Origin of the sequence: Paracoccus everestensis (assembly GCF_021491915.1) — a bacterium.
Taxonomy (GTDB): domain Bacteria; phylum Pseudomonadota; class Alphaproteobacteria; order Rhodobacterales; family Rhodobacteraceae; genus Paracoccus; species Paracoccus everestensis.
The window spans coordinates 341,476-396,770 of sequence record NZ_CP090836.1; the positions used below are offsets into that span (position 1 = coordinate 341,476).

At 65.7% G+C, this 55,295-nt stretch carries 56 protein-coding genes, 2 tRNA genes and 1 pseudogene (2 of these 59 only partly in view); 30 read left to right on the plus strand and 29 right to left on the minus strand.

Annotation, left to right across the window (positions count from 1 at the left end; translation table 11 throughout):
* The 6 genes from LZ585_RS01665 to LZ585_RS01690 form a co-directional block, all read left to right on the plus strand.
* Window positions 1–341: the final stretch of an MORN repeat-containing protein gene (locus LZ585_RS01665; RefSeq protein ID WP_234854739.1), read on the plus strand. 1,108 nt of this gene lie to the left of the window's left edge; only the last 341 of its 1,449 coding nucleotides appear in the window; its start codon lies off the left edge, out of view; it ends in the stop codon at window positions 339–341.
* Window positions 342–461: 120 nt separating this feature from the next.
* Window positions 462–1,223 carry an FtsB/FtsL family cell division protein gene (locus tag LZ585_RS01670; protein WP_234854740.1) on the plus strand — a complete coding sequence of 254 codons (762 nt, stop codon included), beginning with the start codon at window positions 462–464 and terminating at the stop codon, window positions 1,221–1,223.
* A complete protein-coding gene (locus tag LZ585_RS01675; RefSeq protein ID WP_234854741.1) occupies window positions 1,118–2,053 on the plus strand; it encodes an IS66 family transposase in 936 nt (311 codons plus the stop codon). Before LZ585_RS01670 ends, LZ585_RS01675 begins: the two co-directional genes overlap by 106 nt.
* A 141-nt stretch (window positions 2,054–2,194) precedes the next feature.
* On the plus strand, window positions 2,195–2,872 hold the full coding sequence (locus tag LZ585_RS01680) for a GntR family transcriptional regulator (protein ID WP_234854742.1): 678 nt from the start codon (window positions 2,195–2,197) through the stop codon (window positions 2,870–2,872).
* 12 nt (window positions 2,873–2,884) lie between these two features.
* A complete protein-coding gene (gene uxuA, locus LZ585_RS01685; RefSeq protein ID WP_234854743.1) occupies window positions 2,885–4,096 on the plus strand; it encodes a mannonate dehydratase in 1,212 nt (403 codons plus the stop codon).
* Complete coding sequence (locus LZ585_RS01690; RefSeq protein WP_234854744.1) at window positions 4,093–5,007, plus strand: sugar kinase; 915 nt, start codon at window positions 4,093–4,095, stop codon at window positions 5,005–5,007. The genes uxuA and LZ585_RS01690 overlap by 4 nt, the downstream gene beginning before the upstream one ends.
* Before the next feature lie 61 nt (window positions 5,008–5,068).
* Here LZ585_RS01690 and LZ585_RS01695 read toward each other — a convergent pair whose 3' ends face one another.
* From LZ585_RS01695 to uxaC, 8 genes are all read right to left on the minus strand, one after another.
* A complete protein-coding gene (locus LZ585_RS01695) occupies window positions 5,069–6,487 on the minus strand; it encodes a mannitol dehydrogenase family protein (protein ID WP_234854745.1) in 1,419 nt (472 codons plus the stop codon).
* On the minus strand, window positions 6,465–7,205 hold the full coding sequence (gene kduD, locus LZ585_RS01700; protein ID WP_234854746.1) for a 2-dehydro-3-deoxy-D-gluconate 5-dehydrogenase KduD: 741 nt from the start codon (window positions 7,203–7,205) through the stop codon (window positions 6,465–6,467). The genes LZ585_RS01695 and kduD overlap by 23 nt, the downstream gene beginning before the upstream one ends.
* On the minus strand, window positions 7,202–8,029 hold the full coding sequence (gene kduI / locus LZ585_RS01705; protein WP_234854747.1) for a 5-dehydro-4-deoxy-D-glucuronate isomerase: 828 nt from the start codon (window positions 8,027–8,029) through the stop codon (window positions 7,202–7,204). The genes kduD and kduI overlap by 4 nt, the downstream gene beginning before the upstream one ends.
* An 11-nt stretch (window positions 8,030–8,040) precedes the next feature.
* Window positions 8,041–8,322 (minus strand): cupin domain-containing protein, encoded by a 282-nt coding sequence (locus tag LZ585_RS01710; protein ID WP_234854748.1) that lies wholly within the window; start codon window positions 8,320–8,322, stop codon window positions 8,041–8,043.
* Window positions 8,319–9,599 carry a TRAP transporter large permease gene (locus LZ585_RS01715; RefSeq protein ID WP_234854749.1) on the minus strand — a complete coding sequence of 427 codons (1,281 nt, stop codon included), beginning with the start codon at window positions 9,597–9,599 and terminating at the stop codon, window positions 8,319–8,321. Before LZ585_RS01715 ends, LZ585_RS01710 begins: the two co-directional genes overlap by 4 nt.
* A gap of 4 nt (window positions 9,600–9,603) precedes the next feature.
* Window positions 9,604–10,137 (minus strand): TRAP transporter small permease, encoded by a 534-nt coding sequence (locus tag LZ585_RS01720; RefSeq protein ID WP_234854750.1) that lies wholly within the window; start codon window positions 10,135–10,137, stop codon window positions 9,604–9,606.
* 65 nt (window positions 10,138–10,202) lie between these two features.
* Window positions 10,203–11,201 carry a TRAP transporter substrate-binding protein gene (locus LZ585_RS01725; protein WP_234854751.1) on the minus strand — a complete coding sequence of 333 codons (999 nt, stop codon included), beginning with the start codon at window positions 11,199–11,201 and terminating at the stop codon, window positions 10,203–10,205.
* 22 nt (window positions 11,202–11,223) lie between these two features.
* A complete protein-coding gene (gene uxaC / locus LZ585_RS01730) occupies window positions 11,224–12,630 on the minus strand; it encodes a glucuronate isomerase (protein WP_234854752.1) in 1,407 nt (468 codons plus the stop codon).
* 108 nt (window positions 12,631–12,738) lie between these two features.
* Here uxaC and LZ585_RS01735 point away from each other — a divergent pair, with 108 nt between their 5' ends.
* Window positions 12,739–13,419 carry a GntR family transcriptional regulator gene (locus LZ585_RS01735; protein ID WP_234854753.1) on the plus strand — a complete coding sequence of 227 codons (681 nt, stop codon included), beginning with the start codon at window positions 12,739–12,741 and terminating at the stop codon, window positions 13,417–13,419.
* Window positions 13,420–13,499: 80 nt separating this feature from the next.
* Here LZ585_RS01735 and LZ585_RS01740 read toward each other — a convergent pair whose 3' ends face one another.
* The 4 genes from LZ585_RS01740 to LZ585_RS01755 form a co-directional block, all read right to left on the minus strand.
* Entirely contained in the window at window positions 13,500–14,354 is an 855-nt protein-coding gene (locus tag LZ585_RS01740; RefSeq protein ID WP_234854754.1) for a cell envelope integrity protein TolA, read from the minus strand.
* On the minus strand, window positions 14,351–14,812 hold the full coding sequence (exbD, locus tag LZ585_RS01745) for a TonB system transport protein ExbD (RefSeq protein ID WP_234854755.1): 462 nt from the start codon (window positions 14,810–14,812) through the stop codon (window positions 14,351–14,353). The genes LZ585_RS01740 and exbD overlap by 4 nt, the downstream gene beginning before the upstream one ends.
* Before the next feature lie 3 nt (window positions 14,813–14,815).
* Complete coding sequence (gene exbB, locus LZ585_RS01750; protein ID WP_315857626.1) at window positions 14,816–15,826, minus strand: tonB-system energizer ExbB; 1,011 nt, start codon at window positions 15,824–15,826, stop codon at window positions 14,816–14,818.
* Window positions 15,827–15,962: 136 nt separating this feature from the next.
* The gene (locus tag LZ585_RS01755; protein WP_234854756.1) at window positions 15,963–16,991 is read right to left on the minus strand and encodes a siderophore-interacting protein; all 1,029 of its coding nucleotides are present in this window, start codon (window positions 16,989–16,991) and stop codon (window positions 15,963–15,965) included.
* A gap of 173 nt (window positions 16,992–17,164) precedes the next feature.
* Between LZ585_RS01755 and mobA the strand changes: the two genes are divergently transcribed.
* Complete coding sequence (gene mobA, locus LZ585_RS01760) at window positions 17,165–17,773, plus strand: molybdenum cofactor guanylyltransferase MobA (protein WP_234854757.1); 609 nt, start codon at window positions 17,165–17,167, stop codon at window positions 17,771–17,773.
* Window positions 17,774–17,786: 13 nt separating this feature from the next.
* Window positions 17,787–18,500 (plus strand): tryptophan-rich sensory protein, encoded by a 714-nt coding sequence (locus LZ585_RS01765; RefSeq protein WP_234854758.1) that lies wholly within the window; start codon window positions 17,787–17,789, stop codon window positions 18,498–18,500.
* On the opposite strand, the gene LZ585_RS01770 is transcribed toward LZ585_RS01765, so the two are convergent.
* Complete coding sequence (locus tag LZ585_RS01770; protein WP_234854759.1) at window positions 18,479–19,849, minus strand: cryptochrome/photolyase family protein; 1,371 nt, start codon at window positions 19,847–19,849, stop codon at window positions 18,479–18,481. The genes LZ585_RS01765 and LZ585_RS01770 overlap by 22 nt on opposite strands.
* 119 nt (window positions 19,850–19,968) lie before the next feature.
* On the opposite strand from LZ585_RS01770, the gene cobA reads away from it, so the two are divergent.
* The 3 genes from cobA to LZ585_RS01785 all read left to right on the plus strand — a co-directional run bounded on the left by cobA (window position 19,969) and on the right by LZ585_RS01785 (window position 24,274).
* Window positions 19,969–20,709: a uroporphyrinogen-III C-methyltransferase gene (cobA, locus tag LZ585_RS01775; protein ID WP_234854760.1), complete on the plus strand. Its 741-nt coding sequence runs from the start codon at window positions 19,969–19,971 to the stop codon at window positions 20,707–20,709.
* 114 nt (window positions 20,710–20,823) lie between these two features.
* Window positions 20,824–23,544, plus strand: a complete 2,721-nt coding sequence (locus LZ585_RS01780; protein WP_234854761.1) for a calcium-binding protein — start codon at window positions 20,824–20,826, stop codon at window positions 23,542–23,544.
* Window positions 23,522–24,274, plus strand: coding sequence for a calcium-binding protein (locus LZ585_RS01785; protein WP_390625109.1), 753 nt, complete (start codon window positions 23,522–23,524; stop codon window positions 24,272–24,274). Before LZ585_RS01780 ends, LZ585_RS01785 begins: the two co-directional genes overlap by 23 nt.
* Window positions 24,275–24,280: 6 nt before the next feature.
* Here the strand turns inward: LZ585_RS01785 and queG are convergent, their stop codons facing one another.
* From queG to LZ585_RS01805, 4 genes are all read right to left on the minus strand, one after another.
* Entirely contained in the window at window positions 24,281–25,291 is a 1,011-nt protein-coding gene (gene queG, locus LZ585_RS01790; RefSeq protein WP_256445638.1) for a tRNA epoxyqueuosine(34) reductase QueG, read from the minus strand.
* Between the two features lie 58 nt (window positions 25,292–25,349).
* Entirely contained in the window at window positions 25,350–26,036 is a 687-nt protein-coding gene (gene fzlA, locus LZ585_RS01795; protein WP_234854763.1) for an FtsZ-binding protein FzlA, read from the minus strand.
* 80 nt (window positions 26,037–26,116) lie between these two features.
* Window positions 26,117–26,827 (minus strand): monofunctional biosynthetic peptidoglycan transglycosylase, encoded by a 711-nt coding sequence (gene mtgA / locus LZ585_RS01800; protein ID WP_234854764.1) that lies wholly within the window; start codon window positions 26,825–26,827, stop codon window positions 26,117–26,119.
* Window positions 26,828–26,860: 33 nt separating this feature from the next.
* Window positions 26,861–27,382 (minus strand): DUF1269 domain-containing protein, encoded by a 522-nt coding sequence (locus tag LZ585_RS01805; RefSeq protein WP_234854765.1) that lies wholly within the window; start codon window positions 27,380–27,382, stop codon window positions 26,861–26,863.
* Between the two features lie 142 nt (window positions 27,383–27,524).
* Between LZ585_RS01805 and LZ585_RS01810 the strand changes: the two genes are divergently transcribed.
* Complete coding sequence (locus tag LZ585_RS01810) at window positions 27,525–27,833, plus strand: hypothetical protein (protein ID WP_234854766.1); 309 nt, start codon at window positions 27,525–27,527, stop codon at window positions 27,831–27,833.
* Window positions 27,834–27,920: 87 nt separating this feature from the next.
* Window positions 27,921–28,367: a DoxX family protein gene (locus LZ585_RS01815; protein ID WP_234854767.1), complete on the plus strand. Its 447-nt coding sequence runs from the start codon at window positions 27,921–27,923 to the stop codon at window positions 28,365–28,367.
* Between the two features lie 89 nt (window positions 28,368–28,456).
* Here the strand turns inward: LZ585_RS01815 and LZ585_RS01820 are convergent.
* Window positions 28,457–28,541, minus strand: a tRNA-Leu gene (locus LZ585_RS01820).
* Between the two features lie 173 nt (window positions 28,542–28,714).
* Here LZ585_RS01820 and LZ585_RS01825 point away from each other — a divergent pair.
* The 5 genes from LZ585_RS01825 to gltB all read left to right on the plus strand — a co-directional run bounded on the left by LZ585_RS01825 (window position 28,715) and on the right by gltB (window position 37,395).
* The gene (locus tag LZ585_RS01825; RefSeq protein WP_234854768.1) at window positions 28,715–29,701 is read left to right on the plus strand and encodes a complex I NDUFA9 subunit family protein; all 987 of its coding nucleotides are present in this window, start codon (window positions 28,715–28,717) and stop codon (window positions 29,699–29,701) included.
* Complete coding sequence (locus tag LZ585_RS01830; RefSeq protein WP_390625086.1) at window positions 29,701–30,504, plus strand: undecaprenyl-diphosphate phosphatase; 804 nt, start codon at window positions 29,701–29,703, stop codon at window positions 30,502–30,504. The genes LZ585_RS01825 and LZ585_RS01830 overlap by 1 nt, the downstream gene beginning before the upstream one ends.
* Before the next feature lie 152 nt (window positions 30,505–30,656).
* Window positions 30,657–32,153: an NAD(P)-dependent oxidoreductase gene (locus LZ585_RS01835; protein ID WP_234854769.1), complete on the plus strand. Its 1,497-nt coding sequence runs from the start codon at window positions 30,657–30,659 to the stop codon at window positions 32,151–32,153.
* Window positions 32,154–32,161: 8 nt separating this feature from the next.
* Window positions 32,162–32,854 (plus strand): hypothetical protein, encoded by a 693-nt coding sequence (locus tag LZ585_RS01840; protein WP_234854770.1) that lies wholly within the window; start codon window positions 32,162–32,164, stop codon window positions 32,852–32,854.
* A 2-nt stretch (window positions 32,855–32,856) separates the two neighbouring features.
* Window positions 32,857–37,395, plus strand: coding sequence for a glutamate synthase large subunit (gene gltB / locus LZ585_RS01845; RefSeq protein WP_234854771.1), 4,539 nt, complete (start codon window positions 32,857–32,859; stop codon window positions 37,393–37,395).
* A gap of 142 nt (window positions 37,396–37,537) precedes the next feature.
* On the opposite strand, the gene LZ585_RS01850 is transcribed toward gltB, so the two are convergent.
* Window positions 37,538–37,613: transfer RNA gene (locus LZ585_RS01850), tRNA-Lys, on the minus strand.
* Window positions 37,614–37,698: 85 nt separating this feature from the next.
* On the opposite strand from LZ585_RS01850, the gene dapF reads away from it, so the two are divergent.
* Together dapF and mtaB are read left to right on the plus strand one after the other, a co-directional pair.
* Entirely contained in the window at window positions 37,699–38,538 is an 840-nt protein-coding gene (dapF, locus tag LZ585_RS01855) for a diaminopimelate epimerase (protein WP_234854772.1), read from the plus strand.
* Window positions 38,535–39,788 (plus strand): tRNA (N(6)-L-threonylcarbamoyladenosine(37)-C(2))-methylthiotransferase MtaB, encoded by a 1,254-nt coding sequence (gene mtaB / locus LZ585_RS01860; protein WP_234854773.1) that lies wholly within the window; start codon window positions 38,535–38,537, stop codon window positions 39,786–39,788. Before dapF ends, mtaB begins: the two co-directional genes overlap by 4 nt.
* A 23-nt stretch (window positions 39,789–39,811) precedes the next feature.
* Here mtaB and LZ585_RS01865 read toward each other — a convergent pair whose 3' ends face one another.
* Entirely contained in the window at window positions 39,812–40,648 is an 837-nt protein-coding gene (locus tag LZ585_RS01865; RefSeq protein WP_234854774.1) for a universal stress protein, read from the minus strand.
* Between the two features lie 197 nt (window positions 40,649–40,845).
* On the opposite strand from LZ585_RS01865, the gene ccoN reads away from it, so the two are divergent.
* The 4 genes from ccoN (at window position 40,846) to ccoP (ending at window position 44,422) form a co-directional block, all read left to right on the plus strand.
* Complete coding sequence (ccoN, locus tag LZ585_RS01870; protein WP_234854775.1) at window positions 40,846–42,450, plus strand: cytochrome-c oxidase, cbb3-type subunit I; 1,605 nt, start codon at window positions 40,846–40,848, stop codon at window positions 42,448–42,450.
* Window positions 42,451–42,463: 13 nt separating this feature from the next.
* Window positions 42,464–43,189 carry a cytochrome-c oxidase, cbb3-type subunit II gene (gene ccoO / locus LZ585_RS01875; protein WP_234854776.1) on the plus strand — a complete coding sequence of 242 codons (726 nt, stop codon included), beginning with the start codon at window positions 42,464–42,466 and terminating at the stop codon, window positions 43,187–43,189.
* 10 nt (window positions 43,190–43,199) lie between these two features.
* The gene (locus LZ585_RS01880) at window positions 43,200–43,388 is read left to right on the plus strand and encodes a cbb3-type cytochrome c oxidase subunit 3 (protein ID WP_234854777.1); all 189 of its coding nucleotides are present in this window, start codon (window positions 43,200–43,202) and stop codon (window positions 43,386–43,388) included.
* Between the two features lie 161 nt (window positions 43,389–43,549).
* Window positions 43,550–44,422 (plus strand): cytochrome-c oxidase, cbb3-type subunit III, encoded by an 873-nt coding sequence (ccoP, locus tag LZ585_RS01885; protein ID WP_234855715.1) that lies wholly within the window; start codon window positions 43,550–43,552, stop codon window positions 44,420–44,422.
* Between the two features lie 238 nt (window positions 44,423–44,660).
* Here ccoP and LZ585_RS01890 read toward each other — a convergent pair whose 3' ends face one another.
* Together LZ585_RS01890 and miaB are read right to left on the minus strand one after the other, a co-directional pair.
* Entirely contained in the window at window positions 44,661–45,017 is a 357-nt protein-coding gene (locus LZ585_RS01890) for a hypothetical protein (RefSeq protein ID WP_234854778.1), read from the minus strand.
* Window positions 45,018–45,088: 71 nt separating this feature from the next.
* Complete coding sequence (miaB, locus tag LZ585_RS01895) at window positions 45,089–46,420, minus strand: tRNA (N6-isopentenyl adenosine(37)-C2)-methylthiotransferase MiaB (protein ID WP_234854779.1); 1,332 nt, start codon at window positions 46,418–46,420, stop codon at window positions 45,089–45,091.
* A gap of 63 nt (window positions 46,421–46,483) precedes the next feature.
* On the opposite strand from miaB, the pseudogene LZ585_RS01900 reads away from it, so the two are divergent.
* From LZ585_RS01900 to LZ585_RS01910, 3 genes and pseudogenes are all read left to right on the plus strand, one after another.
* Window positions 46,484–46,660, plus strand: a pseudogene (locus LZ585_RS01900) (TfoX/Sxy family DNA transformation protein); the annotation flags it as partial.
* A 198-nt stretch (window positions 46,661–46,858) separates the two neighbouring features.
* Window positions 46,859–48,223, plus strand: a complete 1,365-nt coding sequence (locus LZ585_RS01905) for an aminotransferase (protein WP_234855716.1) — start codon at window positions 46,859–46,861, stop codon at window positions 48,221–48,223.
* A gap of 13 nt (window positions 48,224–48,236) precedes the next feature.
* Window positions 48,237–48,572, plus strand: coding sequence for an SMR family transporter (locus LZ585_RS01910; protein WP_234854780.1), 336 nt, complete (start codon window positions 48,237–48,239; stop codon window positions 48,570–48,572).
* A 32-nt stretch (window positions 48,573–48,604) separates the two neighbouring features.
* On the opposite strand, the gene LZ585_RS01915 is transcribed toward LZ585_RS01910, so the two are convergent.
* The 3 genes from LZ585_RS01915 to ubiA all read right to left on the minus strand — a co-directional run bounded on the left by LZ585_RS01915 (window position 48,605) and on the right by ubiA (window position 52,061).
* Window positions 48,605–48,913: a hypothetical protein gene (locus LZ585_RS01915; protein WP_234854781.1), complete on the minus strand. Its 309-nt coding sequence runs from the start codon at window positions 48,911–48,913 to the stop codon at window positions 48,605–48,607.
* A 20-nt stretch (window positions 48,914–48,933) separates the two neighbouring features.
* Window positions 48,934–51,060: an OmpA family protein gene (locus LZ585_RS01920; RefSeq protein ID WP_234854782.1), complete on the minus strand. Its 2,127-nt coding sequence runs from the start codon at window positions 51,058–51,060 to the stop codon at window positions 48,934–48,936.
* A 62-nt stretch (window positions 51,061–51,122) separates the two neighbouring features.
* Entirely contained in the window at window positions 51,123–52,061 is a 939-nt protein-coding gene (ubiA, locus tag LZ585_RS01925) for a 4-hydroxybenzoate octaprenyltransferase (protein ID WP_234854783.1), read from the minus strand.
* 13 nt (window positions 52,062–52,074) lie between these two features.
* Between ubiA and LZ585_RS01930 the strand changes: the two genes are divergently transcribed.
* Both LZ585_RS01930 and LZ585_RS01935 read left to right on the plus strand, forming a co-directional pair.
* A complete protein-coding gene (locus LZ585_RS01930; RefSeq protein ID WP_234854784.1) occupies window positions 52,075–52,794 on the plus strand; it encodes a 16S rRNA (uracil(1498)-N(3))-methyltransferase in 720 nt (239 codons plus the stop codon).
* A 190-nt stretch (window positions 52,795–52,984) separates the two neighbouring features.
* Entirely contained in the window at window positions 52,985–53,179 is a 195-nt protein-coding gene (locus tag LZ585_RS01935) for a DUF1127 domain-containing protein (protein WP_234855717.1), read from the plus strand.
* 87 nt (window positions 53,180–53,266) lie between these two features.
* On the opposite strand, the gene LZ585_RS01940 is transcribed toward LZ585_RS01935, so the two are convergent.
* The 4 genes from LZ585_RS01940 to msrA all read right to left on the minus strand — a co-directional run.
* A complete protein-coding gene (locus tag LZ585_RS01940) occupies window positions 53,267–53,509 on the minus strand; it encodes a DUF982 domain-containing protein (protein ID WP_234854785.1) in 243 nt (80 codons plus the stop codon).
* Window positions 53,510–53,611: 102 nt separating this feature from the next.
* The gene (locus LZ585_RS01945; protein WP_234854786.1) at window positions 53,612–53,818 is read right to left on the minus strand and encodes a cold-shock protein; all 207 of its coding nucleotides are present in this window, start codon (window positions 53,816–53,818) and stop codon (window positions 53,612–53,614) included.
* A gap of 166 nt (window positions 53,819–53,984) precedes the next feature.
* The gene (locus LZ585_RS01950) at window positions 53,985–54,857 is read right to left on the minus strand and encodes a 50S ribosomal protein L11 methyltransferase (RefSeq protein ID WP_234854787.1); all 873 of its coding nucleotides are present in this window, start codon (window positions 54,855–54,857) and stop codon (window positions 53,985–53,987) included.
* Window positions 54,857–55,295: the 3' portion of a peptide-methionine (S)-S-oxide reductase MsrA gene (gene msrA, locus LZ585_RS01955; protein WP_234854788.1), read on the minus strand. 137 nt of this gene lie beyond the right edge of the window; 439 of the gene's 576 nt are visible here — the last part of the coding sequence; its start codon lies off the right edge, out of view — the gene reads right to left on this strand; the stop codon is at window positions 54,857–54,859. Before msrA ends, LZ585_RS01950 begins: the two co-directional genes overlap by 1 nt.

Genomic DNA, 55,295 nt, shown 5'->3' on the forward strand with positions numbered 1-55,295 from the left:
AGGCCACCTATGCCGACGGCACGGTCTATACCGGCGGCTTCGTCAACGGGTTGCGTGAAGGCCCGGGCAAGCTGACCACGCCCGACGGCTTTGTTTATGAAGGCGGCTGGAAGGCCGGGGAAATCGACGGCCAGGGCGTCGCGACCTATGCCAGCGGAGACCGCTATGAAGGATATTTCGTGGCGGGCAAGCGCCAGGGCCAAGGCGTGATGCGCTATGCCAGCGGAGAGGTGGCGTCAGGCGAATGGAACCAGAACCGGCTGGTGGAAAGCGGTCCGGCACCTGCCCCCGAGGCGACCGAGACCCCGGCAATGCCTTCTGAAGCCCCCACGACTCCGTAGGGGGGGAGGTAACTGGGGCAGATTTCCGGGCATGATCGTTGCGCCTGTGGCAGATGTCTGATTCCATAGGGCATGAGCTCGCCTTCGGACGATGGATCTGAGACGCTGCCTCCCGACGCCTTGCGCCGGCTCGTTGGTGATCTGTCGCAGCGGCTTGGCAGCCTTGAGGCACAGGTGGCCGATTTAGGAGACCAGCTTGAAAAGACCGAAATGGCTCGTGCTGCTTTGCAGGCCGAGAACCAGGATCTGCGCGATGAGATCGCGCGCTTGAAGAACCTGCCGCCCCAGCCGCCGTTCAAACCCTCCGGGATGGAAAAGGCGACGAACCGCGAACCCGGCAAGCCAAGCGGGAAACGTCGGCCAAGGGGCCCCAAGCGAGACACGGATCGTGTCAGCCGCGAAGAGGTGCTGACGGCCGAGGCGCCAGCAGGATCGCGCTTCAAGGGCTATGAAACTTGCTTGGTCCGCGAACTGGTAATCTCGGCCGAGCTTGTCCGCTATCGGCGCGAACGCTGGCTGACCTCGGAAGGCAAGACAATCATTGCGCCCTTGCCGGAAGGACTGCTCGGCGGCTTTGGCGCCAACCTGCGGCGGTTCTGTCTCGTGCTTCATGCCCATATCTCGGTGACGACAGAGCGGCTGACCGCGATCCTGAACGGCATTGGCATGAAGATCTCCAAGCGCCAGGTGGTGCGCATCCTGACCTCCGATCTGGATGGGTTTGTGGCGGAGGATCAGGCGATCCTGCGGGCCTCGCCACCGCCTCCTTTATCAGCGTGGATGACACCGGTGCTCGTCATGCTCACCATGATGGCATCACCACGCAGATCGGCGGCACGCGCTTCAGCGTGTTCCGCACGGGCCGCTCGAAGTCACGGCTGAACTTCCTGTCTCTGCTGCGGGCCGGATGCGAGGACTATGTCATCAACGACGCGGCCTTGGATTACATGCGCTACCGAAAGGTGGCACCGGATGTCATCACCCGGCTTGCCGCTCATCCCAAGACCGCATTTGCCTCGCAGATGGCGTGGTACGATCACCTGGTGAGGCTGCGCCTTGACGTCTTCGACCGCACCCTGGTGCGCGAGTTCAGCGAGGCAGCCCTCTGGGGCGCGGTGCGCCATCACGGGATGATGGGCAACACGGTGGTCGTGTCCGACGATGCCGGACAGTTCCGCATCCCCAATCATGCCCTGTGCTGGGTTCATGCAGAGCGGCTGTTGCAAAAGCTGATGCCGAAGACACCCGAACAGACCCGCAAGGTGGACAAGGTCCGAGACCAGGTCTGGGGCCTCTACCGTGACCTGAGGCTCTGGAAGCAAAAGCCATCCGTGACGGACGGGCCCACTTTCGCTCAACGCTTCGACGAGATCTTCGGGCAACGAACCCGTTACAAGGAGCTGGGTCAGTTGCTCACTCGCCTGCACAGGCGAAAGGGCGAACTGCTGAAGGTGCTGGAGCGGCCCGAGATCCCGCTCCACACCAATGCTTCCGAAAACGACCTGCGCGCTTGCGTGACCAAGCGCCGGATCTCGGACGGCACAATGAGCGCCGATGGCCGCCAACCTTGCAACGTCATGTTCGGCCTCATGAAAACCTGCCGCAAGCTCGGCATCTCCTTCTTCACCTATCTGGGTGATCGGCTCGGTGTCAAAGGGCTCACTGACTGTATCCCGTTGCTTCCAGAGCTCGTTGCCGTTCGGCCAGCTTGAACCAAGTTGCCCGGAAATCTGCCCCAGTTACGGAGGAGGGGTTCAATTCCTTTGCGTTGCAAGGGGACCGACAGGCAACCGGCCAGTAAACGCCCTTTACTTGTATGGAAGTATGGCATAATAATGCTCGAGGAGGCTTCCATGGACATCGCCCGGATCACCATCGCTCCCAGCACCTCGGCCCAAGTCCATGACTGGCTGCGCAAGCGTGTCCAGCAAGGGGATCTGCCCCCCGGGATGCGCATCAGCGAAACCGAGGTCGCGGCCGCCATCGGCCTCAGCCGCCAGCCTGTCCGCGAGGCCTTTATCCGCCTGGCAAGCGAAGGCTTGGCCGAGGTCCGGCCACAGCGCGGCACTTATATCAGCAAGATCTCGGTTGCGTCGGTCCTGTCCGCCCGCTTCATCCGCGAAGCGGTCGAGGCCGATCTGGCCCGCGCCGTGGCCAAGGCCCGGCCCGCCGACATCCTGGACCGCATGGTGGACGAGATCGCCCGCCAGCACCGCGCCGACCAGACCGCATCGGTCGAGGATTTCATCGAATCTGACGACCGCTTCCACCGCCTGCTGGCCCTGGCTGCGGGGCAAGAGGCCGTCTGGGCCGACCTTGACCGGCTCAAGGCGCAGATGAACCGGTTGCGGCATTTGTCGATGCGCGTCTTCGACCGGGGCTTTACCATCGGCCAGCACCAGCAAATCCTAGATGCGCTGCGAAAGGGCGACCCGGATGCGGCGGAAACCGCCATGCGGATCCATCTGCGCCAGATGCTGACCGAGGTGCCGCAGATGGCCGCGGCCCAGCCCGACTATTTCACCGACTGAAAGGAATCCCGGATGCGACAAACCTGGCGCTGGTTCGGCCCGAACGACCGCGTGTCGATCGACGACATGATGCAGGCAGGGGTGCAAGGCGTCGTCACGGCGCTGCACCATGTTCCCACGGGCGAGGTCTGGTCGCCCGAACAGATCGCGCTGCGCCAAGCCCAGTTGGCCGCGATGCGCGATGGCAGCCCGTCCGGCCTTGCGTGGGAGGTGGTGGAAAGCCTGCCCGTCAGCGAGGCGATCAAAACCCAGACCGGCGATTGGCGGGGCCATGTGCAGAACTGGACCCAATCCATGCGGAACCTGCACGCGGCGGGGATCCGGGTGATCTGCTATAACTTCATGCCGGTGCTGGACTGGACGCGGACCGACCTAGAATGGCGACGCCCCAACGGCGCCCGCTGCATGAGGTTCGACCTGACCGACTTTGCCGCCTTTGACATCCATATCCTGGAACGTCCCGGCGCGGCCGAGGACTTCCCCGAGGACATCCGCGATGCCGCCGCCCGCCGCTTTGCCGACATGGACGACGCGGCCCGCCAGCAGCTTGCCGGGAACGTGGTCTTTGGCCTGCCCGGCGCGGCCGAGCATCTGACCATGGGCGATGTGCGCGACCTTCTGCAAACCTATGCTCCGGTGACGGATGCGGTGCTGCGCCGCAACTTCAACGATTTCCTGGAACAGGTGGCGCCGGTCGCGCAGGATCTGGGGATGCGGCTGTGCTGCCACCCGGACGATCCGCCCTTTGCGCTGCTGGGCCTGCCCCGCGTCATGTCCACCGAGGCCGATTACGCCGAACGCATGGCGGCGGTGGATTTGCCTGCGAACGGCATCACGCTGTGTTCCGGATCCCTGGGGGCGCGGCATGACAACGACCTGCCCGGCATGATGCGCCGCCTGGGCGATCGGGTGCATTTCCTGCACCTGCGCAATGTCCGCCGCGACAGCGACACCATCCCCGCCAGCTTCTTCGAGGATGAACATCTGACCGGCCAGACCGACATGGTGGACCTGATCGATGCGGTGCTGGCCGAGGAAGCCCGCAGGCGGGCAGCGGGTCGCGAGGACTGGCGCATCCCCATGCGCCCCGACCATGGGCAGGACATCCTGGACGACATCGGGCGGGGCGGCCAGCCGGGCTATCCGGCCATCGGGCGGCTGAAAGGCTTGGCGGAACTGCGCGGCGTGGAACTGGCCTTGTCGCGCAACTACCGGGCCGCATGATGCGCATCCTGTCCATTGGCGAGGCGATGGTCGAACTGGGCCAGTCGGACCAGCCCGGCCTGTGGCGGCTGGGCATCGCCGGCGATACGCTGAACACCGCCTGGTATCTGCGCCGGTTGCTGGGCGCCGACTGGCAGGTCGATTACCTGTCGCGCGTGGGTGCGGGCGCGTTTTCACAGCAGATGCTGGATTTCCTGGCGGCCGAGGGGATCGGCACCACCCATGTCGGGCGCGACCCCGACCGGGAAATCGGGCTTTATGCGATCAGCCTGGCGGATGGCGAACGCAGCTTCGCCTATTGGCGCGACACATCGGCGGCCAAGCGGCTGGCGGATGATCCGGCAGCCCTGGATGCGGCGCTTGACGGCGCGGATGTCGCCTATTTCTCGGGCATCACCGTGGCGATCCTGCCGCCGGAAGGCCGCGCGAACCTGCTGGCGTCGCTTGTGCGCGCAAGGACGGCGGGGACGCGGGTGGTTTTCGACCCGAACCTGCGTCCGCGCCTGTGGCCTGACGCCGACACGATGCGGCAGCGCATCAGCGAGGCGGCAGCGGGCGCCGATCTGGTCCTGCCATCCTTCGACGACGAGGCCAGCCATTTCGGCGATGCCGACCCGCAGGCAACCGTCACGCGCTATCTGGCGCTTGGGGCGGGGCAGGTGGTGGTCAAGAACGGCGGCGGGCCGATCAGCTTTGGCGGTGCCGGGGGATCGGGCACCATCGACGATCTGCTGCAAGAAACGCCCGTGGACAGCACGGCGGCGGGCGACAGCTTCAATGCGGGCTATCTGGCGGCCAGCCTGTCGGGCGCGGATTGCGCGGGCGCCATTGCGGCGGGCCACGACCTCAGCCGCAAGGTGATCCGCCATCGCGGCGCCTTGGTGCTGCAGGCCGTGGCGGAACCGGCCTAGAACAACAACGGCGAAGGCTTTCGCCTTCGCCGGTCCTTGCTGTCGGCAAAAAGCAGTATCGTCAGGCTGAAACCCGATCTGCCGCCGTGGCCCGCGCACCGTCGCGCACCAGCCCCGACAGCGCCGCCGACAGATCGGCCGCAAAGCCCGCATCGTCGCGCAGCGCGGGGGGAAAGACCTCGGCCAGGTCCAAGAACCCCGCCACCGTCTGCGCGGGATCGTCGCGCCACAGCGCGGCAAGGCGCGTGGACAGCGGATCCTTCACCTCGATCGGCTGGCCCTTTTCATCGCGCCCCGAGGTATAGCGCATCCAGGCGGCCACGGCCAAGGTCAGGCCCGGCACGGCGCGGCCCGCAGCGCGGCTTTCCGCAATGGTGCCCAGGATGCGCTGCGGCAGCTTCTGGGTGCCGTCCATGGCGATCTGCCAGGTCCGGTGCCGGATCGCGGGGTTGGCGTATCGCGCGGCCAGCGCATCGGCATAGGCGGCCAGATCCTCGCCCGGCGGGGGTGTCAGGGCAGGAATGATCTCATCATGCCAAAGCCCACGCACGAAATCGGCAAAGACCGGATCGGCCATCGTGTCGGCAATGGTTTCATGCCCCGCCAGATAGCCCAGATAGGCGAGGCTGGAATGCGTGCCGTTCAGCATCCGCAGCTTCATATGCTCGTAATGCGTGACATCGGCGACCATCTGCGCGCCAACGGTTTCGAACGCCGGACGGGGGCCGCAGAACCGGTCCTCGACCACCCATTGGCGGAAAGGCTCGTGCATCACCGGCGCTTCGTCGCGGTATCCGCTCGCAGCCTCCAGCCGGTCCAGGTCCGTGGGGGTCGTGGCGGGAACAATGCGGTCAACCATCGTGGAGGGGAAGGCGCCCTGCGCCTCGATCCAGTCCGCAAGCGCGGGGTCGATCAGGCCGGCCAGATCCCCCACCACGCCCTGCACGACCCGGCCATTTTCCGGCAGGTTGTCGCAGCACAGCACCGTGAAGGGCGGCAGGCCCGCGGCCCGGCGCAGGGCCAGGGCGCGCACAAGGAAGCCCGGCGCGGACCTGGGCAGCGGGTTTGCCAGGTCATGCCGGATGTCGGGATGGTCGCGGTTCAGGCGGCCTGTCGAAGGTTCGTGGCAATAGCCCTTTTCCGTCACCGTAAGGCTGACGATATGCGTGTCGGGCGCGGCCATCACGTCCAGGACGGCCTGGGGATCCTCGGGCGCGACCAGCACGTTGCGCAGCACCGTGACCACCTGCGGCTTTTCGCCATCGGGTGCCAGTTCAAGCGCGGTATAGGCCCAGCCCTGCGGGCGCAGCTTGTCACGGGTGCCGGGCGATTGCAGCGAGACGCCGGTAATGCCCCAGCCCCCGGCCTCGGCCATATAAACTGCGCCGTGGGCACGGAAAAAGGCGCCGAGGCCCAGGTGGACGATGCCCCCCGTCGTGGTGGGGTCGCAGTAAAGCCTATCGTGCAAGCCAGCCTCCATCGACGTTCAGGACCGCGCCGTTGATGTAATCGGACGCGGGCGCGGACAGGAACACGGCGGTCTGGCCGATATCCTCGGCACGGCCCCAGCGGCCTGCGGGGATGCGGTCCAGGATCGCGCGGTTGCGGTCGGGGTCGGCGCGCAGCGCGGTCGTGTTGTTCGTCTCGATATAGCCCGGCGCGATGGCATTGACGTTGAGACCCCTTGCGGCCCATTCGTTCGCCATCAGCTTGGTCAGGCCCGCCACGCCGTGCTTGCTGGCCGTATAGGACGGCACCCGGATTCCGCCCTGGAAGGACAGCAGGCTGGCGATGTTGACGATCTTGCCCCGCCCGCGCGGCAGGGCGGCGCGCGCAAAGGCCTGGCAGGTGAAGAACAACGCCTTGAGGTTCGTGTCCATTACCTCGTCCCAGTCGGCTTCGCTGAAATCCACCGCATCGGCGCGGCGGATGATGCCCGCGTTGTTGACCAGGATGTCGATGCGTTCCCCGGCAAAGACATCGCGCGCGGCCATCGGATCGCTGAAATCCAGCCGCAGCCCGCGCCCCGTCTTTTCAGAAACCTGGCCCATCAGCGCCAGCGTCTCGTCGCAGTCGCGGCGGCCTGCGGCGATCACCTCGGCCCCGGCCTGCGCCATTGCAACCGCGATCGCCTGCCCGATGCCCGTATTGGCGCCGGTGACAAGCGCCACCTGGCCGTCCAGCGAAAAGGCGTTCACCGCAGATCACCCGGCTGGACGAAGTCCATGTCGGTGTAATCCACGTTGTCGCCCGCCATGGCCCAGATGAAGGTATAGCCGCCGATGCCCGCGCCCGAATGGATCGACCAGGATGGCGAGATCACCGCCTGTTCATTGGCCACGAACAGGTGCCGGGTTTCCTGCGGCTCTCCCATCAGGTGCAGCACGCGCGATTCAGGCGCCATGCCGTGATACAGGTATGCCTCCATCCGGCGGTCATGGACATGGGACGGGATGGTGTTCCAGACCGAGCCGTCTTCCAGCGTGGTATAGCCCAGCACAAGCTGGCAGCTTTCCATGACCAGCGGGTGGATGAACTGGCGGATGGTGCGCTTGTTCGAGGTCTCGACCGAGCCGGTCTTCATTTCCTTGGCCTCATCGACCGTGATCAGGCGGCAGGGCAGTTGCCGATGCGCGGGACAGGAGGTGATGTAGAACCGCCCCTTGCCGCTGAAGGTGACGGCGCCCGATCCCATGCCCAGATACAACACGTCGCCGTTCTTCATCTCCCATGTCTGGCCCGCCGCCGTGACGGACCCGGCCTCTCCGATATTGACGATGCCCATCTCGCGGCGTTCCAGGAATGTGGCGGTCTTGGTTTCCGCGATCTGGTCCAAGGTCAGGTCGGCGCCGTCCGGGACCGCGCCACCCACGACAAAGCGGTCGTAATGGGTATAGACCAGCCGGATTTCCGCCGTTGCAAACAGCCCCTCGGCCAGGAAATGCTGGCGCAGGTCCGCCGTGTCCATGCGCTTGGCATGGTCGGGATGGATCGCATGGCGGATTTCGACATGGATGGTCATGGTATGGCCTTTCACAGAAAATCGTCGCGGCGGGGGGTGAAGCTGTCGATCAGCAGGCCCCCTTCCAGGCAGGTGCAGCCATGCACCGCGTTCGAGGGGATCACGAAAGCATCGCCCGGCCCGACCTCGAACTCGCGGGCATCGACCGAAAAGCGATAGCGGCCCGATTGCACATAGGTCGATTGAACATGGTGATGGGAATGCAGCGCCCCCTGGTCGCCCGCCTCGAAGGCAAAGCGAACAACCATCAGGTCGGGGGAATGGGCCAGGACGGTGCGGACAGGGTCGCTCATTTGAACACCCCCGGCAGCCACAGCGACAGGGCGGGTATATATGTGACCATCAGCAGAACGATCAGGCCCGCGCCATAAAAGGGCCAAACGCTGCGCATCGCCTCCCAGATGGAAATGCGGGCCACGGCGGCGGCGACGAACTGGACCGGGCCAAGCGGCGGGGTGTTCAGCCCGATGCCCAGGTTCAGGATCATGATGACGCCGAAATGCACGGGATCGACACCAAAGGCCGCCACCACCGGCAGGAAGATCGGCGTGGTGATGATGATCAGCGGCGACATGTCCATAAAGGTGCCCAGCACCAGCAGCACGATGTTGATCATCAGCAGGATCACCAGCGGGTTGTCGGACACCGACTGCATCCAGTCCAGCGATATCTGCGCCACGTGCAGATAGGCCATCAGCCAGCCGAAGGCGCCCGCCATGCCGATGATCAGCAGAACCATCGCCGTGGTGCGCACCGCCTGCTGGGTGGCATGGACAAAGTCCATCCAGGACATGCTGCGATAAACCAGCATCGTCACCAGCAGCGCATAGATCACTGCGATGCACGAGCTTTCAGTGGCGGTAAAGACGCCCGACCGCACGCCGCCGAAGATGATGGCGATCAGCAACATCCCGGGCAGCGACTGCACCAGATAATATCCGACGCGGGCAAAGCCGGGGAACGGCTCGGTCGGATAGCCGCGCTTGCGGGCCACCAGATAGGCGGTCACGGACAGCGCACCCGCCAGCAGCAGGCCGGGGATGATGCCCGCCGTGAACAGGTCGGCGATGGAGATCCGCCCCCCGCCCGAGATGGAATAGATGATCATGTTGTGGCTGGGCGGAAGAAGCAGCGCGATCAGCGCCGCCATCGAGGTCACGTTGACCGCATAGTCCGCGCCGTATCCGCGCGCCTTCATCTGCGGGATCATGATGCCGCCGACCGCCGCGGCCTCGGCCACCGCCGAACCCGAGATGCCGCCGAACAGGGTGGACGCGGCGATGTTGACTTGGCCCAGCCCGCCCCGGACATGGCCGATCAGCGATCCGGCGAATGCCACGATGCGCGCGGCGATGCCGCCCCTGACCATCAGGTCGCCCGCGAAGATGAAGAACGGGATGGCCATCAGCGTAAAGACCGAAATCCCTGCGGAAAGCCGCTGGAACACGACCACCGGCGGCAGGTCCAGATACAGGATCGTCGCAAGGCTGGAAATGCCCAGGCAAAAGGCGATCGGCGTGCCGATCAGCATCAAAAGCGTAAAGACGCCGAACAGGATCAGGTATTCCATCGTCTTACACCTCGGTCATCAGAATGTCTTCGGCATCGGGTTCGGCATCGACGTGCTTGCCCGACAGCCGGTTCAACAGATGTTCCAGCATAAACAGCGTCATCAGGACGCCGCCCGCGAACAGCGGCATATAGGTGAACCCGCCCGGCAGCCCGACCACCGGGACCGACGATTCCCAGGTCTTTGCCATCAGTTGCCAGCCATAGACCGTCATGCCGACGCTGAAGGCCAGGACCGCCAGGTCGGACACGACCCGCAGGGCGGCGGCCAATTTTTGGGGAACGAAGAACAACAGCACCTCGAACCCCATGTGGAAGCCTTCATGGACACCCACGGCGGATCCCAGGAAGATGAACCAGCTCATCAGCAGGATCGCCACCGGTTCGACCCACAACAGGCTGTCGTTCAGGACATAGCGGAACCAGACCTGCGCGAAGACGATGACCGTCATCGCCACAAGCCCGGTTCCGGCCAGCCACAGGCAGGCCACGGAAAGCCGGGAATTGAGACGCGACAACGCGGCGATGCTGCCAGACATGGCGCCACCTTTCGATTGCGGGAAAAGAGGAAAGCCCGCGGCCAGGACGCCGCGGGCTGCATGGGTTACTGCGCTGCTTCGGAGGTTTCCTGGATGCGCTTGACCAGATCCTGTGCCTCGGGCGTGGTCACGTATTTTTCATAGACGGGGGCCATCGCCTCGATGAAGGCGGTCTTGTCCACGTCCTTGATGACCTCGGCGCCGGCCGCGACAACCTTTTCCTCGCTGGCCTTTTCCTGTTCGGCCCAAAGCTGGCGCTGAACGGTGGCAGAATTCTTGGCCGCCGTGCGCATGATGTCCTGGTCCTCGGGCGACAGCTTTTCCCACGAGGACTTGGACACCGCGACCAGTTCCGGCACCATCAGGTGCTGGTCCAGCGTGAAGTATTTGGCGACCTCGGCGTGACCCGAACTGTCATAGGACGGGAAGTTGTTTTCCGCCCCGTCGATGACGCCCGTCTGGATCGAGGAATAGACCTCGCCATAGGGCATCGGCGTGGCGTTGGCGCCAAGCGCGGACATCATGTCCACGAAGACGTCGTTCTGCATGACGCGGAACTTCATGCCCTTGAGGTCTTCCACAGACCGGATCGGCTTTTCCGAGTTATAGAAATTGCGCGCGCCGCCATCGTAATAGGCAAGCGCGATCAAGTCCTTTTCCTCGAAGGCCTTGGCGATTTCCTCGCCGATGGGGCCGTCCATCACCGCGTGCTGGTGTTCGGGCGAGGTGAACAGATAGGGCAGCGACAGCGTCTGGGTGACCGGCACGATGTCGTTGAACGACCCGAAGGATGCGCGCACCATGTCGATGACGCCGAACTGGGTTTGCTCGATCGTGTCCTTTTCCTCGCCCAGCTGGGACGAGGGGAAGACCTCGATGCAGATGCGGCCTTCGGTCTTTTCCTTGACCTCGGCTGCCATGGCCTTGACCCCCTCGACGGTCGGATAACCGTCGGGATGGGTGTCGGACGAGCGCAGGGTGATTTCGCAATCCGCCGCAGCGGCCCCGCCGACAAACGCGGCCGAGATCAGCAATCCGGCAAAGGTGGTCTTGACGAACTTCATGGTATCCTCCCGTTGGTGAAGCTCAGAGTTTGTAGGCCTTCTTGACGAGGCCATAGGTCAACTGGTGCGCAAGATCGGGCGCCTCGTCCTCGGCAAGGCGTCCGGTGGCGACCAGGGTGGCAAGAAAGGCGCAATCCACCCGGCGCGCGACATCATGGCGCGCGGGGATCGAGCAAAAGGCGCGGGTGTCGTCGTTGAAGCCCACGGTGTTATAAAAACCGGCGGTTTCCGTTGTCATTTCGCGGAACCTGCGCATCCCCTCGGGGCTGTCGTGGAACCACCAGGGCGGGCCAAGCCGCAGGCAGGGATAAACGCCCGCCAAGGGAGCCAGTTCGCGGGAATAGGCGGTCTCGTCCAGCGTGAACAGGATCACCGTCAGGTCGGGACGCATCCCCACCGCGTTCAGCAGCGGGCGCAGCGCGGCCACGTAATCCGTGCGGCCGGGAATGTCGAAACCCTTGTCGCGGCCATGGATCGCCATCACCGGGTCCGAGTGGTTGCGCCGCGCGCCGGGATGGATTTGCAGGACAAGGCCGTCCTCTCCGCTCATCCGCGCCATTTCGGTCAGCATATGGCCGCGAAATGCGTCCGCCTCGTCGGCGGTGCAGGTGCCGCGCAGGGCCTTCTGGAACAGGGCGGCCGCATCGGCCCGGGGCAGATCCTCGGTCCGGGCTGTCGGGTGGCCGTGATCGCTGGAGGTTGCGCCATGATCCTTGAAGAACGCTCGCCGCGCCCGATGCGCGTCCAGGTATCCATCCCAGGTGGCCGTGTCGAAGCCCGTCTGCTGCCCCAGCAGCGCCACGTTGTCGGCAAATCCCGCCATGTCCGGATCCACCACGCCATCGGGCCGATAGGCGGTGATGACGCGGCCGTGCCAACCTGAATCTCGGATCATGCGGTGCCAATGCAGGTCGTCGGTCGCGGCCTCGGTTGTGGCGATCACCTCGATATTGAAGCGGTCGAACAGCGCGCGGGGGCGAAATTCGGGACGGGCAAGGCAGTCGGCAATATGATCGTAATACCAATCGGCGGTTTCTGCCGTCAGGCGGCGATCCATGCCGAAGACGTTCTGAAAGCTGTGGTCCAGCCACATCCGCGAAGGGGTTCCGCGCAGCAGGTGATAGTTCTGCGCGAACAGCCGCCAGATCTTGCGCCCGTCGGTCTCGGTTGCGCCGCCATCGACACGCGGCACGCCCAGATCGGTCAGCGAAACGCCCTGCGAACACAGCATCCGAAAGACGTAATGGTCGGGGGTGACGAACAGTTGGGCAGGGTCGGGAAAGGGCCGGTCCTCGGCAAACCAGCGGGGATCGGTGTGGCCGTGCGGGCTTACGATGGGCAGGTCGCGGATCCCGGCATAAAGGTCACGGGCCAGGCCCCTCGCTCGCCCTTCTGGCGGGAACAGCCGATCGTCGTCCAGCAAGCCCATCCGTCCTCCCCCGCGAGTCGTGCTTGTTTTGCAGCTACCCATCTAATATGCTAGTTTTCAAGAATGGTCAATCGGGGTGTTCAAATGGCGTCATCGCGGGGACTGTCCATGATCGATCTGCCGGTGCTGGACGGCGGGCGGACACGCTCGGTCACGGACCAGATCTTTGATCTGCTTTATGACCGGGTGGTGAACCTGACCTTGCCGCCCGGCGCCAAGCTGTCCGAGGCCGAGGTGGCGGCCCAGATGGGCGTGTCCCGCCAGCCGGTGCGCGATGCCTTTTACCGGCTGTCGCAACTGGGCTTCATCGAGATCCGGCCGCAGCGCGCGACCATTGTGACGCCGATTTCGGAAGAAGCCGTCCTACAGGCCTATTTCATCCGCGCCGCGTTGGAGGAATCCTGCATGCGCGTCGCCGTGGATCGGCTGACGAACGATCAGTTCGACAGGCTGGACCGGCTGATCAAGCTGCAAGCCCGTGAAATCCAGGCCAAGGACACGGCGCGCTTCCATGCGCTGGACGACCAGTTCCATCACGACATCTGCACCTTCGCCGGGCTGGAATTCGTCTGGACCCTGGTCAAGGACAACAAGGGTCACATGGACCGCGCACGCTACCTGTCGCTGTCCTATGGCGCCGAAACGGCATTCGCCGAACACCGCCGGATCCTGGATTCGCTGCGCCGCCGCGATGCCGAAGCCGCCGTTACCGCCATCCGCCAGCACCTGAGCCGGATCGAGGGGATCATCGCCCGCCTGCGCGTGGACCAGCCGCAGGTTTTCGGCTGACGCCCTGATCTTTGCCTTGGCCAAATATCCTCGGGGGGAATCTCCAAAGGAGATGGGGGGCAGACAGCCCCCCGCCTTTGTCATCGAACTTGCAGGTTGATCGGCAGTTGGAAACTGTAGCTGGCATCGGTCAGTTGGGCCGGCGCGCGGGGACAGCGGCCTGCACGCTGCGCGGCCCTGACCGCCGCCTCGTCCAGGGCGCCGTTGCCCGAGGATCCGGCAATGCCAACCCCCTGGATCGACCCGCTGCGCGACACCGACAGGTTCAGCGTCACCCGTCCGCCTTCGCGCACCCCGCGCGGGGCCGATGCGCGGCGGCTGATGCAGGACCGGATCTGGCCGCCCCATTGCGACATCAGGCTGGCCTTTTGTTGGGGGCTCGGGCCAGCCACGCCGCTGCCGCCCGCGCCTTGGTCGGCACGCCGGGCCTGCTGTTGTTGCGGCGCGGCTTGTTCCCGGCGGCGCGGCTCTGCCTGGCGCTGCGGTTCCGGTTCGCGCCGTTCCGCCCGCCTGGGTTCGGGCTGGCGTTGCTGTTCGGGTTCACGCTGGGGCCGGCGTTGCGGTCGGGCGGAGGTGTTCAGCACCACCTCGGGCGGGGTTTCCAGTTCGGGGGGCGCGGGCGGGAACAGTTCGGCCATATCGTCCAGCGGTTCCAGTTCCGACAGCGGCGGCAGGTTCAGAGGCTTGGCCACCTCCTCGGGTTCCGGCTCGACCGCTTCTTCGACAGGTTCTTCGGCCGGGGCCACGGGTTCCTCGGCCACCTCCTCGGCAGGGGCAAGATCGACGAAAACGGGTTCCGGCAGGCCGGGGGGCGCAGCGGCCTCGGCCTGGCGCATGATCCACAGCGCGCCGCCCAGATGCAGCGCCACCACCAGGACCGAGGCGCCGCCCCAAAGCGCGCCCTCGCGGATCACCCGGCCGGCGCGCCCGGTCATTGCGCGGGTTCCGGGGCGGCTGGTGCCGCAGGAACAGCCCCCGTGGTCGATTCAAGGCCCACAAGCGCGATCTTCAGATAGCCGGTGTCGCGCAGGGTGTTCATCACCCCCATCAGGTCGCCATAGGCCACCTCGCGGTCGGCGCGCAGGAAGATGCGCTGTTCGCGGTCGCCCTGGGTCGCGGCGGCAAGCGCCGCAGCCAGCCCGCCCGGCGCGACGTCCGTGTTGTCGAGCGCCAGCGTCAGGTCCGGCTTCACGGTCACATAGACCGGCTGGTCCGGGCGCCGCGCGGGCGTGGCGTTCGAGACCGGCAGGTCGACGTTCACATCCACTGTCGCAAGGGGGGCGGCGACCATGAAGATGATCAGCAGGACTAGCATCACGTCGATAAAGGGGGTGACGTTGATCTCGTGGTTCTCGACCAGGTCGTCGCCGCTGTCGCGTATCCCGCCTGCCATGGATCATGCCTCCTTCGGGGGGGTAAGGCTGCGGAAATCCAGGTCGCGGCTGACCAGTTGGCGCACGCCCGCGGCTGCATTGGCCAGACGCAGGCGATATCCGGTGATGCCGCGCGCAAAGACGTTATAGATGACAACGGCGGGAATGGCCGCGACCAGGCCGATGGCGGTCGCCAGAAGCGCCTCGGCGATGCCGGGGGCCACCACGGCCAGGTTGGTGGTTTGCGATTCGGAAATGCCGATGAAGCTGTTCATGATCCCCCAGACCGTGCCGAACAGCCCCACGAATGGTGCGGTTGATCCGATGGTCGCCAGCACGCCCGTGCCCCGGCCCATGCGGCGGCCCGCGACGGCCTCGATCCGTTCCAGTTGCGATTGGACGCGTTCCTTGACGCCGCCATCGCCCGCAGCATCCAGGGCGGGCTGGGACCGGCGGTATTCATCGGCCGCCTGGCGGATCATGCGCGACACCGCGTCGCGGCGGCTGCCGCTGGCGGCAACGGCGGCCTCCAGGGTGCCCGCCCGCTCGATGCGGCGGATGCCGCCCTGGGCGCTCGCGCTGGCGCCCCACAGTTCCAGGGCCTTCACCACCAGCACCGTCCAGGTGATGACGGATGCGATGGCCAGCCCGATCATCACCGCCTTGACCACGATATCGGCCGCCCAGAACATTCCCATCGGCGACAGGTCATGGGGCAGGTTCGGATCGCGCGCAGGCGGCGTCAGGATCGGGGCAAGCGCGTCCTGCATGGATTGGGGCAGGAACTCGGCCACGGGTTCGGGGGCAGTGGTGGCAGGCGTTGCCGTGCTTTCGGCAGGTGCCGCAGGTTCGGGCGTCGATGGCGCGGCGGGTTCGATCGCAACTGGCGCATCTGGCGCAACCGGGGCTGCGGGCTGTTCCGTCGCCTGGGTCTGGGCGGGCGCCGTATCCTGGGCATGGGCGACGGGTGCCAGCAGGCAGGCAAGCACCACGGCAAGGGTTGCGCCAGGACGGGACAGCGGCAGGTTGCTCATGGCGTTCCTTGGACTTCTGGATCCGCCAGGGCGGACGGTTCGTGGGGCGGGACGCCTTTGGCGACCCGCGACTTCGGGCCGGGTATCGAACAGCCATGTAAAATTGTCAACTATTGACGCGCGGCGGATGCGGGTATCATGCCGTCCAATAGGCTGCGAGATGAGCACGCAGCGCCCCGGTCCCCCCGTGGTCATTTATCGCGGCCTTCAGCGGTTCCAGCCGGGACCGCTCGGTCGCAAGCCAGATCCGTTGGGCATCGGTGCCTTTGCGCCTCAGGCGACGGGCAAGGTCCGCCTCTCCGCCGGGGGCGTGGATCACGCGGATCCCGGGGTGATCGGGCAGGGGGTAATCGGCCCGTGCCCCGAACAGGTGGCATTCGCCGGTCGTGTCCGGGCCTGCGGCCTCGATGGTGCGGGCAAGGGCGGGATAGGCCGTTTCGTCCCCGCCGATCAGAAGGCTGTCACCCTGCGCGATCCCGCCCCCGCCCGGGCCGGTCAGCCCGACTACGGTTCCCGGCACCGCATGGGCCGCAAAGCCGCAGGCGTGGCCGCCCTCATGGACAAAGATGTCGGTTTCCAGCCATCCCGCACCCGGGTCGATGTGGCGCACGGTATAGACGGGACGGTGCAGGGTTGCCGCCCCCTTCGGCCAAACCGTCCGGCCATCGTCGCCGATCACCGGCCAGGCGGGCGCCTGCGCGCCTTGGGGTTGCAGGATCAGGCGGAAATGGATCAGGTCGCGCGCAAAGCGGGCCAGATCGCCGCATTCCAGCCGCAGCCGCAGGAAATCGGGCGCGATGCGGGTCACGCCCGCCACGCGCGCCAGGCTGAAATTGGGCGGATGCGCCCCCGGCTTGTCCAGGGATGACCAGGCGGGCTGCAGGCCGGGCAGGTGTTTCCCGAGTTGATGGGCCACGCATTCCACCACGTCCTGCAGGCGGTCGCGCGTGTGTGCGCGGGCAAAAAGGATGCTGCCCGTCGGCCCCATCTTGGTGCCGAATTCGGCCCCATCCGGCAGCTTGCACCAGGTGGACCGGCCATGCCCGTTATGCAGATCCAGCCCCTGTTCGGCGGCCTGTGCCCGGATCAGGGTGTCCATGACGGCAAAGGACAGGCCGGGCAGGCTGGCCTCGGTCTGAAAGGGGGGCAGGGGATCATGTCTCATGGGGAACCTTTGGCCGATGAAGGACGCGATTTCCTGCGCGGGTCAAGGGGCCGTGATAGCCGCCGTCAAGAACTGCGTCCAGTCAGCGCGACCTGCCTTTGACCAGGTGGCCCATGCCCGAGGGTGGCAAGCGTGCCCTTGCCACCCTTGCCGCTCCGCGCCACAACTGCCCCATGACCCATCCCCCCGCCATCATCCTTGCCGGAGGCCGCGCGACCCGCATGGGCGGGGGCGACAAATGCCTGCTGGACCTGGGGGGCCGGCCCATGCTGGCGCGGATCAGGGAACGCCTGGCCCCGCAATGCGGCCCCCTGGCGCTGAATGCGAACGGCGGCGGGGCGCGGTTCAGGGATTTCGACCTGCCGGTCCTGCCCGACAGCCTGCCCGATTTCCCCGGCCCGCTGGCAGGGATCCTGGCAGGGATGGATTGGGCGGCGGGACTGGGGGAAGGGCGGGTTGTCAGCGTGGCGGGCGATACGCCGTTCTTTCCCACGGATCTGGTCCTTCGTTTGACGGGGGCCGGGGACGGAATTGTCCTGGCCGCCAGCCGCGACAACAAGGGCCACACAAACGACCATCCCACCTTTGGCCTGTGGCCCACGGCGCTGCGGGACGCCCTGCGCGGATATCTGGCGCGGGGCGAACGGCGGGTGCGCGGCTTTGCCATGATCCATGGCGCGGCCAGGGCGGTGTGGGACGCGGAACCGGTGGATCCCTTCTTCAACATCAACACGCCCGGGGATCTGGACCGGGCCCGTTCGGCGTTACGCCTGCAACCGTGATCGAGGCACATCCATGCGAACCATGCTTTCCGTCCTTGTCCTGCTGGCAGCCATCGCCTTTGCCGTATCGCCCATGCTGTCGAACGGGTTCGGCGGCTATCGTCCCGACCAGTTCCCGATCCCGCAGGCCGATCCGCCGATCCAGCCTGCGGGCTGGGCCTTTTCCATCTGGGGGCTGATCTTTGCCTGGCTGGTTGCAGGGGCAGGCTTCGGTGCCTGGAAACGGGCGGGAGATCCCGGTTGGCAAGGGATGCGGCCCGCGCTGCTGGTCAGCCTGGCCCTTGGCGCCTTCTGGATCGAGACCGCGCACCATACCCCCATCGGCGCTACCGTGCTGATCGTGGCGATGCTGGTGCCTGCGCTGATCGCATTCCTGCGGGCCGGACGGCAGGACGCGGTCTGGCAGGTGCGGCCCGTGGCGCTGTATGCAGGCTGGCTGACGGCGGCGACGGGGGTGTCGGCCGGAATGGTGCTGGGCGGATACGGGATCCTGTCGGAACAGGCGGCGGCGATCCTGTGCCTTGTGGGCGTCACGGCTGTGGCCCTGGCGGTGCAGGCGGCGCGACCCGGGGAATGGGCCTATCCGGCAGGCGTGGTGTGGGCCTTGATCGGCATCCTTGCCGCGAACCTGTCGCCCGCCAATCTGCCGGTCCTGGCCCTGGCAGGTGTTGCGGCCCTGCTGCTGGCCTGGCGCGCAGCCGCATCCTATCGCCGGAACGCGGCATAGGCATCCAGGGCGCGCTGCCGGCCCCGGTCCAGATCGGCGGGCGGCACCGGGCGGGCATCCACCCCCCAGGACAGCGGCGCGGCGGCGGCGAAATCGCGCGCGCCCGCGCCCCCCGCGACCAGCCAGGTGTCGCGATAGCGCCGTGCGCCGTCGAATTTCGCCGCCTGCGTGTCCGGGTTGAACACCCGGAAAAAGGGCGAGGCATCCGGCCCGCAGCCCGCCACCCATTGCCAGTTCATCGCATTGCTGGCCGCGTCCCAGTCGGTCAGGCAGCAGGCGAACCAGTCCAGCCCGATCCGCCAGTCGGTCATCAGATGCTTGACCAGATAGCTTGCGGCAATCATCCGCAAGCGGTTGTGCATCCGCCCGATGGCGAACATTTCCCGCATCCCGGCATCGACCATGGCGACGCCGGTGCGGCCCTGACGCCAGGCCTGAGCTTCATCACTGTCGCCGCGCCATGAAAAATCGTTCCATTCCGGGCGCCAGCAGGTCCGGTCCATGTCGGGCATGGCGTCGAACAACTCTCGCGCAAAGTCGCGCCAGGCCAGTTCTCGCAACAGATCCTCGACCCCGCCGCGCCCGTGGTGCTGTGCGTTCATTGCCTTGTGCCACAAGCGCCGGGCGCTGATTTCGCCCACCGCCAAAGCGTCCGACAGGCCGGAGGTGGCGTCGCCATCCGCAGGAATGTCGCGCCGTTCGGCATAACGCGCATCCACCCGTTCCAGGAACGCGTCCAGCCGGTCATGGGCCGCGCTTTCCCCTGCGCGGACATGGCGTGCCATCACGTCCCAGCCACGGTTCATCGCGGCGCGCGCTTCTGGCCAGTCAAGGCCGTCGCTGTTGGGCCATGCGTCGGGTGCCGACAGGCGCGGCACCGGCAAGGGATCGGCGATATGCGATTTGCGCAATGCCCGCCAGAAGGGGGTAAACACCTTGAACCGGGTGCCGCTGCCGGTCAGCACGCTGCCGCGCGGGACCAGATCGGCCGGGGGGTGCAGATGCAGCCTTGTCCCAGCCTGTTCCACCGCCCGATCCAGGCCGTCGTCGCTGGCAAAGGGCATCCCCTGGGTCGTATGCACCGCCCGCGCGCCGGTGTCGCGGACCACCTGCGCCAGCACGGCACCGGGATCGCCCCGCCGGACGATCAGCCGGCTGCCCAGGCGGCGCAGGCTTGCGTCCAGATCGGGCAGCGCCATGGCCTGCCGCTGGGCAGACGCGGGATTGGCGCGCGCTTCGAGCGGGTCTAGGATCACCAACGGAATGACCGGCCCTTCCTGGGCGGCGGCGACAAGCGCGGGGTGGTCGTCCAGCCGCAGCACACGGCGAAACCAGCAGATGACGGTCATTGCACATCTTTCGTTCAATCCCGGGATCACGGATGAGGGCGGCAAAAGTTTCACCGCCGTGCATTGTCTGCCCCGGCATGGGTGGTATAGCTGGAATTCCCCGGACGAAAGCCGCCCTGTTGCCTGATCCCGCCCCTCCACCCGGTTTCGTGTCGCTGGTGTCCGCCGGGCCGGGCGATCCCGAATTGCTGACGCTGAAGGCCGCGGACCGCCTGGCCAGGGCCGAGGTGGTGCTTTACGACGACCTTGCATCGGGTCCGGTCCTGGACCACGCCAATTCCCGCGCGGAACTGATCGCGGTGGGCAAGCGCGCAGGCCGCCCCTCGGCCCGGCAGGATCATGTGAATGCGCTGCTGGTCGAACAGGCTCTGGCCGGGCGCCGGGTGGTGCGGCTGAAATCGGGCGATTCCGGCATCTTCGGAAGGCTGGAGGAGGAACTGACCGCCCTGACGGCCGCCGGCATCCCGTTCGAGATCGTGCCGGGCGTCACATCCGCCAGTGCGGCGGCGGCGGCGGCAGGAATCCCGCTGACCCGGCGGCTGACCGCTCGGCGGGTGCAGTTCATCACCGGCGCGGACGTGACCGGGCACTTGCCGGGCGACATCAACTGGGCGGCCATCGCCGATCCGGGCGTCACCACCGTGGTCTTCATGGGGCAGCGCAGCTTTCCCGAACTGGCCGCCGGATTGCGCGCCCATGGCTTGCCCGGCGACACGCCCGCGCTGTTCGCGCAGTCCGTGGGCCATCCTCACCAGCGGCTGATCCGCACCACGGTCGACGATCTGGCGGCGATGATGGAAACGGCCCCCGTGTCCCAGCCCGGCCTAATCCTCTATGGACCTTTGGCTTTTTTTCCATAAAGATTTCATCAATCTGCGGGAACAATCCGGTTGTTCGAAGGCCGTGGATTAAGGTTCTGTTAGCGTGTCGCCCCGTGTCGGGCCTGCTGCCAAAATGCGCGTCGGACAAACCAGATGATCTCGTATCGCCACATCGTCACCTATGGGACCGGCCAGCATCGCTGGCTGTCGAATGTGACCGACCTAGCGCTGGCGGATATCGGCGCGGAATGGATGCTGTTTGCCGTGAATGCCACCGGCGGGGTCAGCACATATCGCCTGGGCGATCCCCTGACACCCCTGGAACGGGGATCGGCGGCGGGATTTCCGGTGAATTTCACCTATCACTCCCGCCCTGTCCTGACCGTCTTGGGCGAGGCGGGCGGCGGCGATCTGCTGGTCGCGGGGATGACCGGCGCGGGCGTGGCGGGGCTGTCCTTTGACAGCCGGGGTCGTCTGGGCGAGCTGGGTCAACTGTTCCCGGCGGACCGGATCGGCGCGCGCCTGTCGGCCAGCGGCCAGGTGACCTGCGACGGGGGGCGGTTCCTGTTTTCCGCCCGCCCCGACAAGCTGGCGATCGAGGTGAACCGGGTCAACGCCGACGGCAGCCTTTCCCCGGTCTCGACCGCCGCCCTGCCGATGCCCCCCGGCGTGGCCGAGGCGTCGCTGGACAAGATCATCGCGGTCACGGTCGATGGACAGCAACTGCTGGTGGCGATTTCGGGCCTGGGGAACTTCATCTCGACCCATGCCATCGGGGCCAACGGGGTCTTGGGCGCGGGGTCGCTGCATATCGCGGACGGGGGGATGGGTTATTACATCCCGTCGGACATCGCGGCGCTGCAGTTCGGGGGGCGCAGCTTTGTGGCGGCGGCGGGGGCGGCGTCGTCCTCGCTCTCGGTGTTCAGGCTGGACAAGACCGGCGCCCTGACCGCGACCGATCATGTCCTGGACGAACTGACGACGCGGTTCCAGTCGGTGACGGCCCTGGCCACGGCGGCGGTGGATGGGCGCGGCTACGTTATTGCAGGCGGCGCGGACGGGGGGATCAGCGTTTTTACCCTGCTGCCCGACGGCAGGCTGTTGCATCTGCAAACCATTGTCGATGCCAATGACACGACCCTGGGCCGGGTCAGCGCCATCGAGGCCGTGGTGATCGCGGGCCAGATCGTGCTGCTGGTCACATCCGCCGGCGAAACCGGGGTGACGCAGCTTGTCATCGACCCCGGCGATACGGGCGGCACCGGCTTTGCCGGGGCAGGCGTGGCTGGGGGATCGGCGCGCGACGATCTTCTGGTGGCGACGCCTGCGACCACGCATCTGCAAGGGGGAGCGGGCGACGACATCCTGGTCACGGCCAAGGCCAACATCCTCCTGACCGGCGGGGACGGGGCCGATGTCTTTGCCCTGACCCGGTTCGATGGCCGGGTGACCATCACCGATTACGAGGCGGGCATCGACCGGCTGGATCTGTCGATGCTGGGCATGATCCGCAGCATCTGGCAATTGAATTTCGCGCCGCAGCCCTGGGGGATGCGGATCCTTTACGGCAATTCCATCCTGGAAATCCGCACCCGCGACGGCAAGGCCCTGCTGCCCACGGATTTCGGCAACGGCCTGTTTCCCGTCGCCCATTACGGGCTGCCCGCCCTTGACCCCGTGAAGATCGAAACCCCGCCCAGCACGGTTGGCACCTTCATTTTCGGCACCGAGGCGGCCGATCAGCTGCTGGGGGCGGGCGGGGGCGATTCGATCCAGGCGGGCGGGGGCAACGACACGGTTTCGGCGGGGGCGGGCAACGATACCGTGCAGGGACGGGCGGGCAACGATCTGCTGCGCGGGGGCAGCGGCGCGGACCAGGTGCTGTGCGGGGCAGGCAACGACACCCTGTTCGGGGACGAGGGCAATGACAGCCTTTTGGGCGACGACGGAAACGACCTGATCTATGGGGGCCTTGACCACGACACCCTGCGCGGTGCCAGCGGAAACGACCGCCTGTATGGCGGCGGGGGCAACGACAGCCTGCAGGGGGATGCGGGCGACGACACCCTGTCGGGCGAGGACGGCAACGATCGGCTGGAGGATGTGTCAGGCAACAATCACCTGCTGGGCGGTGCGGGCAACGACACGCTTATCGCGGGTCTGGGGTCCGATTACCTGTATGGCCATGACGGCAACGATCTTTTGCAAGGCGGAGCCGGCAATGACCGGCTGGAGGATGTGGCGGGCAACAACCACCTGATCGGAGACGCCGGCAACGACCTGCTGGTCGCGGGTGCGGGCCGTGACACTCTGCGCGGGGGCACAGGCCGCGACTCGCTGCGGGCTGGCGCGGGCGACGACCTGTTGTGGGGCGACGCCGACGACGATCACCTGATGGGCGAGGCAGGTGCCTATATCCTGGACGGCGGATCTGGCAACGACATTCTTTATGGCGGGTCGGGGAATGACCGGCTGAACGGGAACCTGGGTAACGACACGTTGTATGGCCAGGATGGCAACGACGCGCTGACCGACCTGTCGGGCAGCAACCGGCTGCTGGGGGATGGCGGCAACGACACCCTGCGCGGTGGCGCGGGGCAGGATTGGCTTTATGGCGGGACGGACAATGATTCCCTGCTGGGCGGGGACGGCGAGGACCGCCTGTGGGGCGATGCCGGAAACGACCGGTTGCTGGGCGAGGGGGGAAACGACCTTCTGCTGGACCTGCTGGGCAACAACCACCTGGACGGCGGATCGGGCAATGACGGGCTGAGGGCAGGCACCGGCCAGGACACGCTGCTGGGGGGGCAGCGGCAACGATCTTCTGCAGGCGGGGTCGGGCAACGATGTCCTGGACGGCGGCGCGGGCAATGACACCCTGCATGGCGAGGCGGGAAACGACCTGCTGACCGACTTGTGGGGCAACAACCTCCTTTGGGGCGGCGCGGGCAATGACCGGCTGACTGCCGGCGCCGGTCATGACGCGCTGCATGGCGATGCCGGGAACGATGTCCTGAACGGCGGCGGTGGCAATGACGGGCTGCGCGGCGGGTTGGGCAATGACCGGCTGCTGGGACAATCGGGCAATGACAGCATCCGGGGAGACGAGGGCAACGATTCGCTGTGGGGCGATGCGGGGGACGATCTTCTTTATGGGGGCTTGGGCAACGATGCCCTTTGGGGTGGCGCGGGTTCCGACCGGCTGTGGGGCGACGCCGGCAACGATGTCCTGAACGGCGGCGATCTTCGCGACATCCTGTCCGGCGGGCTTGGCAACGACACGCTGATCGGCGGGGGCGGCAACGACGGGATGTCGGGCGGCGCCGGCGCGGACGTGTTCCGTTTCATGTCGTGGCGTGACAGCACCACGGCGGCGGCCGACATCATCCATGATTTCCGGGCGAACAGCGACCGGCTGGACCTGCGCGCCATTGGCTTGGGCTATGTCGACGATTCGCAGTTCACCGCGGCACGCCAGGTCCGCTGGCAGCACGTCGGCGCCGAGACACGGGTTCTGGCCGATCTGAACGGCGACGGAAAGGCGGATTTCCTGCTGCGGCTTTCGGGCCATATCGACCTGGACCGCGGCGATTTCCTGTTGTGACCGCTTTCAGGCCCCGGCCAGGCGCCCGGCCGCCCAAAGGGCCGCATCGGCCACGGCAGGATCGGGATCCCCGGCCAGCCCGCGCGCAAGGTCCGCCAGGGCGGGGTCGCCCGAATTGCCGATGGCATACAGGACATTGCGCACGAACCTGTCGCGCCCGATGCGCTTGATCGGGCTGCCCGAAAACCGCGCCCGAAAGCCTGCGTCGTCCAGGACCGCCAGTTCCGCCAGCGGCGGTGCGGCGACGATGCCGCGATAGCGCATTTCCGATCCCGCCTGGGCAAACTTGTTCCAGGGACACACGGCCAGGCAATCGTCGCAGCCATAGATTCGGTTGCCCATCATGGGACGCAGTTCGGGATCGACCGGGCCTTTATGCTCGATCGTCAGATAGGAAATGCAGCGCCGCGCATCCAGTTGATAGGGGGCGGGAAAGGCCTCGGTCGGGCAGGCGTCCAGGCAGGCGCGGCAGGATCCGCAATGAGAAACCTCGGGCGCATCGGGGGGCAGGGGGATGGTGGTGAAGATCGACCCCAGGAAGAACCAGCTTCCCAGGTCGCGCGACAACAGGTTCGTGTGCTTGCCCTGCCAGCCCAGGCCCGCCGCCTGTGCCAGGGGCTTTTCCATGACCGGCGCGGTATCGACAAAGACCTTGATCTGTTCGCCCGGCACCTGCTCCAGCAGCCAGCGGCCAAGCTGTTTCAGCCGCTTCTTGACCAGGTCGTGATAATCGCGCCCTTGGGCATAAACGCTGATCGCCGCGCGGTCGGGCCGGTCCAGCAGGGCCAGCGGATCGTGGTCGGGCGTGTACAGCTCGGCCAGGACGATCACCGATTTTGCCTCTGGCCACAGTTGGGCCGGATTGCCGCGCCAATGGGTCCGTTCGGCCATCCAGTCCATCTGGCCATGCCGCCCGGCATCCAGGAACTGCTGCAACCGCTCGGCCGCTTGTGGGACCGCATCCGGGGTCGTGACCCGCATCTGGGAAAATCCGACCGCCTTTGATTCGGCAGCCACGCGCTTTTTCAGCTTGGACCAAATATCCCGGGGGGTCTGGGGGGCTGGCCCCCCAGTTCTATCCGAAATCAAGCTCGGCATAATGGGGGGCGGGGTGAATCCCCGGAACCTGGTCGGCCAGGATCGACCGGAAGGCCGGACGCGACTTGATCGTTGCATACCAGTCGCGCAGGCTGTCCGACCGGTCCCAGTCCACGTCCGAGATGTAATCCAGGCAAGAGAAATGCGCAGCCGCCGTGAAATCGGCCAGCGACAGGCTGTTGCCCGCCAGCCAGCGGCGGGTTTCCAGCAGCGTGGCGAGATAGTCGATATGCTCCTTGATCGCGCGCAGCCCGTCCTTGACCACCCGGCTGTCGGGATAGCCCTGGCGGGTAACCTTTTTCCACACGCGTTCCGTCAGGATGGGGGTCGTCACCTCGACGTTGAACTTGTCGTCGAACCAGGCGCACAGGCGGCGCACCTCGTGGCGCTCCAGCGGGGTGGCGGGCATCAAGGCGGGCTGGGGGACGGCCTCGTCCAGGTACTCGATGATCGCCTGGCTTTCGGCCAGCATGATACCGCGATGGCGCAGGACCGGCAGCTTTCCGGCCGGATTGCGGCGCTTCAGGTCGGGCGGGCTTTCCCAGTAACGCTCCTCGACCAGTTCGACCTCGATGCGCTTTTCGGCCAGCACCAGCCGAACCTTGCGGCAAAAGGGCGACAAGGGCGAATGGTAAAGCCGGGTGGTCTGGGTGTTGGTGTTCATCGCCTGCTTCAAGAATCCCTGCGTCGCAATCGGGCCTTGATAAGCCTGTGCCCGCCTTGTTTCAACCAAGACGGGCAAGCTTACAGGCAATCGGCGCGGCCGTCGCGTGCAATCGTGGCCGCCCCGTCGGCAATCGCACGGGACCGGGCCGAGGCGCGGCCGGGGCTGCGGGTCTTGGGCGCGGGCAGGACGGCGGCAAGCCGTGCGGCCTGCACCTTTGTCAGCTTGTCGGGGGTCGTGCCGAAATATTCGCGCGCCGCAGCCTCGATCCCGAAGATGCCGGGGCCGAATTCGGCCACGTTCAGATAAACCTCCAGGATGCGGCGCTTGGACCAGAAGGCCTCGATCATGGGGGTAAAGGCGGTTTCAAGCGCCTTGCGCGCCCAGCTGCGACCTTGCCACAGGAACACGTTCTTGGCGGTCTGCTGGGTCAGGGTGGACGCGCCGCGCGTTGATCCCGATGCCACGACCTTGCGGATCTCGGTCATGTCGAAGCCCCAATGCGCGCAGAAATTCGCATCCTCGGCCGCCACGACCGACCGGCGCATGACGGGGGCGATATTCTCGATATCGGTCCAGGACCAGGGTTCGGTCGCCTCGGCCACGATGGTCCAGGTGGTTGGCGGATTGATCAAGGCATAGAACATCACCAGCCCGACCATCAGCGCCAGAAAGCGCAGCGCCAGCCAGCGTGCCCAGATCAGCAGGCGGCGCAGGGGACGCCAGCGTATTGCGGGAATCCCCGTGTCGGCCTCGGCGGCGGGGGGGCTGAACAAAAGGCGAATGACCATGGGCCGCCGTGTCTCATGCAGCCCGGTCTTGCGTCAAGCGCCCGTGGCGGGCGGTGCCGCCGTCGCGTCGCCCGACAGCGCATCGCGCAGCCGGTCCTCGTCCTGCTGGGACAGCGAGGTTTGCAGCACGCGCCCCCGGCGATGAAAGGATTGCAGCCGGTCAAGCACCTTGTCGGCGGTCATCTTGCGCAACAGCACGAAGACCGCCGATCCGCCCGGCGGCAGGGCGCGGGCGGTGTCGCGCATGAAATCGTCGTTGATGCCGATATCGGTCAGCCGCCCGGCAAGCGCCCCGGATGCCGCACCGACCGCGGCGCCGATCAGCGGGTTCAGGAACACCAGGCCGATCAGCGTCCCCCAGAAGCCGCCGCCAAGCGCGCCTGCCGCCGTCAGGTTCACCGCCTGGTGCAGGGTGAAGCCGTCTTCGCCCGCACGGGTGACAACAACCGCGTCCTCCATCTCGATCAGGTATTCCCCCTGCATCTTCACCAGTTCGGCGCGCAGTTCGAATCCGCTGGCTTCGTCGTCGAAGGCAATGACGATCAGGTCCGACATGGTTTCCTCCTTGGGTCTGGCTGACAAAATGGCCGTGGCATCGGCAGGTTCCAGCAATATGAAGGCAGACGGCGAAAATTTCTTGAAAACAGCAGGCTTGCTGCGCCATATCGGGCCATCCGCAACGACCTGGCCGCATGGGATGAGAGTTTTTGCCACCTTGATCCTGATGGTATCGCTTCTGGCGATGTCTGTCACGGTGGCAAGCGCGGACATCACGCAGCCCCCGTGCAGTTCCCAGATCCGCGCTGACAATCTGTGCTATGCGGCAGGTATGCCCGGCAGTCAGGCCGAAACGGCCAAGAAACCCGGCATCTGCTTTATCTGCCTGGCACTGGGCGGCGGCGTGATGGATGCGGCACGGCCGGGAAAGCAACTTCCTGTGGGCTTTGGCAAGGCCGTCCTGGCTGATACCCGCTGGACGCTTCCCTGGCGCCCGCCCCGCGCCTGATCTTCCGGCTGCATCAATCCTGCCTCGTCCGGGGCAATGCTGTTATCCTTGCGCCGCGTTGCGGCCGCAAGTTCCAGGAGATCGACAATGACCCATTACACCACCGACACCCGCCTCATCATCCCGAAACTGCAGGGGCTTTATGCCGCCCTGGCACCGCTGACGGTGCTTTTCATGCGCCTGATCGCGGGCATCACCTTCATGGTCCATGGCTGGCCCAAGATCCTGGCGCCGATGGGCGCGGTCGGCATGGTCGAGGGGCTGGGCTTTTATCCCGGCTGGCTTTGGGCGCCGCTGCTGGCCGCGACCGAGTTCTTTGGGGGGCTGTTGCTGGCCTTGGGCCTGCTGACGCGTCCGGCGGCCTTTGCCACCTCCATCGTCCTGTGCGTCACGACCTATTTCCACTGGGTCGTTCAGGCCGAGGGATTCTCGGGGGCGGAAAAATCGCTGCTGTGGCTGGCGATCACGCTGTATTTCGTCGCCCATGGCGGCGGCAGGCTGTCTGTTGACCGGGCGATGGGCAAGCAGTTCTGACAACGGCGGGGCGGGCCTTGTCCCGCCCCAAATCTGACGGACAACAAGAAAAAGCCCCCGGAAAACCGAAGTTTTCCGGGGGCTTTTTATGGTGCCCAGAAGAGGACTCGAACCTCCACGCCTTGCGGCACACGGACCTGAACCGTGCGCGTCTACCAATTCCGCCATCTGGGCCAACTGGTGTGGGCGGGTCTCTAAAGCCAGTCGCGGGGGGCGTCAATGGGGGTGGGGCAGAAATCTTGCGAAAATCCATCCGCTGTCCCCGCGCCCCCGCCGCCCGCCTTGTCGCGGCCCGCGCGCGGGGGTATGGAACGGACGGATATCGGCATGAAGGAGGCGAAACGCCCATGGCGAAACTGGTCACGATCTATGGCGGCTCGGGCTTTGTCGGCCGGCACGTCGCCCGTCAGATGGCCAAGCGCGGCTGGCGCGTCCGCATTGCCGTCCGCCGCCCGGACGAGGCGCTGTTCACCCGCACCTATGGCGCGGTGGGCCAGGTCCAGCCGGTCCTGTGCAACATCCGCGACGACCTGTCCGTGCGCGCCGCCATGGCGGGGGCCGATGCCGTGGTGAACTGCGTCAATATCCTGGCCCCCAAGGGCAAGAGCAATTTCCAGACAGTGTTCGAGGAGGGCGCCGAACGGATCGCCCGCCTGTCGGTCGAGATGGGCGTTTCGCGCATGGTCCATATCTCGGGCCTGGGGGTCGATCCCGAATCGGACACCCCTTATATCGCGACCAAGGCGCGGGGCGAATCGGCGGTGCTGAAGCATCGCCCCGATGCGGTGATCCTGCGGCCTTCCGTCATTTTCGGGCAGGGCGACAATTTCTATAACCGCTTTGCCGCCATGACGCGCCTTGGCCCCGTGTTGCCGGTGATCGGCGGCAAGACCCGGCTGCAGCCGGTCTTTGTCGATGACGTGGCGCTTGCCGTCGTCAAGGGCGCGACGGGCGAGGCCGCGCCCGGCATCTATGAACTGGGCGGTCCCGACGTGATGACCGTGAAAGAGGTCGCGGACCAGGTTCTGCGCACCACGATGCGTCGGCGCGGCGTGGTGAACCTGCCCTTCTGGTTCGCGAACCTGGGCGCACGGATGCTGGGCATTGTGCAGTTCGTGACGGGCGGATTGTTCACCAATTCCCTTTTGACGCGCGACCAGATCGCCCTGCTGCGCACCGACAACGTCGTGTCGCCCGGCGCCCGGGGCTTTGCGGATCTGGGAATCCAGCCCGTCGCGTCGGATGCGGTGATCGAAGACTATCTGTGGCGGTTCCGTCCTTCGGGGCAATATGATGCGATCAAGCAATCGGCCAAGAACCTGCGCGCCGACTGATGGAATCCAACACGATCGTCGCCGCAGCCCTCGGGGTTCTCGAGGGGCTTACGGAATTCATTCCAGTATCCTCGACAGGGCACATCCTGCTGGCAGGCCATTTCCTGGGCTTCGATTCCCCCGGCCGGTCGTTCGAGGTGCTGATCCAGCTGGGTGCGCTGCTGGCGATCCTGGGCGTCTATTCCACCCGGATCGTGCAAATCCTGTCGGCTGCGCCCCATGATCCCGCCGCGCGGCGGTTTCTGGGGGCCGTGCTGTTGGCCTTTCTGCCTGCGGCAGTAGTAGGCGCTTTTGCGCATGGCTTCATCAAGTCGGTACTGTTCGAAACGCCCATGCTGATCGCGGTCATGCTGATCCTGGGCGGGATCGTTCTTCTGTGGGTGGACCGCCGCGCCGACCACCCGATCTATGCGCGGGCCGAGGATTTGCCCCTCTCCGTGGCCTTCAGGATCGGCCTGTTCCAATGCGTGGCGATGATCCCCGGCGTGTCGCGGTCGGGCGCGACCATCGTGGGCGGGCTGCTGCTGGGCGCGGACAAGCGCGCGGCGGCCGAATTTTCCTTCTTTCTGGCGATGCCGACGATGTTCGGAGCATTCGCCCTGGATCTGTTCAAGAACCGTGACCTTCTGGATGCAAGCGCCCTGGGCAATATCGCCGTGGGCTTTGTGGCAGCCCTGGTCAGCGCGCTGATCGTGGTCCGCTGGCTGCTGAACTATGTATCGCAGCATGGCTATGCGCTGTTTGGCTGGTGGCGCATCATCGTGGGATGCGTTGTCCTGCTGGTGCTTTCCGTATTTGGGTAACCTATTCTGACCTAATTTTTGGGGGCGAAGCGAATTTATTTGGCTTTGGCGCCATAAATATGGGGTTTAGGTCAGCATAGCTGACTTTTAATGGTTTTTGCCTTGGTTTATTGCGGCTGTGGAAGTTCCTGTCATTGGAAGGTCGCGCAGCCATGGCCACGCAGAAGATGCTCAAATTCGTCTCGACTCCGCGCGAAACGCCGATCAAGCGCCCCGCGACCGAACGCAGCGAGGATTTCCACGAGATTTATCGCGAATTTGCCGATGCCAAGGCTGCCGAACAGGCCAGCCGCTGCAGCCAATGCGGCGTGCCTTATTGCCAGTCGCATTGCCCGCTGCACAACAACATCCCCGACTGGCTGCGCCTGACTGCCGAAGGCCGGCTGGAAGAAGCCTATCATGTCAGCCAGGCCACCAACACCTTTCCGGAAATCTGCGGCCGCATCTGTCCGCAGGACCGTTTGTGCGAAGGCAACTGCGTGATCGAACAGTCGGGCCATGGCACCGTCACCATCGGCTCGATCGAGAAATACATCACCGACACCGCTTGGGAGATGGGCTGGGTCAAGCCCGCCGCGCCCCTGGTGGAACGGGCCGAAAGCGTGGGCATCATCGGCGCGGGGCCGGGTGGCCTTGCCGCCGCCGATATGCTGCGCCGCCAGGGGTTCCAGGTCACGGTCTATGACCGCTATGACCGGGCGGGCGGGCTGATGACCTATGGCATCCCCGGCTTCAAGCTGGAAAAGGACGTGGTCATGCGCCGCAACGCATGGCTGGAAGACGGCGGCGTGGAATTCGTGCTGAACTGCAACGTGGGCCAGGACATCAGCTTTGACGCCATCCGGGGCAAACATGACGCGGTGCTGATCGCCACGGGCGTTTACAAGACCCGCGACCTGGATCTGGACAATGCCGATGCGGGCGGGGTGGTGCGGGCCATCGACTATCTGACCGCATCCAACAAGGTGGAGTTCGGCGACGAGGTTCCCGATTACGACGATGGCGAACTGAACGCCCGGGGCAAGCGCGTGGTCGTGATCGGCGGCGGCGACACGGCCATGGACTGCGTGCGCACGGCGATCCGCCAGGGCGCGCTGTCGGTGAAATGCCTTTACCGCCGCGACCGCGCCAATATGCCGGGATCGCAGCGCGAGGTTCAGAACGCCGAGGAAGAAGGCGTCGAATTCGTCTGGATGTCCGCGCCGGGCAAGTTCATCGGCCATGTCACCGGCGATTTCGCCGCCAACCAGGAAGCCGACGTGGATGGTCCGGTGCGGACCGTCACGCAGATTGCCTCGGTCGGCATCCAGAAGATGCGCCTTGGCGCGCCGGATGTGACGGGCCGCCAGTCGCCCGAACTGATCGAGGGCGCAGATTACGACGAACCCGCCGACCTGGTCATCAAGGCCCTGGGCTTCGAACCCGAGGATCTGCCGAAGCTGTGGGGCGTCGACGGGCTGGAGGTCACCCGCTGGGGCACCATCAAGGCCAATTTCCAGACCCACCAGACCAGCCTGCCGGGCGTCTTTGCCGTGGGCGACATCGTGCGCGGCGCGTCGCTGGTCGTCTGGGCGATCCGCGACGGGCGCGAGGCCGCCGAATCCATCGCCGGTTTCCTGACGGGCGAAGCCCGCATCGCGGCGGAATAGAGGCGGTGATGCTGCGGATCATCGCGCCACTGGGGTTTGCCTTGGCCGCGTCCGTCGGCCATGCCGCAAGCTTCACCCCGCCCAAGGGCTGCCAGTTGCAGGCCACGGTGCAGAACCGCGGCTGTTCGGTCACCCAGTATTACCAATGTTCCGCGGACCCCGCGGGCCATCAGCGCAGTGCTATCCTGGGCGAGGACGGGTTGCGCCACCTGTCGCGCATCGACGCCGAAACCCGCTGGATCGAAAGCAGCGATCCCAATACCGGGCTGGCCGATTTCCTGGTCGAACGGTCCAAGGACCATGCCAGCTTCCAGACCCTTCTGGAAACCGGCAAGGACGATTTCGATTTCTGGACCGAATCCAATACCGGCGAACGGCTTCGTCATGTGGGCCAGGATACCCTGACCGGCGAGACGGTCGACATCGACGGGCAGCCGCTGGAAGTGACCCGGTTCCAGTTGAAAACCTTTGATGCCAGCGGCGAATTGCTGATCGAGCGCACCGGCCAGCAATTCATCAGCCGCAAGATGGGCCGCTTTTATGGCGGGGTGGAAACCCAGTCCGACTGGACCGGCCAGCGCCAGGAAACCAACGACAGCCCCGTCACCTTCGCCTTTCCCGGCGAGGAAGGCTTTGGGGAGGCCGAACCGAAATTCGACTGCGATCAGTTGCTGACGCAGCTTCTGCAAGAAAGGGCCTAGCGATGAGCAAGGATTGGCAGGAACAGGAACAGGCCCGCCGCGACTGGATGGCCCGCAACAGCCTGTACCGCGAGGAGGACGAGCATTCGTCCTGCGGCGTGGGTCTGGTGGTCAATATCGACGGCAAGCCCTCGCGCAAGGTCGTGCAGTCGGGCATCGATGCGCTGAAGGCGATCTGGCATCGCGGCGCGGTTGATGCGGATGGCAAGACGGGCGACGGCGCGGGCATCCATGTCCAGATCCCGGTGCCCTTCTTTTATGACCAGATCCGCCGCACCGGCCATGAACCCGACCAGTCCAAGCTGATCGCCGTGGGCCAGGTTTTCCTGCCCCGCACCAACTTTGCTGCCCAGGAAGCCTGCCGGACCATCGTGGAATCCGAAGTCCTGCGCATGGGCCATTACATCTATGGCTGGCGCCACGTCCCGGTGAACACGGCCGTTCTGGGCGAAAAGGCCAATGCGACACGGCCCGAGATCGAGCAGATCCTGATCCGCTGCGAAAAGGACATCGACCAAGTCCGGTTCGAGCGCGAGTTGTACATCATCCGCCGCCGCATCGAAAAGGCCGCCGTCGCAGCCCAGGTCGCGGGCCTGTATTTCTGTTCGCTGTCCTGCCGCTCGATCATCTACAAGGGCATGATGCTGGCCGAACAGGTCGCGGAATTCTATCCCGACCTCAAGGACGACCGCTTCGAGAGTGCGTTTGCGATCTATCACCAGCGGTATTCCACCAACACCTTCCCGCAATGGTGGCTGGCCCAGCCCTTCCGGATGCTGGCCCATAACGGCGAGATCAACACGCTGAAGGGCAACCTCAACTGGCTGCGCAGCCACGAGATTCGCATGGCCAGCAGCGCCTTTGGCGAGGCGGCCGAGGATATCAAGCCGATCGTGCCCGCCGGGTCGTCGGACAGCGCCGCCCTGGACGCCGTGTTCGAGGTGATGGTCCGGTCGGGGCGTTCGGCGCCCATGACCAAGACCATGCTGGTCCCCGAAAGCTGGTCCAAGGCCACCACCGACATGCCCAAGGCCTGGGCCGATATGTATGCCTATTGCAACGCGGTGATGGAGCCTTGGGACGGTCCCGCCGCCCTGGCGATGACCGATGGCCGCTGGGTCTGCGGCGGGCTTGACCGCAACGGCTTGCGGCCCATGCGCTATGTCGTGACGACCGAGAACCTGCTGATCGCGGGATCCGAGGTCGGCATGGTTCCCGTGGACGAGATGAGCGTGCGCGAAAAGGGCGCGCTTGGGCCGGGCCAGATGATCGCCGTCGATATGTGGGACGGCAAGCTGTATCACGACGGCGCCATCAAGGACCGCCTGGCAGGCAGCCAGCCCTTTGGCGAATGGCTGGAGAAGGTCGTGGACCTCAGCCACAAGATGAAGGACCTGCCCGAAAACGCCGCCTATACCGGCGAGGTGCTGCGCCGCCGCCAACTGGCTGCAGGCTTCACGCTGGAGGACATGGAGCATGTCCTGTCGCCCATGGCCGAGGACGGCAAGGAAGCCATCGCATCCATGGGCGACGACACGCCGCCCGCGGTTCTGTCGAACCAGTACCGCCCGATGAGCCATTTCTTCCGCCAGAACTTCAGCCAGGTCACGAACCCGCCCATCGACAGCTTGCGCGAAACGCGGGTGATGTCGCTGAAGACGCGGTTCGGAAACCTCAAGAACGTGCTGGACGAAAGCAGCTCGCAAACCGAGATCCTGGTCCTGGAAAGCCCCTTTGTCACCAATTCCGAACTGGACGACATGTGCCGGATGTTCGGCGACACGGTGACCAAGATCGACTGCACCTTTCCCGTAGGAGCGGGTTCCGAGGCCTTGGCCGAGGGCCTGGCCCGCATCCGGGCCGAGGCCGAGGATGCGGTGCGCTCGGGTGCGGGGCATCTGGTCCTGTCAGATGAAAACCAGAGCAGCGACCGCGTGGCGATGCCGATGATCCTGGCGACAAGCGCGGTTCACAGCTGGCTGACCCGCAAGGGGCTGCGGACCTTCTGTTCGCTGAACGTGCGGTCCGCCGAATGCCTGGATCCGCACTATTTCGCCGTACTGATCGGCTGCGGCGCGACCACCGTGAACCCCTATCTGGCGCAGGATTCGATCAGCGACCGGATCGAACGCGGGCTGATCGTCAGCGACCTGTTCGACGCGATGGAGGCCTATCGCGAGGCGGTGGATGCGGGCCTTCTGAAGATCATGGCCAAGATGGGGATTTCCGTCATCTCGTCCTATCGCGGCGGCCTCAACTTCGAGGCCGTGGGCCTGTCGCGCGCGATGGTTGCCGAATACTTCCCCGGAATGCATTCCCGCATCAGCGGCATCGGATTGCACGGGTTGCAGGCCAAGGTCGAGGGCCTGCATCACAAGGCCTTCCACGCGGGCGGGGTGGATCTGCTGCCGGTCGGCGGCTTCTACAAGATGCGGCGCACGGGCGAAAAGCACGCCTGGGAAGCCAGCACCATGAAGCTGCTGCAGGTGGCCTGCGACCGCGCCTCCTATGACGTGTGGAAGCAATACAGCGCCACCATGCGGGCCAACCCCCCGATCCACATCCGCGACCTTCTGGACATCAAGGCCTTGGGCAAGCCCGTGCCCATCGAGGAAGTGGAATCGATCACCTCGATCCGCAAGCGGTTCGTGACGCCGGGGATGTCGCTGGGGGCGCTGTCACCCGAGGCGCACATGACTCTGAACATCGCCATGAACCGCATCGGCGCAAAATCCGACAGCGGCGAAGGCGGCGAGGATCCCGCGCACAGCCATCCGCTTCCCAATGGCGACAACCCTTGCGCCAAGATCAAGCAGGTGGCCTCGGGCCGCTTCGGCGTCACCGCCGAATACCTGAACGCCTGCGAGGAACTGGAGATCAAGGTCGCCCAAGGCGCAAAGCCGGGCGAGGGCGGGCAGTTGCCCGGCATGAAGGTCACGGACCTGATCGCGCGCCTGCGCCATTCGACCAAGGGCGTGACGCTGATCTCGCCTCCGCCGCATCACGACATCTATTCGATCGAGGATCTGGCGCAGCTGATCTATGACCTCAAGCAGATCAACCCGCGCGCCAAGATCACCGTGAAGCTGGTGGCGTCTTCGGGCGTCGGCACGATTGCTGCGGGCGTGGCCAAGGCCAAGGCCGACATCATCCTGATCTCGGGCCACAACGGCGGCACCGGGGCGTCGCCCGCAACTTCGATCAAGTTCGCCGGCCTGCCCTGGGAAATGGGCCTGACCGAGGCGCATCAGGTCCTGGCGATGAACCGGCTGCGCGAACGCGTGACGCTGCGCACCGACGGGGGCTTGCGCACGGGCCGCGACATCGTGATGGCCGCGATGATGGGGGCCGAGGAATACGGCATCGGCACCGCCGCCCTGATCGCGATGGGCTGCATCATGGTCCGCCAGTGCCAGTCGAACACCTGCCCGGTGGGCGTCTGCACCCAGGACGAACGCCTGCGCGCCATGTTCACCGGATCGGCCGACAAGGTGGTGAACCTGATCACCTTCTATGCGCAGGAGGTGCGCGAGATCCTGGCCTCCATCGGTGCGCGGTCCATCGACGAGATCATCGGCCGCGCGGATCTGCTGACCCAAGTCAGCCGGGGCGCCGCGAACCTGGACGACCTGGACCTGAACCCGTTGCTGATCACTGTCGATGGCGCGGACAAGATCGTCTATGACCGCACCAAGCCGCGCAACGCGGTGCTGGACACGCTGGACAGCGAGATCGTCAAGGACGCCGCCCGCTTCTTCGAGGATGGCGAGAAGATGCAACTGTCCTATGCGGTCAGGAACACGCACCGGACCATCGGCACGCGCACCTCGTCGCTGATCGTGCAGAAGTTCGGGATGCGCAACACGCTGCAACCCGACCACCTGACGATCCGCCTGACCGGTTCCGCGGGCCAGTCGCTGGGCGCGTTTGCCGCGCCGGGCCTGAAGATCGAGGTGTCGGGCGATGCCAACGATTATGTGGGCAAGGGCCTGTCGGGCGGCACCATCGTGGTGCGCCCGCCGATGGCAAGCCCGCTGGTCGCGGCGGAAAACACCATCATCGGCAACACGGTGCTGTATGGCGCGACCGACGGTTTCTTGTTCGCGGCGGGGCGCGCCGGGGAACGCTTCGGGGTGCGCAACAGCGGCGCCAAGGTGGTGATCGAGGGCTGCGGGTCGAACGGTTGCGAATACATGACCGGCGGCGTGGCGGTGATCCTGGGCCGGATCGGTGCGAACTTCGGCGCGGGCATGACCGGCGGGATGGCTTACCTCTATGATCCGCAGGGGGTGGCGCGCGACTATATCAACACCGAAACGCTGGTGTTGTGCGCCGTGACCAAGGACCATTGGGAAGGGCAGTTGAAGGGCCTGATCGAACGGCACCTCACGGAAACCGGATCGCGCCGCGCGGCCGAGATCCTGGCAGACTGGGAGGTCGAGAAGGCCAATTTCCTGCAGGTCTGCCCCAAGGAAATGCTGATCCACCTGCCACATCCGATCATGGATGTCGAAGAACCCACCGCCGTTCCGGCCGAATAGGCCGGGCGGCCCGACACCGATGCCGGGCGCGCAGCACTGCGCGCCCGATTGCATTTGGGGGGCAGGGGTCTGGCAGCAGGGGCAGGGGTGCAGACAAAAGATCAGGGCCTGGGCATTTCGGCCCAGGCCCTTGATTTGTGAATGGTGAGCCCAACAGGATTCGAACCTGTGACCCACTGATTAAAAGTCAGTTGCTCTACCAACTGAGCTATGGGCCCAACACGGGCGTTTACTAGGGGGGGCGCCCGAGGGCGTCAAGCGGAAAAGTCAGCAGCACTGGCGGAAATTTTCCGCAGGGATTATATGGCCGCCATGAACAGCACATCCACCCCCGGCCTGCCCTTCATGAAGATGCATGGGCTTGGCAATGATTTCGTCGTTCTGGATCTGCGCGGCGGGGGCACGGCCCCGGCAGCCGAGGTGATCGCGCGCATCGCGGATCGCAACCGGGGCGTAGGGTTCGATCAACTGGCGACCATCGAGGCGGACGAGGGGGCGGATGTCCGGCTGCGGTTCTGGAACGCGGACGGCTCGGTCAGTTCGGCCTGCGGCAATGCCACGCGCTGCATCGCGCGCCATGTCATGGACCAGACGGGCCGCGACCGGCTGAGCCTGCGCACCGATCACGCCATCCTGCTGGCCGAGGATGCAGGCGGCGGGGCGACACGCATCAACATGGGGCCGCCGGTGCTGGACTGGCGGGCGATCCCGTTGGCGCAGGACGTGGACATCGACCACCTGCCCATCCCCGGCGATCCTGTGGCGACCGGCATGGGCAACCCGCATATGACGGTCTTCGTGGAGGATGCGGCGGCAGTCGATCTGGCGACCTTTGGTCCCGCTATGGAACATCATCCGCTGTATCCGCAGCGCACCAATGTCGAGGTGGTGCAAGTCGTTTCCCGCGACGAGATCATCCTGCGCATCTGGGAACGCGGGACCGGACCGACGCTGGCATCGGGTTCCTGTTCCTGCGCCGCCGCCGTGGCTGCCGCCCGTCGCGGCCTGACCGGACGGCGCGTCAGGGTGAACGTGCCGGGCGGCGTGCTGCTGATCCACTGGCGCGACGACGGGGTGTGGATGGAGGGGCCGACGGCCCATGTCTTTTCCGGCATTCTGACCCCCGAATGGCTGGCATCATGACCGCGCCCGTCTTTTCCACGCTGGGCTGCCGCCTGAACGCCTATGAAACCGAGGCGATGCGCGAGATGGCCGAGGCTGCCGGCCTGGCCGGCGCGGTTGTCGTCAACACCTGCGCCGTCACCGCCGAGGCCGTGCGCAAGGCCCGCCAGGAAATCCGCCGCCTGTCACGCGAAAACCCGGGCGCCCCGGTGATCGTGACCGGCTGCGCCGCCCAGACCGAACCCGAGACCTTTGCCGCCATGCCCGAGGTCACGCGCGTCATCGGCAACCACGAAAAGATGCAGCCCGAGACTTGGGCCAGCCTGCGCGTGCCCGACCTGATCGGGAATACCGAAAAGATCCGCGTGGACGACATCATGTCGGTGCGTGAAACGGCGGGCCACCTGATCGACGGATTCGGGCGGCACCGCGCCTATGTCCAGGTCCAGAACGGCTGCGACCACCGCTGCACCTTCTGCATCATCCCCTTCGGGCGCGGCAATTCCCGGTCGGTTCCGGCGGGCGTGGTGGTGGAACAGATCAAGCGGCTTGTCGGGCGCGGCTTCAACGAGGTCGTGCTGACCGGGGTGGACCTGACAAGCTGGGGTGCCGACCTGCCGGGCGGCCCGCGTCTTGGCGATCTGGTGATGCGGATCCTGCGGCTGGTGCCGGATTTGCCGCGCCTGCGCATCAGCAGCATCGATTCGATCGAGGCGGACGAGAACCTGATGCTGGCCATCGCCACGGAACCCCGCCTGATGCCGCATCTGCACCTGTCCTTGCAGGCGGGCGACGACATGATCCTGAAGCGGATGAAGCGCCGTCACGGGCGCGACGACGCGATCCGCTTCTGCGAGGAGGCGCGCCGGCTGCGCCCCGACATCGTCTTTGGCGCGGACATCATCGCGGGCTTTCCCACCGAAACCGATGCCATGTTCGACAACAGCGTCAAGCTGGTCGATGACTGCGGGCTGACCTTCCTGCACGTCTTTCCGTTTTCGCCCCGCAAGGGCACGCCCGCCGCCCGGATGCCCGCCGTCCAAGGCCCTGTGATCCGCGACCGCGCGGCCCGTTTGCGCAAGGCGGGCGAGGCCGCGCTGCGGCGCCACCTGGACGGGCAGATGGGCCGGATGCACCGCGTGCTGACCGAGGGCCCGCGCCTTGGCCGGACGGAACAGTTCACCGAGGTCGCCTTTGCAAGCGACCAGCCCGAAGGCGCGCTGATGGACCTGCGCGTCACGGGCCATGACGGGATGCGGCTGACCGCCTGACGCGCCCGCGCCCCGCGCCACCCTTAACGGGCCATGAAGACCGGCACCTTGGCCTTTTCCAGCATATTGCGCGTGGCCCCGCCCAGGATCGCCTGACGAAAGCGCGAATGGCCATAAGCGCCCATCACCACCAGATCGGCGGCAATTTCCCTGGCGCGGCGGTTCAGCTCCTCGCTCACGGTGGCGGCGGTGCGGGCCAGCACGGTGATGTCGGCATGGACGCCGTGGCGGGTCAGCATCTGCGCCAGGGGGGCGCCCGGCTCGGATCCGTCGGTGCCGCCGCGGGGGTCGATCACCGTGATCTCGACCGAGCCTGCAGCCTGCAGCAACGGCAAGGCGCGGCGCACGGCCGCCAGGGCCTCGATGGACTGGTTCCAGGCGATCAGCACCTTGCCGGGGGGATCCGCGGGCAGGTCGGTGCCGGGTAGGACCAGGACCGGGCAGCCGCCTTCGAACAGCGCCGCCTCGACCACGGCTTCGGCTTCCCCTGGGGCCTCCTCGCCATACGGGCGGGCAAGGACGGTCAGGTCGGAAAACCGCGCGCGCATCCCCACCAGGTTGGCGACGCCGCCGATCTGGGCCACCGCAGCCTCGGACGACCATCGCAGGTCGCTGTAGCGGGCCAGGTGCTGCCGGACCATCCGGTCCAGGGATCCAGCCTCGTCCATTGCCATGTCGATGGCGTCCTGGAAGGCATAGGGCATCCCGTTCGGGAAATAATAGCCGACCTGCGTGTGATCCAGGCCAAGGCTGAGGACCGACAGATGCCCATCCTCGCGCGCGGTCAGGGCCGCCGCCGCGTCAAGCTGCGGCAGTTGGCGGGCGTCGGACAGGACGGTCAGAATGCTTTTGTAACCCATGGCGGTCTCCTTCATCGGTCGGGCCAGAATGGCAGGGGCGCCACCGCGTGGCCTTGATCGGAATCAAACCGCCGAACTTGATGCAGATCAAGGTTTCGGAGGCCCCCGCCGCCTTATTCCGGGCGGCAACGAAGGAATCTGTCCGGCGGCGATTCGAGCCGCCCGGTCAGTCCGGCCAAGGGACGCGGGTGGAAGCCATGTGGAATTATGTAAAGCTGATCTTGCTGGGCTTGATCGCTCTGTTGGCCGCGATTGCCGCCAACATGGCGCGCGACCCGGCCTATATGGTCAATGCGATCGTTGTCATGCTGGTCGCGGGCGGGATGTTCGTCTGGGCCTTGCGCCAGGTCGACGAACCCGCGCGCGTCATCGACCGGACGCAATATATGGACGACGTGGTCCGCTTTGGGGTGATCGCCACCACCTTCTGGGGCGTCGTGGGCTTTCTGGTGGGCGTGGTCATCGCCTTTCAGTTGGCCTTTCCGGCGCTGAACCTGTCGGAACTGACCCAGGGATACACCAACTTCGGCAAGTTGCGTCCGCTGCACACCAGTGCGGTGATCTTTGCCTTTGGCGGCAACGCGCTGATCGCGACCTCGTTCTATGTGGTGCAGCGCACAAGCGCCGCGCGTCTGTGGGGCGGGAACCTCGCATGGTTCGTGTTCTGGGGATACAACCTGTTCATCGTGCTGGCCGCGACCGGCTATATTGCGGGTGCCACCCAGTCCAAGGAATATGCCGAACCCGAATGGTATGTGGACTTATGGCTGACGATCGTCTGGGTCGCCTATCTGGCCGTGTTCCTGGGCACCGTGATCAAGCGCAAGGAACCCCACATCTACGTGGCCAACTGGTTCTACCTGGCCTTCATCATGACCATCGCGATGCTGCACATCGTCAACAACCTGTCGGTGCCCGTCAGCATCTTCGGTTCGAAATCCGTGCAGGTCTTCAGCGGTGTGCAGGACGCGATGGTGCAGTGGTGGTACGGCCACAACGCCGTGGGCTTCTTCCTGACCGCGGGTTTCCTGGGGATGATGTACTATTTCATCCCGAAACAGGCCGAGCGTCCGGTTTATTCCTACAAGCTGTCGATCATCCACTTCTGGGCGCTGATCTTCCTCTATATCTGGGCCGGTCCGCACCACCTGCATTACACCGCGCTGCCCGACTGGGCCTCGACGCTGGGGATGGTCTTCTCGATCATGCTGTGGATGCCCTCCTGGGGCGGCATGATCAACGGTCTGATGACCCTGTCCGGGGCCTGGGACAAGCTGCGCACCGACCCGATCCTGCGCATGATGGTGGTGGCCGTGGGCTTCTACGGCATGGCGACCTTCGAAGGGCCGATGATGTCGATCAAGGCCGTGAACAGCCTGTCGCATTACACCGACTGGACCATCGGCCACGTCCATTCCGGCGCCCTTGGCTGGAACGGCATGATCACCTTTGGCGCGCTGTACTACCTGACGCCGCGCCTGTGGGGCCGGGAACGCCTCTACAGCCTGTCGCTGGTCTCCTGGCACTTCTGGTTGGCGACCATCGGCCTGGTTCTCTATGCCGCGTCCATGTGGGTGTCGGGGATCATGGAAGGCCTGATGTGGCGCGAAGTGGACAGCCAGGGCTTCCTGGTCAACGCCTTCGCCGACGCGGTCCAAGCCAAGTTCGCCATGAACGTGGTGCGTGCCTTGGGCGGTGTCCTGTTCCTCGCCGGTGGGATCATCATGGCCTACAACCTCTGGGCCACGGTGGCCCGCCAGCCCAAGGCCCATTCGACGGCCATCGGCGTGCCGGCCGAATAAGGGAACGCGAGCCATGCAAATTCTTGAAAAACACAAGATCCTCGAAAAGAACGCGACGCTTTTGCTGATCCTTTCCTTTATCGTCGTGACGATCGGCGGTTTGGTGCAGATCACCCCGCTGTTCTATCTGGAAAACACCATCGAGAAGGTGGAAGGGGTCCGCCCCTACACCCCGCTGGAACTGGTGGGCCGCGACGTTTACGTCCGCGAAGGCTGCTATGTTTGCCACAGCCAGATGATCCGCCCCATGCGCGACGAGGTCGAGCGTTACGGCCATTACTCGCTGGCGGCTGAATCGATGTACGACCATCCGTTCCAATGGGGATCCAAGCGCACCGGGCCGGATCTGGCGCGCGTGGGCGGGCGCTATTCCGACGAATGGCACCTGGATCACCTGCGCGATCCCCAAGCCGTGGTGCCAGAGTCCATCATGCCGAAATACGGCTTCCTGATGGATCGGATCATCGGCCCGGAATATGTCCAGGACCGCGTGGAAACCGATGCCCTGGTGGGCGTGCCTTATTCCGAGGAAATGATCCTGGCCTCGGCCGAGGATTTCCGGGCGCAGGCCAACCCCGATGCCGATGCGTCCGGCCTTCAGGAACGCTATCCGGGCGCGCAGCAGCGCAACTTCGACCGCCAGCCGCAACTGACGGAAATGGACGCGCTGATCGCCTATCTGCAGGTGCTGGGCACGATGGTCGATTTCTCGACCTTCGAGCCGGATCCGACGCGGTAAGGGGGCTGTCATGGAAACCTACAGCTTCCTGCGCGGTCTGGCCGACAGTTGGGCGCTGCTGCTGCTGGTGCTGATCTTCCTGGGCGTGATCGTGTTCGTGTTCCGCCCCGGCGCCAGAAAGGCCCAGAAAGACGCAGCCGAAAGCATCTTCCGGCATGAAAATCGTCCCGCCGACGCGGATGAGAAGGAGGGCCGGTAATGGCCGAAGACAAGGACAAGCCCGTCGATCCGCATACCGATCCCGCCAATCCCGACAACCAGGTCAGCCTGGAACGTCGTGCGGCCGACAGCGAGCACGCGGCCAAGATCGCCGGCGTGATCCCCGAACGGACCCGTGCCGACAAGCCGGTCGCCCCGAAGATGCGCAAACCGGCGCGCAAGGGCCTGGTGCAAGAGGTGGGATCGACCGGACACCAGTGGGACGGGATCACGGAATACGACAATCCCATGCCCCGCTGGTGGCTGTGGACCTTTTACGCCACGATCGTCTGGGCGGTCGGCTATGTCCTGGCCTATCCGGCGATCCCGCTGGTCAATCAGGCCACGCAGGGCCTTCTGGGCACCGATACCCGCCAGGAAGTCGCGGCCGAGATCGACCGCTTCGACCAGGCCAACGCCCCCATCCAGACCCGCCTGGCCGCCGTCGATCTGGCCGCGATCCCCGGCGATCCCGAACTGGTGAACTATGCCACCAATGCGGGCGGCGCGATCTTCCGCACCTGGTGCGCGCAATGCCACGGTTCGGGCGCGGGCGGGGCGCGGGGTTATCCCAACCTGCTGGACAACGACTGGCTGTGGGGCGGCACGCTGGAGGATATCCACCTCACCCTGCAACACGGCATCCGCGATCCGCAGGACGGCGACACGCGCTATTCCGAAATGCCGCATTTCGGCAGCGACGGCATTCTGGACCGCACGCAGATCGACCAGGTGGTGAACCACGTCCTGGCGCTGTCGGACCAGCCGCACGACGCCGGCAAGGCGGCCGAAGGCGCCCAGGTTTATTCCGACAACTGTTCGGCCTGCCACATGGAAGACGGCAGCGGCGACCGCAGTCAGGGCGCGCCGAACCTGGCCGATGCCGTCTGGCTGTATGGCAACGACCACGCGACGCTGACCCGCATCGTGTCGGAAGGCCCTTACGGGGTGATGCCCGCCTGGAACACGCGCCTGTCCGAGGCCGAGATCCGCGCTGTCGCCACCTATGTTCACAGTCTGGGCGGCGGGGAGTAACCCCTGCCCAGACCCCGGCTTTCGCCTGCGCACACCACCGCGGGCGAAAGAGACCGGTCCCCGTCCTGTTCGCGCGCTCCTGGGGGCCGGTCTTTCATCATAGCGCCCGTTATCGCCGATGGCGATGGCCCGGCGCATCGGACTTTCGTGTCGGTCCACTGACGCGAAAGAGGCCGGCCCCCTTTATGTTCGCGCGTTCCGGGGGGTCGGCCGCATTCATTTCCAGACGCCGCCGGCGTCAGCCTTCCCCGCCAAGAGCCACCTGGGCGTGCTGGACCACGGTCCAGTCCTCGTGCCCCTTGCGTCGATAAACCGAGGTGCAGGCCGCGGTAAAACAGGTTTCCCCCTTTTCCGCCCTGACCTTGTAGCCGACGACGATCATCCCTTCCTCGGGCCGGGACACGCTTTTGTCCTGGAACGTCACTTCGTCCCATTCGGGCGTGCCGCTGACGGCGCGGGTGGCATCCTCGCCCGCGAACAGATGCGGCGCATGGCTCAGCGCCATGATGCATTCGGGATCGACCCGTTCATGATAGCGTTCCTGCGAGGCGCGCCACAGGCTTTCCTCGAACTTCCAGACCCGGTCGTCGTCCATCCAGTCCCTCCTTGCGTGATGCGTCAGGCTTAACCGCACGCGCGAAGGGCGGTTCCGAGGAAGGGGCGTTTTCAGGCCGCCAGCTCTCCTTGCAGCGAGTTCGAGGCGCTTGCCACGATCCGCACCTGAACCAGATCGCCGACCTGGGCCCGGGGGGCATCGACAAAGACAGAGTGCAGGTAATCGGATTTGCCGATCATCTGCCCGTCCTGGCGGCCCAGCTTTTCGAACAGGACGCCCAGGGTGCGCCCGACCATGCCTTCCTGCGCGGCCTTCTGCTGTTTCGTCAGCAGAGCCTGCAATTCCTGCAGGCGGTCGTCGGCCACCTGGCTGTCCACCTCGGGGCGGTCAAAGGCAGGGGTGCCAGGGCGGGGGGAATACTTGAAGCTGAAGGCAGTGCCAAAGCCCACTTCGGCCACCAGGCGCAGGGTGTCCTGGTGGTCGGCATCGGTTTCGCCCGGAAAGCCCACGATGAAATCGCTGGTCAGCAGGATGTCCGGGCGCGCTTCCCGGATCCGGTCGATCAGGCGCAGATACTGGGCCGCCGTGTGCTTTCGGTTCATCGCGCGCAGGATCCGGTCGCTGCCCGATTGCACCGGCAGGTGCAGATAGGGCATCAGTTGCGGCACGTCGCGATGGGCCGCGATCAGATCCTCGGCCATGTCGTTGGGGTGGCTGGTGGTATAGCGGATCCGGTCCAGCCCCTCGATGTCGCCAAGGGCGCGGATCAGGCGGCCAAAGCCCCATTCGCCGTCCCCGCCCGCGCCGTGCCAGCCGTTCACGTTCTGGCCCAGCAGGGTGATCTCGCGCACGCCCCGGTCCACCAGGTCGCGTGCCTCGCGCAGGATGCGGTCCACGGGACGGCTGTTCTCGGCCCCCCGCGTATAGGGAACGACGCAAAAGGCGCAGAACTTGTCGCAGCCTTCCTGCACGGTCAGAAAGGCCGCAGGCGCGCGGCGGGTGGCGCGGCGTTGGGGCAGGTGGTCGAACTTGTCTTCCTCGGGGAAGTCGGTGAGGATCGCGGGCGCCTCTCCGCGCACCATGGCGGGCAGGCGGTGATAGGTCTGCGGTCCCACGACCAGATCGACCAGCGGCATCCGGCGCACGATCTCCTCGCCCTCGGCCTGGGCCACGCAGCCCGCCACGCCGATCTTCAGGTCGGGCTTTTCCGCCTTCAGCGGCTTGAGGCGGCCCAGGTCGGAATACAGCTTCTCGGCCGCCTTTTCGCGGATGTGGCAGGTGTTCAGCAGCACCATGTCCGCGTCCGCCTGATCCTCGGTCAGGACATAGCCTTCCGCGCCCATGGCCTCGGCCATGCGCTGGCTGTCATAGACGTTCATCTGGCAGCCATAGGTCTTGATGAAAAGCTTTTTCACTGCCGGGGGATTGGCCTGGTCGTTCATTGCCGCTGTCCTTGGGAGGTTCGGTGCTGATACAGGAATTGCAGGACTTTGGAAAGGCGCGCGATGGACAGTGATCTGACCACCATCAACACGATCGGCCCTGCCACCGCCAGGGCCCTGATCGCCGCCGGTATTCCCGATGCCGCCACGCTGCGCCGGGTCGGGGCGCATGACGCCTATCGCGCCATGCTGGTCGCGGGCAGCAAGCCTCATTTCATCTGGTATTATGTCCTGGTAATGGCCCTGCAGGGACGACCCTGGAACGATTGCCGGGGCGCGGAAAAGGCCGCGCTGCGCGCGGTTCGATGCCCTTGTGGCCGAGGTGCGCGGCCAGCCCTTGTCGGGGATCGAGGCGGAACTGGACCTGATCGGTTTGCGCCGTCCTTGAACGCCTGCACCCGCCCGGCTAGCCTGCGGTTCAAACCGATGGAGGCCACCATGAACAAACCGCAAAGCTGGGAAGCCCGGGCTGACGAATTCTCGCTCTATGGGTTCACGGACCTGCCCAGCGTCGCCAGCCGCGGCGCGGTGGTGCTGACCCATGGCGAAGGACCTTATGTCGTCGATGTGAACGGCCGCCGCTACCTGGACGCCAATTCCGGCCTGTGGAACATGGTCGCGGGCTTTGACCACAAGGGTCTGGCCGAGGCCGCCAAGGCGCAATACGACCGCTTTCCCGGATACCACGCGTTCTTCGGGCGGCTGTCCGACCAGACGGTGATGCTGTCCGAAAAGCTGGTCGAGGTATCGCCCTTTGATCGGGGCAAGGTGTTCTACACCAATTCGGGGTCCGAGGCGAACGACACCATGGTCAAGATGCTGTGGTTCCTGCACGCATCCGAAGGCAACCCGCAGCGGCGCAAGATCCTGACCCGCTGGAACGCCTATCACGGCGTGACGGTGGTTTCGGCATCCATGACCGGCAAGCCCTATAACGAGGTGTTCGGCCTGCCGCTGCCGGGCTTCATCCACCTGACCTGCCCGCATTACTGGCGCTGTGGTGCCGAGGGCGAGACCGAGGAGCAGTTCACTCGGCGGCTGGCGCAGGAACTTGAGGAGACGATCCTGCGCGAAGGCGCCGACACCATCGCGGGATTTTTTGCCGAACCCGTGCAGGGGGCAGGCGGGGTCATTCCACCCTCGGCCGGCTATTTCCAGGCGGTGCTGCCGGTCTTGCAGAAATACGGCATCCCGATGATCGCGGACGAGGTGATCACGGGCTTTGGCCGCACCGGCAAGACCTGGGGCTGCCAGACCTATGACTTCATGCCCGACGCGATCATCAGTTCCAAGAACCTGACCGCCGGGCTGTTCCCGATGGGCGCGGTGATCCTGGGCGGCGACCTTTCCGACCGGGTCCAGGCGGCAGTGGAAAAGATCGAAGAATTCCCCCACGGCTTTACTGCATCCGGCCACCCGGTCGGCTGCGCCATCGCGCTGAAGGCTATCGACGTGGTGATGAACGAAGGCCTGGCCGACAACGTGAAACGCCTGGCGCCGCGTCTGGAGGCGGGCCTGCGCGCCATCATGGAGCGCAGCGACCATATCGGCGAATTGCGCGGCGTGGGCTTCATGTGGGCGCTGGAGGCAGTGCGCGACAAGGCCACCAAGACGCCGTTTGACGCCGGTTTGTCGGTCAGCGAACGCATCGCCAATGCCTGCACCGATCTGGGCCTGATCTGCCGCCCGCTGGGCCAGTCCATCGTGCTGTGCCCGCCCTTCATCCTGACCGAGGCGCAGATGGACGAGACCTTTGACAAGCTGGAACGGGCGCTGAGAAAGGTCTTTGCCGAGGTGGCGTGAACCCGGCATCCATATGTCAAGACAATATGCCATCCTGATGCTGGCGATCGTGGCCGAGGTGATCGCCACCACCGCCCTGGCCCGATCCGCCAGCTTTACCAAGGCGGTGCCCGGCGTCATTGCCGTGCTGGGTTATGTCGCCGCGTTCTGGCTGCTGTCCTTTCCGATGCGCGTCATCCCGACCGGCGTCGTCTATGCGATCTGGTCGGGCATGGGCATCGTGCTGATATCGGCGGTGGCCTGGCTTTGGCATGGGCAAGCGCTGGACACGCCTGCGCTGCTGGGGCTTTCCCTGATCCTTGCCGGGGTGATCGTCATCAATGTCTTTTCGAAATCCGTCATGCATTGACGCGTCAGGGGCCTGGCAGCGGCCCACGCGCCCTAGCGCCGCGCCAGCTTTCTTTCGATATAATCGCGCAATTCCTCGATCTCGGTGCGGCTTTCGCGCAGGCCTTCCAGCGCGGCTTCCAGTTCCGTCTCGGCAGCGGACAGGCGGGTGTCGCGTTCCTTGATCATGGCAATCGCCTTGTCGCGTTCGCGTTCGGTGTCGCGCACCTTGCGCTCCAGTTCGCTCAGGTCCGCCAGGCTGGGGCGGGTCAGGCGCCCGATCAGCCAGCTTGCGAACCAGCCCAGCACAAAGACGCCGAACAGGATGATCGTGGTGATGGTGACGAATTCCGTGCGGTTCATGGGGATGGCTTGCCTTGCGGTCAATCGGCGGCGCCTGGCGCGTCGTCCGGGCGGGGCGATGGGCGGGGCGTGTCCGGCGTGGGCGTCTGGACCGGCAGCCTAATGTTTTCCTCGCGTTCGTCCAGCGTCTGAAAGACCTCGCTGGCGCCGACCGTCGCCGGGGCAGTGGGACCGATCGTGACGCGCGGCATTTCGGGACCGAAAATCTGCGGCTGGGCGGGCGGCTGGACGGGGCCGATCAGGTCCGTCTCGGGCTGGTCGGGGGGCAGGGGTTCGGCGGTCACCCCCGACAGCGTTACCGGCGGGGGCAGGGGCGCCATGCGCACCGGATGGTCCGACAGAAGTCGAAATTCGATGCGGCGGTTTTCCTCGCGTCCTCCCTCGGTCTCGTTGGTGGCGATGGGCTGGCTTTCGCCATAGCCGCGTGCGGTCATGTTCGTCACGTCGATGCCCGCGCCCGCCATGGCGGCAACAAGAGCCTGCGCCCGGCCACGCGACAGGTCGGCGTTGAAGCCCTCGGACCCCTGGGAATCGGTGTGCCCTCCCGCCTCCAGTTGGTAATCGGCGCACTCGGCCATGACCGAGGCCAGCCGATCCAGCGTCGGGGCGGGGTCGCCCGCGATGGCCGATTTCGAAGGCTCGAACCCGATTTCGGATTCCGACATCACGATGTTCATCCGGCGCACGCATTCCGGCCCATCGGGCAGGTTCAGCGACTGATCCAGCCTGCGGTCATAGCGGATCGCCAGTTCGTATGCCGCCCCCGGACCCAGCCGTTCGGACAACCGGACCGCCGCAGCCTCGGCCGCGCCCGGATCGCCCGACGTGCCAGTGACGCGGATCAGGTCGGGCGTGACACCCGCGCTGCCGGTTTGCAGGGTATCCAGGGCCTCGATGGCGGCGATGACGCGCACGGTCCAGCCCTGGGGCACCTGGGGATTGGCGGTCAGGTCGGCCTGGACGGTGGGAAAGCGCGCGCGGGCCAGACTGTCCACGGTGTCGCGCATCCGGTCGTCGCTGATCGCGCCGCGCAGGCTCAGAACCTGCGCGTCCGACAGGGTGGCGATGAATTCCGCCGGGACCGCGACCGTTTCATCCGGCGCTTGTTCCAGGGTCGCCTGCAGCGAAAAGACCGGGGGCAGGGCTTGCTGCAACCGGGTTACGGCGGCATCGAAGGCGGGCTTTTCCACCAAGGGCGGCGCCGTCAGCGCAACATCCGCATCCGACAGCGTGACCGCCCCCTGGCCCAGGTCGCCCACCGCCGCAATGGCCGCTGCCGCCGCATCGGCCCAGTCCGGGGACGGGGAACCCAGGGCCAGGGTACAGGCGGGCACGTCGCGGGCACCTGCTGCCTGGGCAGCCGCCACGATGCGGTCCCGCCCTTCTTCGGTATCCGCCGCGCAAGCTTCAAAATGCGCGCCGTCCCCATCCTTGACAAAGCGCAGCGTGAAGGGCGCGATCACCGGGCGCGGCGCCGAAATATCCGTGACCAGCGTCACCCCGTCAGGCAGCGCCCGCCGCAGCGCGGATTCCAGCCGCCCCTTTTCGGCCGCGCTGTCGGCAAGCGCCGAAATCGTGACGCCGCCCGGCTGGATCGAGATCTTGGCCCGCGCAGCCATCTGCACCGCCCGCAGTCCGTATTGCAGGGCCGCATCCCATTGGTCGGGGACGGCGTAATCGGCGGTTTCCAGCAGGTAGGTGACATTGGGGGCCGCCGTTTCGTCGCGCAGCACCCGCAGCAATCCCGCCCGGTCGGTCGATGCCGGGACCAGTCCGATCAGCGAGATGCCTTGGTCGTTGCGCAGCAACTCGACCTTGAAATCCGGCGGGGTCATCTTGTCGGCCGAGGCGACGGTCATGCGGTCCACCACGCGGGACGGATCGACGGCGCTGCCCGCCTGGGTCATGGCCCGAAAACGGTCAACCTCGGACGGGGCGGTGCCGGTCAGGCGGACCTGAAGGCCGTCGGTCGCGACATCGACCCAATCTTGGCCAGAGGCCGCCAGGGCCAGCTCCACCTCCTGAAGCGACCGCTCCTCGAGGTAGCGGGCGGCGGATTCGGCGCCCAGCCAGCACAGCCCGCCCGCGGCGGACAAGGCCAGGACGGTGGCGAAGGATGACAAAAGCCGCCTGCGGGATGACGCCATGGGGCATGACCTTGGGCTGTTTCCTGAACGCGCGGTCTAGCGGCAGGTGGGGGTTCGTGCAATCAGACCAGCCCTGCCAAGGCAAGAAACAGCGCAAGCATCAGGCCCGCATCGCGGTTCGACCGGAACAGGCGCAGGCAGACAGCCCCTTGTTCCGGCTGGAAGTTCCGCAACTGCCAGGCCAGGTGCGCGCCAAATCCGGCCAGTCCCACATAGGCCATCAACAGATTGCGACCCGCCAGCAGGATGGCCACAGCCAGCAGCAGGACCGTCAGCACCGCAAAGCCCGCCAGGATGCGCGGGCTGTTGTCGCCGAACAGCCGGGCGGTGGATTTCACGCCGATCAGGACGTCGTCTTCCACATCTTGGTGGGCATAGATGGTGTCGTAGAAGATCGTCCAGGCGATCCCCGCCAGCCAGGCCACCACCGGCGCCAGATCGAGGCGGCCCATATGCGCGGCATAGGCCAGCATCACGCCCCAGTTGAAGGCAAGGCCCAGGAACACCTGCGGCCACCAGGTGAACCGCTTGGCAAAAGGATAGATCGCCACAAGCGCCAGGGACGCCACCCCCATCCAGACCGCCGCCCGGTCCAGCGTCAGCAGGATCACCAGCCCCCCCAACCCCTGCGCCGCCAGCCACAGATATGCCCCGCGCAACGTCACCTGCCCCGACGGCAGGGGACGGGACCGGGTGCGGGCCACCTTGTCGTCGATGTCGCGGTCGGTGATGTCGTTCCAAGTGCAGCCGGCGCCGCGCATCACAAAGGCGCCGATGGTGCAGGCCAGGGCGATCCACAGGTCCATCCAGCGGGGACCATCGGCCATCATCGCCAGCCCGATCCCCCAGTAGCAGGGCAGCAGCAGCAGCCATGTTCCGATGGGCCGGTCGGCGCGGGACAGGCGCAGCCACGGCCTCCATGCGGGGGGGGCAAGGTTGTCCACCCAGTTGCCCTTGGGGGCGTCGATGACGGTGTCTGGTCTTTCCGTCCGGCTTTGCATAGCGTCTGGCCCCATGGCAAGGATCAGGCTGTTCATAGATCACCCGCTGGCTGCCGGACAACCCGTCCCGCTGGACCCGGGCCAAGCGCATTACCTAGGAGGCGTGATGCGCCTGACGCCCGGCGCGGTGGTCGAGGTCTTCAACGGCCGCGACGGCGCCTGGTCCGCGCGCATCCTTGCGGCGGCCAAGCGCGGCGGTTCGCTGGAGGTGCTGGACCAGTCCGCCCCGCAGCGCAATCCCCCCGACCTGTGGCTGTGCTTTGCGCCCATCAAGAAAGCGCGCACCGATTTCATCGTGGAAAAGGCGGCCGAGATGGGGGCCGCGCGCATCATGCCGGTGCAAACCGATTTCACCAATTCCGAACGCATCCGCCAGGACCGCCTGCAAGCCCATGCCGTCGAGGCCGCCGAACAATGCGGCGGCACCTTTGTCCCCGCCGTGGCCGATCTTGTGCCGCTGGCCCGCCTGCTGGACGCCTGGGATGCATCGCGCCGCATCCTGTGGGCGGACGAGGCGATAGCAGGACCGGCGGAAACGCTGGCCGGCCTGCCGCGGGGTCCCTGGGCGATCCTGATCGGTCCCGAGGGCGGGTTTTCCAATCCCGAACGCGCCCGCCTGTCGGCCCTGCCCTTTGTGAGTCGCGTCAGCCTTGGCCCGAGGATCTTGCGCGCCGATACGGCTGCCGTCGCGGCACTTGCGCTGTGGCAGGCAGCGTTAGGCGATTGGCAATAAACTGATGCTGCAATGCGGCATTTCATGCTGCAAAAGCGACACGCGCCCGCGGTTAACCGTTTCTCAATCTGCACGCGGTGCATAGCGGCCTTGCCCGGCCTGCGCCTACTCTTATTTGACTGCTCAATCTATATCCTTGTTCATGAAGCGAATGCCCGATGGTCGGGCACTTCTGGAACAGGTGATGGAAATGTCGACGATCGAACTGAACCGCAGCGTGGCTGTTGGGGGCGTTGGCAATGTCGTTGCGAACTTTTTCTCGATGTTGAGCACGTGGAACGATGCCCGTGTGACCCGTCGTGAACTGAGCCGCCTGTCGGATCGCGAGCTGGACGATATCGGTCTGTGCCGCGGCGACATCGAGCGGATTGCGCGCGGCTTCTAGGCCAAGCCGTCCCCGTCAAGACGAACGAACCCCCAATGCGGATGCAGAGGGGGTTTTTTCCTGTTCCGGCATCCGTCCCCTCAGGGATCAGCAGGGTTTGAACCCTGCCGTCCGGGCGGCATCCGAAAAGGCCGTGCGGGCCGATCCGACCGGCGTCATGCAATGGGCCGCCGCATCAAGCACCTGCGCGGCATGGCGGCGGGTCACGTCATCGACCGGCCATTTGCGTTGCAGCCAATAGGCGGCGGTTTCAAGGGTGGTGAAGGTCTTTACGTCGCCCTCGGGCGATACGACAAAGGACAGGGGCTGGCCCCAGTTGATTTCTATCAAAACTGATCTTTCAGGGAATGCATCCGATCCCGCGCCGGGGCGTCTGGGGATCGGGAATGGGAGGCGACAAATGCCGCCACCCGATGATGTCGCAAAGGCGTCTTAGGCCAGGGCGAGGTTGGTCGCCGATTCGCGGCCGTCGCGGCCACGTTCCACGTCAAAGGTCACGGCCTGACCGTCTTTGATCTGCTGGAGGCCAGCACGCTCGACGGCGGAAATGTGCAGAAACACGTCCTTCGTGCCATGCTCGGGCGCGATAAAGCCGAAACCCTTGGTTGCGTTGAACCATTTCACGGTGCCATTGGCCATCGTGATAACTCCTGTCATTGTATGCCACCCGCGAGATTGCGATGGCGCGGCTCAGTCGTCGCAGGAACATCTGAAGCCGTAAAGCAGACAGAAGGTCGAAGGAAGAACATCAGCCAAGCCTACATAACGAATCGCGGCCGGTTTTTCAAGTCCGGCCTTTTGCCGGTCAGGATCGCCGCGTCAGGGTCAGCGCGGACCAGTCCCCAAGGTCGTCGCGCCGGTCCAGGCCAAAGCCCTGCGCGCCATAGATATCCAGAACCTCGTCCGCCTGCGTGGTCAGGATGCCCGACAGGATGATGCAGCCTTCCGGCGCGACCATCTGGGCCATCTGGGGGGCCAGGTCGATCAAGGGCTGCTTCAGGATATTGGCCAGCACCAGATCATAAGGCGCGTTGTCTTCCAGCATCTGGTGGCCAAAGCCCGCAGCCTCGATGCAGATCACGCGGCCGTCCAGGCCGTTGGCGATGACATTGGCGGCCGCCGTGTCCACAGCCACCGCGTCGATGTCGCTGGCCAGCACCGTGACAGGCCACAGCCGCGCCGCCCCCATCGCCAGAACGGCGGTGCCGCAGCCGATATCGACGACGCGGCGGGGCTGGAAGCCCTGGGTGGCCAGCCGGTCCAGGGCCTCGAGGCAGCCCTTGGTGGTATTGTGGTGGCCGGTGCCGAAGGCCATCGCGGCCTCGATGCACAGGGCCTCGACCCCCTCGGGGACGGTGTCGGCATCGTGGCTGCCATGGACATAGAATCGGCCCGCGCGCACCGGGGTCAGTTCGCGCCTGACATGGGCTACCCAGTCCACGTCCGGCACTTCCGAGATCGCGAAGGGATTGGCGCCATGAACAGCGGCCAGCAGCGCAAGCGCGATATCGTCGGGGCTTTCGGTGAAATAGGCGCCCACTTCCCAGCGGTCCGACCCGTCCTCGATCTCGAAGACGCCGGTGCCGAAGGGTTCGGGATCCAGATCCTCGCAAGCCTCGGCAAGGGCTTCGGCGGCCTGGCGGCCCTGGGTATGGGTCAGCGCGGAATAGGTGGTCATCAGATCGGATCCGGGTTGGGCAGGCTTGCCTCTATCCCCGTGCCCTTCAGGCCGCAATAACCGTCGGGGTTCTTTTCCAGATACTGCTGATGCGCCTCATGCGCGGGCCAGAAGGGGGCGGGGCCGATGATCTGCGTGGTGATCTTGCCAAAGCCCGCCACGGCCAGGCGGTTGTCATAGTCGATCTTCGAGGCCTCGGCCGCCGACCACTGGCTGTCGTTGAAGGCCATGATCAGGCTGCGATACTGGCTGCCGATGTCGTTTCCCTGCCGTTCCCCCTGGGTCGGGTCGTGGTTTTGCCAGAACAGTTGCAGCAGGTGGTCATAGCTGATCTTGGAACTGTCATAGATGATGCGCACGACCTCGGCATGGCCGGTGGCGCCGGTCTTGACCTGGTCATAGGTCGGGTTTTCAACCGTTCCCCCGGCGAAGCCCACC

Excerpts from the sequence above, each read along its gene's own strand:
- ubiA (WP_234854783.1), bottom strand. The coding sequence starts at position 52,061 with ATGCAAAGCCGGACGGAAAGACCAGACACCGTCATCGACGCCCCCAAG.
- LZ585_RS01725 (WP_234854751.1), bottom strand. The coding sequence starts at position 11,201 with ATGAAGTTCGTCAAGACCACCTTTGCCGGATTGCTGATCTCGGCCGCG.
- LZ585_RS01810 (WP_234854766.1), top strand. The coding sequence starts at position 27,525 with ATGAGAGTTTTTGCCACCTTGATCCTGATGGTATCGCTTCTGGCGATG.
- gltB (WP_234854771.1), top strand. The coding sequence starts at position 32,857 with ATGAGCAAGGATTGGCAGGAACAGGAACAGGCCCGCCGCGACTGGATG.
- LZ585_RS01755 (WP_234854756.1), bottom strand. The coding sequence starts at position 16,991 with ATGAGACATGATCCCCTGCCCCCCTTTCAGACCGAGGCCAGCCTGCCC.
- dapF (WP_234854772.1), top strand. The coding sequence starts at position 37,699 with ATGGCCGCCATGAACAGCACATCCACCCCCGGCCTGCCCTTCATGAAG.
- fzlA (WP_234854763.1), bottom strand. The coding sequence starts at position 26,036 with ATGAACACCAACACCCAGACCACCCGGCTTTACCATTCGCCCTTGTCG.
- LZ585_RS01710 (WP_234854748.1), bottom strand. The coding sequence starts at position 8,322 with ATGAGCGACCCTGTCCGCACCGTCCTGGCCCATTCCCCCGACCTGATG.
- LZ585_RS01950 (WP_234854787.1), bottom strand. The coding sequence starts at position 54,857 with ATGACCACCTATTCCGCGCTGACCCATACCCAGGGCCGCCAGGCCGCC.
- LZ585_RS01735 (WP_234854753.1), top strand. The coding sequence starts at position 12,739 with ATGATCGATCTGCCGGTGCTGGACGGCGGGCGGACACGCTCGGTCACG.
- LZ585_RS01880 (WP_234854777.1), top strand. The coding sequence starts at position 43,200 with ATGGAAACCTACAGCTTCCTGCGCGGTCTGGCCGACAGTTGGGCGCTG.
- miaB (WP_234854779.1), bottom strand. The coding sequence starts at position 46,420 with ATGAACGACCAGGCCAATCCCCCGGCAGTGAAAAAGCTTTTCATCAAG.
- LZ585_RS01695 (WP_234854745.1), bottom strand. The coding sequence starts at position 6,487 with ATGGAGGCTGGCTTGCACGATAGGCTTTACTGCGACCCCACCACGACG.
- LZ585_RS01930 (WP_234854784.1), top strand. The coding sequence starts at position 52,075 with ATGGCAAGGATCAGGCTGTTCATAGATCACCCGCTGGCTGCCGGACAA.
- LZ585_RS01805 (WP_234854765.1), bottom strand. The coding sequence starts at position 27,382 with ATGTCGGACCTGATCGTCATTGCCTTCGACGACGAAGCCAGCGGATTC.
- kduI (WP_234854747.1), bottom strand. The coding sequence starts at position 8,029 with ATGACCATCCATGTCGAAATCCGCCATGCGATCCATCCCGACCATGCC.
- ccoP (WP_234855715.1), top strand. The coding sequence starts at position 43,550 with ATGCGCAAACCGGCGCGCAAGGGCCTGGTGCAAGAGGTGGGATCGACC.
- LZ585_RS01890 (WP_234854778.1), bottom strand. The coding sequence starts at position 45,017 with ATGGACGACGACCGGGTCTGGAAGTTCGAGGAAAGCCTGTGGCGCGCC.
- LZ585_RS01715 (WP_234854749.1), bottom strand. The coding sequence starts at position 9,599 with ATGGAATACCTGATCCTGTTCGGCGTCTTTACGCTTTTGATGCTGATC.
- LZ585_RS01935 (WP_234855717.1), top strand. The coding sequence starts at position 52,985 with ATGTCGACGATCGAACTGAACCGCAGCGTGGCTGTTGGGGGCGTTGGC.
- LZ585_RS01740 (WP_234854754.1), bottom strand. The coding sequence starts at position 14,354 with ATGACCGGGCGCGCCGGCCGGGTGATCCGCGAGGGCGCGCTTTGGGGC.
- LZ585_RS01720 (WP_234854750.1), bottom strand. The coding sequence starts at position 10,137 with ATGTCTGGCAGCATCGCCGCGTTGTCGCGTCTCAATTCCCGGCTTTCC.
- LZ585_RS01905 (WP_234855716.1), top strand. The coding sequence starts at position 46,859 with ATGAACAAACCGCAAAGCTGGGAAGCCCGGGCTGACGAATTCTCGCTC.
- mobA (WP_234854757.1), top strand. The coding sequence starts at position 17,165 with ATGACCCATCCCCCCGCCATCATCCTTGCCGGAGGCCGCGCGACCCGC.
- LZ585_RS01830 (WP_390625086.1), top strand. The coding sequence starts at position 29,701 with ATGGAATCCAACACGATCGTCGCCGCAGCCCTCGGGGTTCTCGAGGGG.
- exbD (WP_234854755.1), bottom strand. The coding sequence starts at position 14,812 with ATGGCAGGCGGGATACGCGACAGCGGCGACGACCTGGTCGAGAACCAC.
- mtaB (WP_234854773.1), top strand. The coding sequence starts at position 38,535 with ATGACCGCGCCCGTCTTTTCCACGCTGGGCTGCCGCCTGAACGCCTAT.
- LZ585_RS01945 (WP_234854786.1), bottom strand. The coding sequence starts at position 53,818 with ATGGCCAATGGCACCGTGAAATGGTTCAACGCAACCAAGGGTTTCGGC.
- LZ585_RS01780 (WP_234854761.1), top strand. The coding sequence starts at position 20,824 with ATGATCTCGTATCGCCACATCGTCACCTATGGGACCGGCCAGCATCGC.
- exbB (WP_315857626.1), bottom strand. The coding sequence starts at position 15,826 with ATGAGCAACCTGCCGCTGTCCCGTCCTGGCGCAACCCTTGCCGTGGTG.
- ccoO (WP_234854776.1), top strand. The coding sequence starts at position 42,464 with ATGCAAATTCTTGAAAAACACAAGATCCTCGAAAAGAACGCGACGCTT.
- LZ585_RS01765 (WP_234854758.1), top strand. The coding sequence starts at position 17,787 with ATGCGAACCATGCTTTCCGTCCTTGTCCTGCTGGCAGCCATCGCCTTT.
- LZ585_RS01770 (WP_234854759.1), bottom strand. The coding sequence starts at position 19,849 with ATGACCGTCATCTGCTGGTTTCGCCGTGTGCTGCGGCTGGACGACCAC.
- LZ585_RS01920 (WP_234854782.1), bottom strand. The coding sequence starts at position 51,060 with ATGGCGTCATCCCGCAGGCGGCTTTTGTCATCCTTCGCCACCGTCCTG.
- LZ585_RS01910 (WP_234854780.1), top strand. The coding sequence starts at position 48,237 with ATGTCAAGACAATATGCCATCCTGATGCTGGCGATCGTGGCCGAGGTG.
- uxaC (WP_234854752.1), bottom strand. The coding sequence starts at position 12,630 with ATGGGCTTGCTGGACGACGATCGGCTGTTCCCGCCAGAAGGGCGAGCG.
- ccoN (WP_234854775.1), top strand. The coding sequence starts at position 40,846 with ATGTGGAATTATGTAAAGCTGATCTTGCTGGGCTTGATCGCTCTGTTG.
- mtgA (WP_234854764.1), bottom strand. The coding sequence starts at position 26,827 with ATGGTCATTCGCCTTTTGTTCAGCCCCCCCGCCGCCGAGGCCGACACG.
- LZ585_RS01835 (WP_234854769.1), top strand. The coding sequence starts at position 30,657 with ATGGCCACGCAGAAGATGCTCAAATTCGTCTCGACTCCGCGCGAAACG.
- LZ585_RS01915 (WP_234854781.1), bottom strand. The coding sequence starts at position 48,913 with ATGAACCGCACGGAATTCGTCACCATCACCACGATCATCCTGTTCGGC.
- LZ585_RS01825 (WP_234854768.1), top strand. The coding sequence starts at position 28,715 with ATGGCGAAACTGGTCACGATCTATGGCGGCTCGGGCTTTGTCGGCCGG.
- LZ585_RS01680 (WP_234854742.1), top strand. The coding sequence starts at position 2,195 with ATGGACATCGCCCGGATCACCATCGCTCCCAGCACCTCGGCCCAAGTC.
- uxuA (WP_234854743.1), top strand. The coding sequence starts at position 2,885 with ATGCGACAAACCTGGCGCTGGTTCGGCCCGAACGACCGCGTGTCGATC.
- LZ585_RS01840 (WP_234854770.1), top strand. The coding sequence starts at position 32,162 with ATGCTGCGGATCATCGCGCCACTGGGGTTTGCCTTGGCCGCGTCCGTC.
- LZ585_RS01690 (WP_234854744.1), top strand. The coding sequence starts at position 4,093 with ATGATGCGCATCCTGTCCATTGGCGAGGCGATGGTCGAACTGGGCCAG.
- LZ585_RS01865 (WP_234854774.1), bottom strand. The coding sequence starts at position 40,648 with ATGGGTTACAAAAGCATTCTGACCGTCCTGTCCGACGCCCGCCAACTG.
- LZ585_RS01815 (WP_234854767.1), top strand. The coding sequence starts at position 27,921 with ATGACCCATTACACCACCGACACCCGCCTCATCATCCCGAAACTGCAG.